A 55,721-nucleotide genomic window follows, 5' to 3' on the forward strand; every position below is an offset into this window, starting at 1 on the left:
GCCGTTCATCAAGATCAACACCAACAAATTGACCATTGCGCCGGTGACGGTGACGGAGATGAGCCCGGGCGCGCAGGAGGTGATGCCCTATCGCATCCGCATCAAGGCCGCCTTTGCTGATGTCGGTAGCGACCTTGTCGGACGCATTCGCGCCGTCGCCGATAAATATCCCAAGGACGCCTTTGTACTGCGCACGCTCGCCGAGGCACAATTCATGGCGAAGGATTATGACGCTGCGGTCAAAACCGCCCAGCAGGCCGTCGTCTCCGACCCCAAATCGGTCGAGGCCCTTTCCCTGCAGGGTGAGGCGCTGCTCGAGCTAGCGAAGAAGAGCAAGAACCCGGAAACCTTCAAGGATGCGCGCCACCTGTTTCTGACGGCCAATCGCCTCGACAAGGAAGACCCCGAACCGCTCTACAATTATTATCGTACTTACATAGACGAGGGCGCCCAGGTGCCGGAGGCGGCAAAGGATGCAGTCCATTACGCTGCAGTGCTAGCTCCTCAGGATCCAGAGGTTCAGGTCCGCTCGACAATCCAGTTCCTCCGCGACGCCAAGCCGGAAGATGCGAAAGCCCAACTCTCAAGCCTCGCCTTCAGCCCGCACCATAATCGCGGTCAGCGGTTGGCGAAGGAAATCTACGACCTAATCGTTGCGAACAGGCAGGCCGAAGCGGTAGCCATGGCGGAGAAAGAATTGGTCAAGGTCACCGAGGGCGACGACTAATCCCTAAATCGCGAACTTGCCCTGCTCTTCCCAGTGGGCACCCTCGGCCGCGAGCAGCTTGCGCTTGCGGTCGAGGCCGCCGGCATAGCCGCCGAGCGTGCCGTCCGAACGGATGACGCGATGGCAAGGCACCAGGACAGCGATCGGGTTCGAGCCATTGGCGGTTCCGACCGCGCGCGTTGCCTTGGGATCGCCGATTGCCACCGCGATATCGGCATAGCTGCGGGTCTCCCCTGGCGGGATTTTGCGGAGTTCTTTCCACACCGCTTCCTGGAAAGCGGTGCCGGCGACGTCGATCGGAAGGTCATGAACCGCCGTCGGGGTTTCGATCGCGTCCATCACTCCTGAAATGAGTGCGCCCATGGCGGCGTTCGCCGGCTGAATGTCGGCATTGGGGAACCGGCGATGGAGCGCCGACACGCTCTCGTCAAAAGTCAGGCGGCAAATGCCCTTGTCCGTCGCGGCGACCAGCATGCGGCCAAGGGGTGTGTCCAGCATGGCGTAACGAATCGTCTCGCCGCGGCCGCCATCGCGCCAGGCAGACGGGGTCATCCCCAGCCGATCCTTGGCATCGGCGTAGAAACGGCTGGGCGCGGAATAGCCGGAATCGTAAATGGCTTCGGTCACGGTCTTATCCTTGCTGAGATTGGCTTGGGCGCGCCCCGCGCGGAGTCCGCGAGCATATGCGGCAGGCGAGACGCCCATTTCACGGGTGAATAGCCGCTGGAAATGGTGCGGCGCGTAGCCGACGGCGGCCGCAAGCTCTTCCAGTTTCGGCGCTTCTTCGGCCCGTTCGATAAGCTTTACAGCCTGAGCCACGGCTTCACGATCGCGGCCGACCTCGTCGGGTTTACAACGGAGGCATGGCCGATAGCCGGCGGTGAGTGCGGCGCCAGAGTCCGCAAAGAATTCGACATGCTCGCGCTTCGGGCGACGGGCCGGACAGCTTGGCTTGCAATAGATGCCGGTTGTCTTGACGGCGCCAATGATGCGTCCGTCCATGCGCCGGTCGCGGCGCTCGAATGCGCCCCACGCCTCGTCGTCGGTGATCGCTGTCATCATCACCGGTCTAGCATAAGCGAAGCCCATGTTCAGTTCCTGTCGATGCGGGCGGCGAAGCAGCCGCGAATGGCGTTATGCGCGTCGATGTGCGCAGCGGCCGGATTAGCGAGCAAATGGCGGATTGCCGGGTCAGCCTCGCCGGGCTGTACCAACGCCGCGTCGATCATCATCCCCAGTTCGTCGAAGGCGCGGAGAGAAAGTATGCGGCGATCGAGCGCAGGCGGGATCGTGTCGACATAGTCAGCGGGCTCGTTCGCCGACTTGCTGACGAAGATCGCATGGCTCGCGCGGTAAGGATTATTGCCCTCGTGGCTGGTGTGATTGAGCAGGATGACCTCGTCACCAATGTCGCAATCCCGCAGGGAAATGCGGCAGGGGAAGGTCGGACTATCGACCGTCATACGGGTCATGCCTCTGGTTTCGAGCTCGGCATCGTCGAGATCAAACAAGGGGGCGAAGGGTGCGGGCTCAAGGCCTTTGATTCGGTAGGTCATAGCGGCTGTTTACGCTCGGGGGCCCACACCCGCTTCCCACAGCTTGCGGTCAAACATTCGGACAGTCAGGACGCGCGTCCCGTGGGAGAGTGCCGCGCGCCCCGCCGCCCTGTCGCCTAGCGCGAGCTCAGGCGGATCTGGCCGCTATCCTTGAGGGCAGCCAACTGCCGGTTGACGCTCGCCCATGCTTCTTTCCGGCAGGCATCGAGCTCGGGCACCTGGTAGGATTCGATGGTTGAGTAGCTGCCGCAAACCTCCTCGACCGCGACGGCGATGCGATGCTTCATGAGCGCGTGCGACGCGCGGGCGGCGCGGTCGACGGTGACGACGACGCTGTTCTCTGCAGTCTGGCCGATCACCGGAGTAGCGGCGGCGGCTGCGAGCAGTGCGGTGATGAGGAAGCGTGCAAACATGTTCAGTCCCCTTATCAGGCGGCCCTCGCACGATGCGTCGGGTGCCCAATGAGGGTCGTTCAGGCGGGTTCAGCGGGACAGGGCGAGGAACCGATATTTTGCCGATGAAGCGCTGGCGCCGCGCCGATTTCAGCGGTCAGGCGACATAGTCGGGCTTGGTCCCGGACCTTTGCCAATAGTCGTCGAGACCGATCGCCTTCGTCAGTCCAGGGAAGCGAGGATCGCGGCGGATTCCGAGCAATGCTGGGTGGAAAAGGAAGTGCGTGTCACGCTCGCGGCGGTTGCCGTACATCCCTTGCTCCGTCGACCAACGTTTGTCCGCAATCTTGAAGCCGCGATCGAAATAATAGGCGTCGAGTACGCGGTAGGCGTCGTCAATTCGCCCTACGGCGCCGGCAAAAAGGATGACGTTTTCGGCGAAGCCCTCGCCGCGCTTGGCTATCTCGCGGCAGCTTTCCATGGCTTTTTCGAGGTCGTCCGGGCGTCCAGTGGCCAGCGCCTTTACCTGCAAGGAAGTGAAATCAAAGTTCCAGTCGGGAATCCCGTTCGGGCGGCTTGCCGTGTCTTCGACCAGCGTCAGGGCCTGCTGCGCACGACCGGTATAGGCGAGCAGATAGATCTGCGAGAACCACACGCCGAAGTAGCGCGGCCAAAGACTGGCGGCATGTTCGATCGTCTTCTCTGCATCGTCGAGGCGCCCTGCGTACCAGTAGGTGAACATCCGCGAGACATAGAGGCCGACGGCCATGGGTTCGGCTTGCTGGGCGCGGTCGAGGTAAGGGATCGCCGCCGCTGGCCGGCCGACGCTGCCCAGTACAAAGCCGAGCAACTTGTTCAGCGCGAAATTGCGTGGCTGGCGCTGAAGTGCGCGCCGCGCCGCCTTCTCCATCGCCAGCCAGTTGCGAAAGAACGGCTGCGACAGCGCCTGCGCGGCAAGCCCGTTGCCATTGTCCGGATCGATGGACAGCGCGCGGGCCCCGGCATTCTTCGCCCGCTCCGCAACAAACGGCTGCTGGGCCGCAGGGACGCTCCCCCTTTGCTGAGTATAGGCGAGCGCAAGCGTGCCCCAGATCTCGGCATTGCCGGGTTCGATCTCGCTGGCCCTCTTCAGCTTGGCGACCGCATTGCCCAGCTGATCGGGCAACCCCTGCAACATCGCAATGCGGCTTTCCTCCAGGAGCTCGGCAGCTTCCTTGTTGGCCGGTGAGGAGCGGAAGTTTTGCCACCCGAAAGTCGCCGCAGCGGCCGCGGCGGCTGCAACAGCGCCGCCGATGACGAAGCGCCGGTCGACCCGATTTGGTGTCCGGTTCGCACCGTTCTCGACCATCCGATAGCCGACGCGCGTAATCGTTTCGACCCTGAAGGCATCATCAGCGTGGTCGGACGCGTCATGCCGGAGCCGGCCAATGACCCGATTGATGGCGTCGTCGCCGACGATCCTGCCATCCCAACAGCAGGCAACCAGGTCGTCCTTGCTGACCACCGCGCCCTGCGCTCTGTGCAGCGCGACAAGGACCTGCATCACCCGAGGTTCAAGGATCGCGCTCTTGCCATTGTTCCGCAGCTCGCGGGTTGAGGGGCTGATCTCGACCGCGCCGATGCTGAACGGCGTTTCGTGCGCAAGAATGACTGGTGTGCATTCCATCCAGCGATCGGCCTCCGCGCGCGTTTTTAGCCTATTAGAGTGCGATAGGGATAGACCGCCTTGCATCCCCGCTACCCGCTTGCTAGGGGCCGCGCCAACCCATGAGGGGCGTCGGAGGAAACACCGATAGCGCCCCAATTTCACATGGGGCAATTCCAGTTCTGGAGCATTGGAGCGCATGGAGACTTCCGGCGGTATTCGGGCAAGCTTAGCGGGACGTTATGCGTCCGCTTTGTTCGACCTGGCGCGCGACGAGCGCCAGATCGAATCCGTCTCGAAGAGCCTCGATACCGTGAAGGCTGCGCTGGCCGAGTCGGCGGACTTCAAGGCGATTACCTCGAGCCCGCTGATCAACCGCGCCGAGGCCTCCAAGGCGATCGCTGCGACCTCGGGCAGCCTTAAGCTCGACCCGCTGACCCGCCGCTTCCTGGGCGTGCTCGCCAAGAACGGCCGCCTGTCGCAGCTCGACTCTGTCATTCGCATCTTCGCCCGCCTTGCCGCAGAGCATCGCGGCGAGACGACGGCGGAAGTGACGAGCGCCTTCCCGCTCAACGACGACCAGCTTGCCGCGCTGAAGGGCCGCCTCAAGGTCAACGCCGGCACTGACGTCGCGATCGACGCCAAGGTCGATCCATCCATCCTCGGCGGCATCGTCGTCCGGCTCGGCAGCCAGATGATCGACGCTTCCATCAAGACGAAACTCAACACACTCGCTTTGGCGATGAAAGGCTGAAAATGGACATCCGCGCCGCTGAAATTTCCCGCGTCATCCGCGACCAGATCGCGAACTTCGACGCCGACGCGCAGGTCTCCGAAGTCGGCAGCGTGCTGTCGGTCGGTGACGGAATTGCCCGCCTGCATGGGCTCGACAACGTCCAGGCCGGCGAAATGGTCGAGTTCGAGGGCGGCACGAAGGGCATGGCCCTGAACCTGGAAGCCGACAATGTCGGCGTCGTCATCTTCGGCTCGGACGCCGAGATCAAGGAAGGCTCGACCGCCCGCCGCACCGGCACGATCGTCGACGTTCCCGTCGGCAAGGCCCTGCTCGGCCGCGTCGTCGACGCGCTCGGCAACCCGATCGACGGCAAGGGCCCGATCGTGACTGACACCCGCAGCCGCGTTGAAGTGAAGGCGCCGGGCATCATCCCGAGGAAGTCGGTGCACGAGCCCGTGCAGACCGGCCTCAAGGCGCTCGACGCCCTGGTCCCGATCGGCCGCGGCCAGCGCGAGTTGATCATCGGCGACCGCCAGACCGGCAAGACCGCCGTCGCGCTCGATACCTTCATCAACCAGAAGGAAGTCAACAAGGGCAGCGACGAGAGCCAGAAGCTCTATTGCATCTACGTCGCCGTCGGCCAGAAGCGCTCGACCGTCGCTCAGATCGTTCGCGCGCTCGAAGAAAATGGCGCGATGGAATATTCCATCGTCGTCGCCGCGACCGCTTCCGAGCCTGCCCCGTTGCAGTATTTGGCGCCCTATACGGGCGTCGCCATGGGCGAATATTTCCGCGACAACGGCATGCACGCCGTCATCGTTTATGACGACCTTTCCAAGCAGGCCGTTGCTTACCGCCAGATGTCGTTGCTGCTGCGCCGCCCGCCGGGCCGCGAAGCCTATCCGGGCGATGTCTTCTACCTGCATAGCCGCCTGCTCGAGCGCGCCGCCAAGATGAACGAGGACAATGGCGGCGGCTCGCTGACCGCCCTCCCGATCATCGAGACGCAGGCGGGCGACGTGTCGGCCTACATCCCGACCAACGTCATCTCGATCACCGACGGCCAGATCTTCCTTGAGACGGACCTGTTCTACCAGGGCATCCGTCCCGCGATTAACGTCGGCCTGTCGGTCAGCCGCGTCGGCTCGGCCGCCCAGACCAAGGCGATGAAGAAGGTCGCCGGCTCGATCAAACTGGAGCTCGCCCAGTATCGCGAAATGGCCGCCTTCGCCCAGTTCGGTTCGGACCTCGACGCTTCGACCCAGAAGCTTCTGGCTCGTGGTGCTCGCCTGACCGAGCTGCTGAAGCAGGCTCAGTACAGCCCGATGCCCGTCGAGGAGCAGGTTGCGTCGATCTTCGCCGGCACGCAGGGCTATGTCGATGCGGTCGAGGTCAAGGACGTCGTCCGTTACGAGCAGGCACTGTTGAGCTATCTCCGCTCGGAGCATGCCGGCGTCCTGAAGACGATCCGCGACACCAAGCAGCTGGACGACGACACCGCCGCCAAGCTGGGCGATGCGCTGGCCGCTTTCGGCAAGCAGTTCGCGTAAGGACCAATAGGGAATGGCCAGCCTCAAGGCATTGAAGCTTCGCATCGGCTCGGTGAAGTCGACGCAGAAGATCACCAAGGCGCTGAACATGGTCGCCGCGGCGAAGCTGCGCCGTGCGACCCAGCTGGCGCTGGCCGCCCGTCCCTATTCGACGCGCATGGCCGAGGTGGTCGGAAGCTTGGCGTCGCGCGTCACTCCGGGACCGCAGAGCCCGGCCCTCCTCGCCGGCACCGGCAAGGACGACACGCACCTGATCATCGTCGTCACCGGCGACCGCGGCCTTGCCGGCGCGTTCAACACGAACATCGTCCGCAACGTTCGCCGCAAGGCCGACGAGCTGAGGGCCCAGGGCAAGACGGTCCTGTTCTATATCGTCGGCCGCAAGGGCAAGCCGGTGCTTCAGCGCCTCTTCCCCAAGTCGATCATCGCCGAGTTCGACACCAGCCAGAGCCGAAACCCGACCTATGAGGAAGCGCGGGCGATCGCCAAGGACATCACCGACCGCTTCGCCGCAGACGGCGTCGACGTCGTGCACCTGGCCTATGCCATGTTCCGTTCGACCCTGGTGCAGGAACCGGTGATCGACCAGATCATCCCGATCGCTCCGTCGTCCGCGCCGGAAGCCGCCAACGACTCCGCGAAGGCGGGCGTTGCGCCTGCGGCCGTCGAATATGAACCGGACGAGGAGGAAATCCTTACCGACCTGCTGCCGCGCAATATCGCCGTGCAGATCTATCGTGCCCTTCTGGAGAACAACGCCGGTTTCTACGGCAGCCAGATGACCGCGATGGACAATGCCACGCGCAATGCCGGCGACATGATCAATCGCCTGTCGATCCAGTATAACCGCCAGCGCCAGGCGGCGATCACCACCGAACTCGTCGAAATCATTTCGGGCGCTGAAGCGCTCTAAGAACCCGCAAGAGGAAGCAAGACCATGGCCACCGCCGCTCCCGCCAAGCCCCGCGCCAAGAAGGCCGCCGCGCCCAAGGCTCCCGCACAGACCAGCAATCTGGTCGGTCGCGTCGCCCAGGTTATCGGCGCCGTCGTCGACGTCGCCTTTGACGGCGAGCTGCCACCGATCCTTTCGGCGCTGGAGACCGACAACAATGGCCAGCGCCTTGTGCTCGAGGTTGCGCAGCACCTCGGCGAGAGCGTCGTTCGCACGATCGCCATGGACGCGACCGACGGGCTGACCCGCGGGCAGACCGTCAACGCCACCGGCTCGCAGATTCGCGTGCCGGTAGGTCCGAAGACCCTCGGCCGCATCATGAACGTCATCGGTGAGCCGATCGACGAGCGCGGCCCGATCGGCAGCGACATGACCGCCTCGATCCACGCCGACGCGCCTGCCTTCGTCGACCAGTCGACCGAAGCGGCGATCCTCGTAACCGGCATCAAGGTCATCGACCTCCTCGCCCCCTACGCCAAGGGCGGCAAGATCGGACTGTTCGGCGGCGCCGGCGTCGGCAAGACCGTGCTGATCCAGGAGCTGATCAACAATATCGCCAAGGGCCACGGCGGCGTGTCGGTATTCGCCGGCGTCGGCGAGCGTACCCGCGAGGGCAACGACCTCTATCACGAGTTCCTCGAAGCGGGCGTCATCGCCAAGGATGCCGACGGCAATCCGACGCCGGAAGGCTCCAAGGTGGCCCTCGTGTTCGGCCAGATGAACGAGCCTCCGGGAGCACGCGCCCGCGTCGCTCTGTCGGGCCTCACCCAGGCCGAGTATTTCCGCGACCAGGAAGGCCAGGACGTGCTCTTCTTCGTCGACAACATCTTCCGCTTCACCCAGGCGGGTTCGGAAGTGTCCGCCCTTCTCGGCCGTATCCCTTCGGCCGTGGGCTACCAGCCGACGCTGGCCACCGACATGGGCCAGCTGCAAGAGCGTATCACCTCGACCAACAAGGGCTCGATCACCTCGGTGCAGGCCATTTACGTGCCGGCCGACGATTTGACCGACCCGGCGCCGGCGACGTCATTCGCCCACCTGGACGCCACGACGACCCTGTCGCGGGCGATTTCGGAGCTCGGCATCTACCCGGCCGTCGACCCGCTGGACTCGGTCAGCCGAGTGCTCACCCCTGCCGTCGTCGGGCAGGAGCATTATGAGGTCGCCCGCGCAGTCCAGGAGACGCTTCAGAAGTACAAGAGCCTGCAGGACATCATCGCGATCCTCGGCATGGACGAGCTGTCGGAAGAGGATAAGCTGGTCGTCAGCCGCGCCCGCAAGATCCAGCGCTTCCTGTCGCAGCCGTTCCACGTCGCCGAGGTTTTCACCGGTATCCAGGGCAAGTTCGTCCAGGTCGAAGACACGGTCCGTTCGTTCAAGGCGGTGGTGAACGGTGAGTACGACCACCTGCCAGAAGCGGCCTTCTACATGGTCGGCGGCATCGAAGAGGCCGTCGCCAAGGCCGAGAAACTGGCTCAGGAGGCCTAATGGCCGACGCGCCGCGCCTCGAAGATTGTGTCAACGAGGTCTGTCCCTGGTCCGGCAAGCCGGTCAGCGCCGACAGCCTGACACACTACAAGGGCGCGGTCGTGGGTTTCTGCAACCCCGGCTGCCGGGACAAATTCGACGCCGCGGCAAGCGCCTTCGAGGCCGCGATCGAGGGAAAGAAGTAAGATGGCCGACCTGCATTTCGAGCTGGTGACTCCTGAGAAGCAAGTCCTCAGCGAGGACGTCTACATGGTCGTCGTCCCCGGCAGCGAGGGCGAGATGGGGATCATGGCCGGCCATGCGCCGGTGATGACCACGATCAAGGACAATGCCGAACTGGCCGTCTATCGTTCGGCGGGCGCCACCCCGGAGAAAATCCGCGTTAGCGGCGGCTTCGCCGAAGTCGGCGACAACGGCCTGACCGTGCTGGCGGAGAGCGCCGGCGAATAGTCATCCCGCGAAAGTTTGATCGCGGTTAGTCTTTTCTAAAAGTTTGAACCTTATTCACCATTCCCGTTCTTCCGCGGACAAACGGGACTGATAGGCAATGAACGCATTCGGCAAGCGCAACGGAATGGGCGGCGGCAACTCGCAACGCCCGCAGTTCGGCGTCGCGCGCCCAATGAAGGCGGGCCCGGGCTCGGCTGCTTCGAAGGAGCCGCAAGAGGTCGAAGGCGGCGAGCAATTCCCGCCAATCGACGATCTGAACGCCGCGCCTGATTCACCATCGCCAGAAGCTCCTCCTCCGCCGCCCAACGGGCACGCGATGGGCGCCCTCGACAAGCTCAACCAGCGCCAGAACGCAAGCGGCGAGGCCGCTAGCAGCAAGACGGAAGGCTTCGAGGCTTCTGTTCACCGCATCAAGGAGCAGGTGCTTCCCCGACTTCTGGAGCGTGTTGACCCGGAAGCCGCGGCGACGCTCGGCAAGGACGAGCTTGCTGAAGAATTCCGCCCGATCATCTCCGAAGTGCTCATCGAGCTGAAGATCAACCTCAACCGCCGCGAGCAATTCGCACTGGAAAAGGTGCTGGTCGACGAACTGCTCGGCCTCGGGCCGCTCGAAGAATTGCTTGCCGACCCGGCCGTCAGCGACATCATGGTCAACGGTCCGAACCAGACGTTCGTCGAGCGCAAGGGCAAGCTGGAAGTCGCGCAAATCCAGTTCCGCGACGAGGAACATCTGTTCCAGATCGCCCAGCGTATCGTCAACAAGGTCGGCCGCCGCGTCGACCAGACAACGCCGCTGGCCGACGCCCGCCTTCAGGACGGCAGCCGCGTCAACGTCATCATTCCGCCGCTGTCGCTGCGCGGCACCGCCATCTCCATTCGTAAGTTTTCCGAGAAGCCGATCACGCTCGATATGATGCGCGGCTTCGGCTCGATGTCGGAGAAGATGGCGACGGTCCTGAAGATCGCCGGCGCCAGTCGCATGAACATCGTTATCTCCGGCGGTACCGGCTCGGGTAAGACGACGATGCTGAACGCACTCTCCAAGATGATCGACCCGGGCGAGCGCGTGATCACCATCGAAGACGCGGCCGAACTTCGGCTGCAGCAGCCGCACTGGCTGCCACTGGAAACGCGCCCGGCGAACCTCGAGGGCCAGGGCGCGATCACCATCCGCGACCTCGTCATCAACGCTCTACGTATGCGCCCTGACCGCATCATCCTGGGCGAAATTCGCGGGCCCGAGTGTTTCGACCTCCTGGCCGCGATGAACACGGGCCACGACGGCTCGATGGCTACGCTCCACTCCAACAGCCCGCGTGAATGCCTGGCTCGTATGGAGAACATGGTGATGATGTCGGACATCAAGGTGCCGAAGGAAGCGATTTCCCGCCAAATCGCCGACTCGGTCGACCTCATCGTCCAGGTCAAGCGCCTGCGCGACGGCTCGCGCCGGACGACCAACATCACCGAAGTGGTGGGCATGGAAGGCGATGTGATCGTCACCCAGGAGCTGTTCAAATTCGAGTATCTCGACGAGACGGCCGACGGCAAGATCGTCGGCGAATATCGCTCGATGGGCCTGCGTCCCTACACGCTCGAAAAGGCCAAGCAGTTCGGCTTCGACCAGCCGTACCTGGAAGCCAGCCTCTAAGGGCGCGCTGCCGCCGGCGGCTCCAGGGAGTCGCCGCCAAGGGTCTGATAGATATCCACCAGATTGCGCGCCGCCGTTAGCTTGGCGCTTACCAGCGATTGCTGCGCGGTATAATAGGCGCGCTGCGAGACCAAGGTTGCGAGGAAGTCGTCGATACCGGCGCGATAACGTGCATCGGTGAGCGCAAAGGCATCCGCCGCGGCCGAATTCTGCTTCTCGCGCGCCGCAAGCTCCTGGGCCATGGTCCCGCGTCGCGCCAGCGCATCGGAAACCTCGCGGAACGCTGTCTGGATCGCCTTCTGGTAGGTCGCGAGCGCCGCGTCCCGCTGCGCCTCAGTCAGGCGGACATTGGCGCGCCCTGCCCCGGCGTTAAAGATCGGATAGGTGGCGCTGATCGGGCCGGAGAAGCCGAAGGCGCCACCACTGAACAGTCCCCCCAGCGAGGTGCTTGCCAGGCCGAGCAGGCCGGTCAGCGAAATGCGCGGGAACAGGGCGGCCCGGGCAGCGCCGATTTCGGCATTGGCAGCCCGAAGCTGATACTCAGCCTCGACAACGTCGGGCCGGCGCAGGAGCACGTAGGAATCGACGCCCGCTGGCAATTCGACGACGGTGCCGAAAGCTTCGTCGATCGAGTTCGAAAGCAGCTTCGCCTCGAACGGGGCGCCGACCAGCAGTTGCAACAGGTTGATGTCCTGGGCCACAGCCGTGGTCTGAACGGCGAGATCGGCCTGCGCCTGCGCCAGCACCTGTTCCGCCTGGCGAAGGTCCGTGCGTGGCGCAATGCCACCCTCCAACCTCGCACGGGTCAGTCGCACGCTGCGCTCGGCGCTTTCGGCCGTGTTTTTGGCGATCTGGAGCAGGCTGGAATCGGCAGCATGCGCCAGCCATGCGTCAGCGACGTCCGAGACGAGGGCGAGCCGGGTGGCGCGCGCCGCGGCTTCCGTCGCGAAGTAGCGATTGAGTTCGGCGTGGCTCAGCGACTTCAGGCGGCCGAACAGGTCCAGTTCGAAGGCATTCACCCCGATGCCGGCCTGATAATTGGTTTCAACGGAGTCCGTGTCGGAGCCGGCGATAGTCACGCCCGCGCTGCCATTGACCTGCGGAAACTGCTGCGCACGCTGAATGCGATAACGCGCCCGGCCGGCGGCGATGTTGGCGGCGGCAACCTGCAGGTCGCGATTGTTGACCAGCGCCTGCTCGATCAGCGACTGCAGCCGGGGATCACGGAAGATTTGCCGGTAGGTGACGGCGGGAAGCGACGCCTCACTCTGGCGTAGATAAGCGTCTCCGGCGGGCCAGGAGGCGGGGATTGCCGGCGTCGGCTGGAGATAGGCCGGCTCCATCGACGCACAACCGGTCGCGAGGATGGCAAGGAACGCTGCCGACCGCGTCATGATGCTTCGGCCTTTCGCTGGCGCCTGCGCTCGCGGAGTGCAGCAAGCCCGTCACGGACGCCGCGCCGCACCAGCACAAAGAAGAGCGGAATGTAGAAGAGCGCCAGAGCGGTCGCCGTGATCATTCCGCCGATCACCGAGGTGCCGATGGCGATGCGGCTGTTGGCGCCCGCACCGGTCGAAATGGCGAGCGGCAGGACGCCGAAAATGAAAGAGAAGCTGGTCATCAGGATCGGCCGGAGCCGGATGCGGGCTGCCTCGATGGCGGCATCGATAACCCTCTTGCCTTCTCGTTCGGCCCGTTCGGCGAATTCGACCATGAGGATGGCGTTCTTCGCCGACAGCCCCATGGTCGTGATCAGACCGACCTGAAGGTAGACGTCGTTCTGTAGGCCACGGAGCGTCACCGCGAAGATCGAGCCGACGAGGCCGAGCGGAACAACCAGCAGAACCGCCACCGGAATCGACCAGCTTTCGTAGAGGGCGGCGAGGCACAGGAAGACCACGATCAGCGAGATGGCGTAGAGGATCGGGGCCTGACCCGAAGACAGCCGCTCCTGATAGGATTGACCTGCCCAAGCCACCGAAACGCCGGGGATCTTGTCCGCCAATTCCTCGATCCGCTGCATGGCGTCGCCGGAGCTTACGCCCGTCGCGCCCTGTCCTTGCAGTTCATAGGAGGGATAGCCCTGGAAGCGCGAAAGGCTGGTCGGGGTCGTTTTCCAACCGGTTTGCGCAAAGGACGAGAACGGCACCATCTCGCCGCGAGAATTGCGCACGAACCATTGGTCGATGTCGGATGGCGCCGCGCGGTAGGGCGCATCCGCCTGGACGTAGACACGCTTCACGCGGCCGCGATCGATGAAGTCGTTGACGTAGCGGCCGCCCCAGGCGGTCGAGATTGTGCTGTTGACGTCGCTGGCGTTGAGCCCAAGTGCGGCCAGCCGCTCCTGATTGATGTCGACCGTGAGGCTGGCGACGTCCGGGAGCTCGGTCGGTCGGACCGACGTCAGCTTGGGATCAGTCGATGCCTGCGCCAGCAGCTTGTCGCGGGCGGCCTGGAATTCCTCCGCGCTCATCCCGCTCGTATTTTGGAGCTCGACCGTGAAGCCGGTCGACTGTCCAAGGCCGCGGATGGCACCTGGGACGAGGGCGAAAACCTGAGCATCGCGTAGGCCGTGGAATGCGCCGGAAGCGCGCTCGACAACGGCGTCGGCGGCGTTCTGCTTGCCCTTGCGCTTGTCATAGTCGGCGAGATTGATGAACGCCTGGCCCGTGTTCTGCCCCGCCGCGCCCTGCCCACCCCCCGCGACCGAGAAGAAGGTACGGATATTGTCCTTGTCCTGGCCGTGAAGAAAGTAATCCTCCACCTTCAACTGGACTTCATGTGTGCGGGACATGGTGGCGCCTGAGGGCAGGCGGTACTGAACCAGCGCCGAGCCTTGATCCTCCGTCGGCAAGAACCCCGTCGGCAGGCGAACGAACAAACCGATCAGCAAAACACAGACACCGGCGTAGATCCCCAGCATCAGCCACTTCCGGTCGACGACCTTGCTGACGATGCCGACATACCAATCGACCAGCCGGTCGAAGCCGTCATTAAACTTGCGGCGGGCCGTCTCCATGCCATGTGCAACCTTCGGCGCGGCGCGGCCAACCCAGGTTTCCTCGACCGTCGCATGCGTGCGCTTGAGGAGGTTGGCGGCAATTGCCGGGCTGAGCGTCAATGCGACGAAGATCGACAGGGCCATGGCAGAGACGATGGTCGCCGCGAACTGACGGTAGATGACGCCGGTCGATCCGCCGAAGAAGATCATCGGCAGGAATACGGCCGAGAGAATTAGCGCGATGGCGATCAGCGCCATCTGAATCTGGCCCATCGACTCAATCGTCGCCTGGCGCGGCGTCATTTCCGGATTCTCGTGCATCAGCCGTTCGACATTCTCGACGACGACAATGGCATCGTCGACCAGCAGACCGGTCGCCAGCACCAAGCCGAACAGGGTCATGGTGTTGATCGAGAAACCAAGCCCATAAAGGATTGCGAAGGTGCCCAGCAGAACGACAGGAACGGCGATGAACGGGATGAGCGTCGCCCGCCAGCTCTGCAAGAAGACGAACATGACGAGGACGACGAGGATGATGGCCTCGAACAGTGACTTCACCACCTCGCTGACCGACAGCTTGATGAAGTCCGTGGAATCATTCGCGTAGGCGTAGTGGAAGCCCGCAGGCATGTTCGGCGCGATCTGCTCGACCTTGGCCTTTACCAGCTCGGCGGTCGTCAGCGCATTGGCCCCAGGCTCCAGGAAAATGCCCATGCCCGCGCCCGGGTGGCCGTTGACGCGGATGAGGGCCGCGTAATTCTCGGCGCCCAGTTCAATTCGCGCGACATCGCCGAGCAGCACTCGCGCCCCGGTGGTATCGGCTTTGACGATGATCTTGCTGAACTGCTCGGGTGTCTGCAGCCTCGACTGCGCCGTCACCGTCGCGTTGATCATCTGGCCTTCCGGCTGCGGCATGCCACCGACCTCGCCCGCCGCCACTTCCGTATTCTGGGCCGAAATTGCGCTGATCACGTCGCTTGGCATCAGCTGGAAACTCGCCAGCTTGTGAGGGTCGAGCCAGATGCGCATCGCATAGGGTGCGCCAAAGACGTTGACGTCGCCGACACCGTCGATACGCGACAGATCGTCCTGGAGGTTGGTCGTCAGCCAGTCGGAAACGTCGAAGTTCGTGGCCTTGTCGGTCTCGTCATAGACTCCGACGATCATCAGGAAGTCTGGCGATCCCTTGGTGACCGTAACACCCTGCTGCTGCACCTGTTGAGGCAGCCGGGCGAGCGCTTGCTGGACCTTATTCTGGACCTGCACCTGGGCAATGTCGGGGTTGATACCCTTTTCAAAGGTCGCGGAGATGTTGACCTGGCCACGCTGGGTGGATGACGACTGGAAGTAGAGCAGGCCGTCGATACCGGTCATCTGCCGCTCGAGCACCTGCGTGACACTGTTCTCAAGCGTCTCGGCCGATGCCCCGGGATAGGTGGCGCGAACGTTGATCTGGGTCGGGGCGACATCAGGATATTGGGCGACGGGCAGCTTGGTAATCGCGCCAATGCCAGAGAGCATGATGATGATCGCGATCACCCATGCGAAAATCGGACGCTCAATGAATAGGCGCGACATCCGTTAGCGCGACCCGCTCGGGCTCTTGGGCGCCGGTCCCACCTTCTGGGCCGAAGAAGCGGGGACCGGCTTGATGGGCGCGCCGTCGCGAAGGTTAGCCGTGCCTTGCGTGATGACCTTCTCGCCGGCCGCCAGCCCCTGCGTGACCACCCAATATTGGCCCATCGTCCGGTCCGCGACGACGACGCGCTGGACGGCGCGATTGCCTGTACCGACTATCCACAAAGTCGCATTGCCCTTGGGATCGCGGGTCACAGCCTGCTGCGGGACGAGGAAGGCGGTCGTGTTCACCGCCTGCGCGAACTGGGCCGTCACGAACATGCCGGGGAGCAGGATCGACTGCGGATTGGCGAAACGGGCGCGCAAGGTCACCGTGCCAGTGTCCTGGTTGACGACCACCTGGCTGAACTCGACGACCCCGGAGAAGCCATAGTCACTACCGTCCGGCAGTTTCAGCCGCACGGAAGCCGTTGTCGGCACGGTACCGCCCGCACTCAGCGATCGGCGCAATGCAAGCAGATCTGCCGCGGACTCCTGAATGTCGACGTAGACCGGGTCGAGCCGCGTGATCGTGGTCAGCGGGTCAGTCTGGTTAGCGGTGACAAGCGCGCCCTCGGTGACGCTCGACAGGCCAATCCGGCCCGTGATCGGCGCCGGAACGCGGGTGTAGCGCAAATTGATCTGGGCGGTCCGCAAGGCTGCATTATTCTGGGCGATCGAGGCCTCGGCCTGACGAGCTTGCGACAATGCGTCAGTGTAATCCTGCTTCGATACCGCCTCCATTTCCGCGAGCGGCTTGTAGCGGCTGGCCCGGGCACGAGCCGCGTCGGCGGTTGCCCGGGCGCTCTGCACATTGGCCGAGGCCTGTGAGACCTGGGCCTGATAGAGGCTGGGATCGATCTGGTAGAGGGTCTGCCCCTGCTGGACGATCGAGCCTTCCTGGAACAGGCGGCGGCGGATCACGCCCGATACCTGGGGCCTAACCTCAGACATCTGGTAAGCGGAGATACGCGCCGGAAGCTGCTGCTCGACCGGCGCCGTTCCCGGCTGGATGATGATGTATCCGACCTTGGCCGGGCCCTTTGGACCGTTGCGGCCATCCTTGTCGGCAGCGCTGTTGCCGCAACCGGCAACCAACAGCAGCGAGAGAAGCGCGGCCGTCGCGCGTAGAGTTGTCCGGTTTGGCTGAGGCCTGAGCTTAAGCATCGATTATGCGGATCCCGGCTACTGAATCGTTAGACGGCAAGGAGTGCCGCCTTTCGTCAATTCATTCGCTTTTGCAACCGACGTCAGAAAAATTGCGGACAAACGAGCCGCACGGTTCGACCGGCGGCGGCATCGTTACGGATCGCAAACGACATGCACGAAAATGCACTTGTGGTCGTCAACTTATTGGCAAAAAAGGGAAAATGGTGGGCGTGGCAAGGATTGAACTTGCGACCCCTGCGATGTCAACACAGTGCTCTACCACTGAGCTACACGCCCACTCGGCGGGCTATCTAGGGGTGTGCGATTAAAGGCGCAACCCGCTTTCGCCGCTAAAAATCGAAGATATTTGGACGCTTAGAGGCGCCCGGGCAATCCGTTCAGAGACGGCCGTGCTGGTCCTCGCTTTGGAACATGCGATCGACTTCCGCCACCAGGTCCTTGAGGTGGAAGGGCTTGGAAAGAAGCTTGGCCTCGGGAGCCGTGCGGCCGCTCTGAAGGGCCACGGCCGCAAAGCCCGTAATGAACATGACGCGGATCGCCGGATCGATGGCGCTGGCCTTCTGGGCAAGCTCGATCCCGTCCATTTCCGGCATGACGATATCGGTGAGGAGCAGGTCGTAGCGTCCCGCTTCGAGCAGCGGCATGGCTTCGGTGCCGCAACCCACGGCCTCGACCTCATAGCCGACGCGAATCAGCGCGCGCTGCAGATACTCGCGCATGGACGTGTCGTCCTCTGCAAGCAGGATACGGATCATGGTGCCTCTCTATGCGCCCAACGCACGGGATTTTCCAGCGGGTCCAGGGAACTGATGCATTGATGTCCATTTCTGGCACGCATAGGTTTAGGAAGCTTGGAACGCTCGCCTCTCCCCCCGCCGATTGTCCACCAATCGCGCGCCACTGTTCCGGTGCTGCTCTCGGTGCCGCATTCGGGGCGCGAATATCCACAATGGCTGATCGCCAACGCTGCTACCGGGCGGGCCGGGCTGGAAAGCCTCGAAGATCCTCTGGTCGACAGGGTGGTCTGGCGGGCGCTGGCGAGAGGCATTGGCGCCGTGATCGCCCGCACGCCCAGGGCAGCCATCGATTGCAATCGCGCCGCCGACGAAACTGACCCACTGGTGATCTCTGATTCAGTCGGCGAGGCGACCAGCGCGCGAGCGCGCGGTGGACTCGGGATCGTTCCGTCGCGGGGGATGAAAGGGCGCTTGTGGCGCCGCCCGATTGACCAGGCCGAGCTGGATCTGAGGATCGCCAATGCGCATGCACCCTTTCACCAGGCGATCGGCGATGAACTGGAGCGCCTGGTTGCCCACCACGGCTGGGCGCTGCTCATCGACTGTCACTCCATGCCCCACCGTAACGGGCAGGCCGAGGTTGTTATTGGCGACCGCCACGGGGGCAGCGCCCTACCCTGGCTCTCCCAGGAGGCGGCGCGGATCGTTCGCCAGAACGGCTGGTCGGCTGCGCTCAACGACCCCTACGCCGGAGGTTACGTCGTCGAGCGTCATGGGCGGCCCGATCGCGGCGTTCATGCGCTGCAACTGGAAATCGATCGCAGCCGCTACCTGGACAGCGACCTGCGAAAGCCCGGCCCTGGCTTCGACAGAGCGGCAATCCTGATCGAACGCTTGGCGTTCGGGCTTGCGGAGGCACTAGGGGCGCCCAACGCCATCGCGGCGGAGTAGTCCGTCAAAAAAAGGCCATCCCGACAGCGCCGGGATGGCCGGAGTTCAGGGAGGAACGCACCACAAACGGTGCGCGAGCCGGCGGCCACTAGCGAAGGGGTACGCGAACCGCCGCCGGCCCAACTGAAGTGATACGGCGGGCCTGCGCATTCAAGCGATACCGGATCGCTCCGGCGCGCGGATGTCACGGTTCGGCAGTGCCGACGCGGATCAGGCGTCCGCGGTCTCCGGCAGCTTGGCGCCGGCCGGGCCCTTGCCCTGCTCAACCTGGCGCGCAAAAATCTCCCGGACCTGGCTTAGCGAGAAGAGGTGGGAGTAGAGCGCCGGAAGCATCCCGCTCTGGTTCATCTTCCGCAGTTCGTCACCGCGCAGATCGCGAAGCTTTTCCTCGTCAACCATTCGGAAGCCGCGATACAGGAACGGCTGGTCGACGCCCTCGGGTTGAATTGCCACTTCTCCGTCGATCAGCAAGCCCGACTTCTGAAGTTCGTCCATGAACGCCTGCGTGCGTTGGCCCGCAGTCTCGAACTGCTCGCAGAAGGCCAGGATGTTGCGGGTCGTCTCGGTCGGCTGGTCACCGTCGAAAAGGGCGGGTCCGTCCGCATCATCGGCGATCGAGCCCGAAGTCGGGTCGAAGCAAAGCGACAACTCGTCGGTGTCGGGACGCAGCTTGGCCAGCAGGAACGGATAGCGGCGCAGGTAGGCAGGGACGTAGGTGTTCTTCTCGAGCGGCCTGCCTGCCGCATCGAAGTAAGTGTTGACGCCCTCATTGAGGCCGAACAGCGCCAGCGGCACCGAATTCTCACCCGCCGAAAAGATGATCGGATAGTAACGCTGGACGATCGTGAATTCCTCGACCGTCACGGGCACGGCATGGATCTGGCCGACCTGCGGCAAATCATAACTCTTCCTGAGTTTCATATTACCGTGCTGGCCGGAATTGAGCGCGTCCAGGCTGTTGTAAAGCAAGGGAAGCGGGGCAGCGTTCGGCGCTTGGGTCGCCATGTAATCTTTCTCCATGCAAGGCCGGCGACACGCAACAGCGCACTTCAAACCGGCCTGAAAATTTCGGTAGCGAGCCTCTAGAAGCACGCCCATGCTTCCGCAAGCCCAAGGGCTGCCGCAAAAAATTCATCGACCGTTCAATCCCTCCCGTGCAACGCTTCGTCGCAGGATGGGCTTTCAATAGATGATCTTCGCCGGACTCCTGGGACTGCTGTCCGCGCTCTTTGCGGACAGCGCGGCCCCTGATGCGCCCAAGGAGGGCGTGCGGGTCATGACCGTCGAGGAGCGTCTGATCATCCGAGTGCCGGTCGCGCCACATCCGCGACGGCGCATTCATTGGGAGGAAGGGGATGATGGTCCCAAATGCCTGCAGGCAGACACTCTAGCCGGGGCATTCCTTTCCGGTCCCGATACCGTCGACTTCATCCTGCGTGGCCGGCAATTTGTCCGCGCTCGCCTGGACAGCGACTGCGAAGGGCTGGATTTCTATGGCGGGTTCTACGTCCAGCCCCAGGATCGTCGCATCTGCGCGAAACGCGATTCCATCAGTGTCAGGGCCGGCGGATCCTGCCGGATCGTCAAGTTCCACACATTGACTCCGCAGTTCGAACGCTAGGCTTTCCTTGACTTCCAGCGGCTTTGCCCGCATCCGCGCCGAGGCGCGTTGCGGCAGTCGCAGCGCCTTCTCTTTTTCCGGACTTTTCAATGAGCTTTGCCGACCTCGGCCTGTCTGACGAATTGCTGCGCGCGGTCGCTACCCGCGGCTATGGCGAGCCCACGCCCATCCAGAAGGGAGCGATTCCCTCTGTCCTGATGGGCAAGGATCTGATCGGCATCGCCCAGACCGGCACCGGCAAGACGGCTGCCTTCGTGCTGCCGATGATCGACGTGCTTGCCGAAGGCCGCACCCGAGCGCGGATGCCACGCAGCCTGATCCTTGAGCCCACCCGCGAGCTGGCGGCGCAGGTTGCGGAGAATTTCGAGAAATATGGCGTCCATCACAAACTGAGCATGGCGCTGCTGATCGGCGGCGTGCAGATGGGCGACCAGGTCAAGGCGCTTGAGAAGGGCGTCGACGTGCTGATCGCGACCCCCGGACGGCTGATGGACCTGTTCAGCCGCGGCAAGATCATGCTCAACGACTGCAGCCTTCTGGTGATCGACGAAGCCGACCGCATGCTCGACATGGGCTTCATCCCCGACATCGAGGACATCTGCACCAAACTGCCCAAGAGTCGGCAGACCCTGTTGTTCTCGGCGACCATGCCGCCGCCGATCAAGAAGCTGGCAGACAAGTTCTTAAGCGACCCGAAGACGATCGAGGTGGCGCGGCCCGCGACGGCGAACGTCAACATCGAGCAGCGGCTGGTCGACGTCCGTGGCGACAAGAAGCGGGAGACGCTGCGGGACATCCTGCGCGGCGAGGAATTCAAGAACGCCATTATCTTCGCCAACCGCAAGACGACCGTGCGAGAACTCTACACGAGCCTCAAGCGCTCGGGCTTTGCTGTCGGCCAGATTCACGGCGACATGGAACAGCCAGCCCGCATCGCCGAATTCGACCGTTTCAAGAAGGATGAGATCAATATCCTGGTCGCGTCCGACGTCGCCGCCCGCGGCCTCGACGTCAAAGGCGTCAGCCACGTCGTCAACTTCGACGTGCCTTGGCAACCTGACGATTACGTCCATCGCATCGGCCGCACTGGCCGGGCCGGCGCCAAGGGTATCGCAATCACGCTGGCGACGCGCGAGGACCGTGAGGCGGTCGCGGCCATCGAAAAGCTGGTCGGCCAGAAGATCGCCCGTTTCGGCAAGACCGACGAAAGGGCGGAGGCTCCGACAGCTACGCCTGCCCCTGTCAAGGCTAAGCCCGCCAAGAAGGCGGAGAAGGCCGAAAAACCTGCCCCCAAACCGGGGCGCAGGGCCGAGAAGGTTCGCGAGCCACGGCCTGAAGCGGCTCGCGAGAAGTCCCCGGTTATCGAGGACATGGCCGGCGAGTGGAACGGACCCATGCCGAGCTTTTTGGGCGTAAGCGCGTCCTAGTGCTCCTGCGGAGGCAGGAGCCCGGTCCGGCGAAGCCGCCTTTAGAAGACATCCCACATGAGCGCTACGCGCGACTGGGCCCCTGCCTTCGCAGGGGCACACGGATGTGCCTAGAAAGTCCCTGCGAGCATCCCTAATTGCGGCACCTGACGCGAAAGGGACCTGCAGCATGACCGAATACGTGCCTCCGAAGGTGTGGACCTGGGACCAGCCGAGCGGCGGACAGTTCGCCAACATCAATCGGCCGGTTGCGGGCACGACCCACGAGAAGGTATTGCCGGTCGGCAAGCACCCCTTCCAGCTCTATTCGCTGGCGACTCCCAATGGCCAGAAGGTCTCGATCATGCTCGAGGAGCTGCTCGAGAAGGGCCACAAGGGCGCGGAATATGACGCATGGCCGGTCCGCATCGGTGAGGGCGATCAGTTCTCCAGCGGCTTCGTCGACATCAATCCCAATTCGAAGATCCCTGCCCTGGTTGACCGCAGCGGCAATGAGCCGGTTCGCGTGTTCGAAAGCGGAGCCATACTGATCCATCTCGCCGAGAAGTTTGGCGAGTTCCTCCCTGCGGCAGGCCCGGCCCGCGCCGAGACCTTGTCATGGCTGATGTGGCAGATGGGGAGCGCCCCGTTCCTGGGCGGTGGTTTTGGCCACTTCTTCGCCTACGCGCCCAGCAAGATGGAATATCCGATCAATCGCTATGCGATGGAAGTGAAGCGCCAGCTGGACGTGCTGAACCGGCGGCTGGCGGAAAGCGAATATGTGGCTGGCCCCGACTATAGCATCGCCGATATCGCCATCTGGCCCTGGTATGGCGGCGTCGCGCTCAACCGCACCTATGAAGGCGCCAACGAATTCCTCGCCGTCCACGAATATGAGAACCTCATGCGCTGGGCGAGGCAGGTCGATCAGCGGCCCGGCGTGAAGCGCGGGCGGATCGTCAACAAGCTGACCGGCGATCCTTCCGAGCAGCTGCACGAGCGCCACGACGCAAGCGACTTCGAATTGCGAACTCAGGACAAACTGACCCCAGCCGACGAGACTGAGGGGGCCAAGGACGACGCAATCTAGGCTTTGGCGCGATAGCGGCCGAGGAATTCCTCGGCGTGCGCGTTGAATCGCCGCCCGGCAACCGCGTCGCGGAGGCCCTGCATCAGGCGCTGGTAGAACCAGAGGTTATGTTCGGTCATCAACATCGCGCCGAGAATCTCGCCCGAACGGACGAGGTGGTGGACGTAGGCGCGTTCGTAGGTCGTGCAGGTCGGGCACGGGCAATCCTGTTCCAGCGGCTCACGGTCTTCCGCAAACTTGGCGTTGCGGATGTTGATCGGACCGTCGGAGGTAAAGGCTTGGCCGGTGCGGCCTGAGCGGGTCGGCAAAACGCAGTCGAACATGTCGATGCCGCGCCGTACCGCCTCGACAATGTCGTCGGGCTTGCCGACCCCCATCAGGTATCGGGGCTTGCCCGCAGGCAGCTGGCCGGGCGCGAAATCAAGGCAGCCGAGCATGGCTTGCTGCCCCTCTCCGACGGCTAGGCCGCCGACCGCGTAGCCGTCGAAGCCAATGTCGATGAGGCCATCGGCGGAGGTACGGCGGAGGCCTTCGTCAAGCGCGCCCTGCTGAATGCCGAACAGCGCGGCCCGTTCGGCATGCTCGCCGCCGCGATCGAACTCTTCCCTGGAGCGCTTCGCCCAGCGGATTGAGCGACCCATTGCCTCGCGCTGCGCTTGCGGCGTTGAGGTCGTCGGGACCAGCTGGTCGAATTGCATGACGATATCCGAGCCGAGCAGTCGCTGTACCTCAATCGAGCGCTCCGGCGACAGCATGTGGCGCGAACCGTCGAGATGGCTGGCGAAGGACACGCCCTCCTCGCTGACCTTGGTGAGCTCGCTGAGGCTCATGACCTGATAGCCGCCGCTGTCGGTGAGGATTGGCCGCTCCCACCCCATGAAGCCATGAAGCCCGCCCAGCCTGGCGACGCGTTCTGCGCCCGGGCGAAGCATGAGGTGATAGGTGTTGCCGAGGATGATGTCGGCGCCCGAGCCACGAACATCGCACGGTTTCATCGCCTTGACCGTGGCCGCCGTCCCCACCGGCATGAAAGCAGGGGTACGGATTTCGCCGCGCTGCATGGCGATCGTGCCGGTGCGCGCGGCCCCGTCGGTAGCGGCGATAGAGAAGGCGAACCGGGTCATCGGAGCGCCTCCTAGCGGCTAGTGGCGGGCGCGGCTACACAGTGGCCGTCATGTCATCGCAGCAATATCTGACCCTCAACGACCGCCTTGAATCCGGCGACAAGACTGCCGCGCTCGAAATGCTGTCGCTGGCCGCGTCCGGCGATCCCGATGCCTTGTTCAAAGCCTCCGAGCTCTCGTTGCGTGGCATGGCGGGCGCGGTCGACCTCAAGGCGGCTTTCGACCTCATGCGATCGGCCGCGGCCAAGGGGCATGAAGAAGCGAAGCGGGCGGAGGCCTATTTCACGGCGGCGGGAATCGGCACCCAAAGCAATCCCGCCAAGGCCCGGCGAATGTTGGAGCACCTCGCCGGCCATGATCGCTTCGTGGCCGTCCAGCTTGCCTTCCTCAACCATGTCAAATGCGGCGAGCGCGTAAGGTCCGCGCCGCGGCAGCTCGTGTCCTCCGACCCCCATATCGAAGTCGTCCAAGGCCTCTTCAGCCCTGAGGAGTGCAGATACATCCAGTTGGTCGCCAGTCCATGGATGGAGCCGGCCATGATCTATGCGGCGGACGGCGGCCACCTGCGCGATCCACACCGCGATAGCGACAATATGGTGGTGACGCCGATGGCTGAGGACCTGGTGATCCAGGCAGTCAACCATTGCATCGCAAACGCCTCTGGGACCCGATATGCCTGGGGCGAGCCCCTGCACGTCCTCCGCTACGGGCCCAGCCAGCAATATCGTCCACATCATGACGCCCACGCATTCGGCCCGCCGGAGAAACGCCGGGTTGCCACCGCACTCATTTATCTGAACGACGCCTACGAGGGCGGCGAGACCAACTTCCCGGAGGTCGGCGTGACGGTGCGCGGCGCGGTCGGCGATATGCTGATCTTTCACAATCTGACCGCCGACCGGATGCCGGACCCGCGCATGACCCATGCCGGCCTGCCAGTCACGCGCGGCGAGAAATGGCTGGCAACACGCTGGATTCGCAGCAGCAACTATTTCGGATGAGGCAGCAGCAGGCTGGAATCCCCGTAGGAATAGAAACGGTAGCCTTCTCGAATGGCGTGGGCATAGGCCGACTTCATGACGTCGAGCCCCATCAGGGCGCTTACCAGCATGAACAGCGTCGATTTTGGCAGGTGAAAGTTGGTCATCAAGCCGTCGACCACCCTGAACCGGTATCCGGGGGTGATGAAGATCGCGGTGTCCCCCTCAAACGGACGAATGACTCCGTCATCGTTCGCCGCGCTTTCGAGCAGGCGGAGTGATGTGGTGCCCACGGCGATCAGTCGGCCGCCCTCTGCACGCGCCTTGTTCAGGCGTTCGGCAGTCTCGGCGTCGATGCGGCCCCATTCGGCATGCATGCGGTGCTCGTCCGTGTCCTCGACCTTGACCGGCAGAAAGGTGCCCGCGCCGACGTGCAGGGTCAGGGTTTCGCGCGCGACCCCGGCCGCGTCGAGCTCGGCAATCAGCCGGTCGGTGAAATGCAAAGCGGCGGTGGGGGCAGCGACGGCACCTTTCTCCCGCGCGAACATGGTCTGGTAGTCGCCCCGGTCTGCTTCGTCGGCGGCCCGCTTCCCGGCAATGTATGGCGGAAGCGGCATGCGACCCGCTCGCTCCAAGAGGATTTCGACTGGATCTTCGCCGTGGAAATGTAACAGGACCGAGCCGTCGTCGGCCTTTTCGACGACCGACGCCGTGACGTCGGCACCAAACTCGATACGGTCACCGGCCTTCAGCCGCTTGGCGTTGCGGATGAAGGCCCACCAACTGCGGAGCCCCTCACGCTTGTGAAGGGTGGCGCCGATGCTCGCCTCGCCGCGCCTGCCCTCAAGTTGGGCCGGGATAACGCGGGTGTCGTTGAAGACGAGAATGTCACCGCGCCGAAGCAGCCGCGGCAGATCGAGGACCGCTTTGTCGGTGATGCGATCACCTTCGACCAGCAGGAGGCGCGCGGAATCACGCGGCCTGGCGGGCCTTAGGGCGATCCGGTCCTGGGGAAGCTCGAAATCGAACTGGTCGACGCGCATCAGCCGCCGGTCGCCGGCTCTTCTTTCGGCTTCTCGGCAGGCTGCGCCACCGGTTGGTCAGGGGCCTGGGCCTGTGGTGCCGGAGCGGCGGCGGCAGCCGCTGCACTAGCCGGCGCAGGCGGCATCGGCCCATCCAGCCATGCGCGAACGATCTTGGTCGGCTGGGGCGGCGGTTCGCCGGGCGCAATCTGGTCGACATATTGCATGCCCGAGATGACGCGGCCGAGCGCTGTATATTTGTGGTCCAGCGTCATGGTCGGCCCCAGCATGATGAAGAACTGGCTGTTGGCGCTATTCACATCTTCGGCACGGGCCATTGAAAGTACGCCGCGCATGTGCGGCAGGTTGTTGAACTCGGCCTGCAAGTTGGGAAGCTGGGAATCGCCGCTGCCGGTCCCGGTGGGATCGCCGCCCTGCGCCATGAAGCCAGGGATGACGCGGTGAAAGATGGTGCCGTTGTAGAAGCCGGTCATCGCCAGCGTCTGGATACGGCGGACGTGATTGGGTGCCAGGTCCGGGCGGAGCAGGATGACGACCGTGCCGCCGTTCGACAGCTCGATGTTGAGATGATTGGCGGGATCGGCGGCAATCTCGGCAGGCGGGTTGATGTTGAATGCCGGGGCGGCCGCGACAGGCGCAGGAGCCGGCTTGGCCGCAATCAAGGCAAGCGCAACAAAAGGCAATGCGAACAAGGATTTGGACATCAATAACTCCCGCCCCGAAGGTGCTCGCGCCCTTAGCGCAGCTTCGGTCCCTAGACTAGCCCGCCAGCTTGGCTTTCACGTCGGCGGCGACCGACGGAGTGACAAACTTGCGGATATCGCCGCCATAACGGGCGATTTCTTTCACCAGCCTTGACGCAATCGGCTGGAGGGCGACGTCGGCCATCAGGAAGACGGTTTCGATATCGTCATTCAGTTGCTGGTTCATGCCAGCCATCTGGAACTCATATTCGAAGTCCGCGACGGCGCGCAGGCCGCGAAGAATGATAGTTGCCCCCTGGCTTTCGGCGAAGTCCATCAACAGGGAATCGAACTCGACCACGTCGATGTTCGGCGCCAGGCCGGCGACCTCGCGGCGGACCATTTCGAGCCGCTCGGCAACCGTAAACATCGGTTCCTTGGAAGGATTGGTGGTGACACCGACGACCAGCTTGTCGACGAGGTGCGCCCCGCGGCGAATGATGTCGATATGGCCCAGGGTCATCGGGTCGAAGGTGCCCGGATAGACGCCCACGTGCGGACGGTGGCTCATCGGTCGCGCTCCGTGACGAAAGCTGCAATGGCGCGCAGCAGGTCTGCCTCCGAGCCATGGTTCGAAAGATGTTCAACCGCCTGCTCGACGAGCATTTCCGCCTGCTGGCGGGCGCGATCGGGGCCGAGCAAGGAGACGATGGTCGCCTTGCCCGAAGCGGCGTCCTTCCCGACTCGTTTGCCGGCGGCGGCCGCATCTCCACTGTGATCGATCAGATCGTCAGCGATTTGGAAGGCGAGGCCGATGTTACGAGCATATCCGCGATAGGGCGTGCGAGCCTCGGCAGGGAGGCGGGCCATGATGCAGGCCGCCTCAACCGCAAACTCGATCAGGGCGCCCGTCTTGAGCTGCTGAAGCCGGGTGACCGCCTGGAGATCGAGCGCCTCACCTTCGGCGGCGAGGTCCATCATTTGGCCCCCGGCCATGCCGGACGGGCCGGCCGCGCGGGCGAGGTCGAGAGTCAGGGCCGCGCGGACGAATGGGTCCTCATGGGTCTCATGATCAGACAAAATCTCGAATGCCATGGCGTGCAGACTGTCGCCCGCGAGAATGGCCGTCGCCTCGTCGAACGCCCTGTGCACGGTCGGCTTACCGCGACGCATGTCGTCATTGTCCATGCACGGAAGATCGTCATGGATCAGCGAATAAACGTGGATCGCCTCGATCGCCGCGCCAACACGGATGGCCCTGCGCTCGTCGATCGCAAAGAGGCGTGCAGATGCTACCGCGAGCAACGGCCGAAGGCGTTTGCCGCCGCCGATCGCGGCGTGGCGCATGGCCTCGAAAAGCTTGTCACGGCTATCGCCGGGCGGACGAAGCAGGTGGGCGAAAATCGCATCGACCGCCCGTGAAACACGCCTCGACTCCAGGTCGATGGCGGCCTTGGGCCGGTCAAGCATATCAGTCGACATCGAAGGGCTTCGTACCCGCCGGCGTCCCGTCGGGGCCGAGCGCAATCTGCTCGATACGCATCTGAGCCGACTTCAGCCGCGCTTCGCAATGACGCTTCAGCTTGTCGCCGCGCTGGTACAGCTCGATCGATTCATCCAACGGCGCACTACCCTGTTCGAGCGTGCGCACGATGGTTTCAAGCTCGGCCAACGCCTGCTCGAAGCTCATTTCCTCAACGGGATCGGCGTCCATTGTGGCAGCTTGTCCCTAGACCGCCCGCTTGGCAAGCGCGGCTAGGCCGGCCGTTTGAACGGATCCTTGATGCCCGGAACGATTTCGTCGCTGGGGGCCTCGTCGCCGGCCTCGGCTGCAGCAAGCGCGGCTTCCGCGTCGCGGGCGTGCTGCTCGCGCTCGGCGCGGAGCTCTTCGATGAGCGCCGAACGGTCGCTGTCCAGGCGGGTATCGGCGGGAGCCTGCATGCCGGCCGCCTTCTGGGCTTTGGCGACCGCGGCATCGAGCTCGCGCTGCGAGGTCAGGCCGAGAGTCACCGGGTCCTTCGGCTGGATATTGGCCATGTTCCAGTGCGTGCGGTCGCGGATCGAGGCGATGGTCGTGCGGGTTGTGCCGATCAGCTTCGAAATCTGGCCGTCGCTGACTTCAGGATGGTTGCGGATGATCCAGGCGATTCCGTCCGGCTTGTCCTGGCGCTTGGAGACGGGCGTGTAACGCGGCCCCTTGGTGCGGCGAACCGGATCCGGCTCCTTGTGCATCCGGAGCGAGTAATCGGGGTCCTTCTGACCCTTCTCGATTTCCTCATGCGTCAGCTCGCCGGCGCGGACCGGGTCGCGGCCGGTCAGCTTGGTGGCTGCCGTGTCGTCGGCGATCGCCTGCACTTCGAGGATATGCAGTCCACAGAACTCCGCGATCTGCTCAAAGGACAGTGACGTATTGTCGACCAGCCAGGCGGCGGTCGCGTGGGGCATCAGCGGCTGGGCCACTTCGCATCTCCGTAAATAATAAGGGCCGCCCCTTCACGGAGCGGCCAGATCGCCGCAGCGTCTAGTCCGCCGGGCCTCTCACCGCAAGCGGAGTCTCTTTGTTCATTGGCACATAGCCGGGCTCGGAGGCGATCCGCTCCATCCAGTCGCCGATGTGCGCATAGGCCTTGAGATTGAATCCCCCATCGTCCGAGACGTGCGTGTAGGCATAGAGCGCTATGTCGGCGAGGCTGATGCGATCGCCGACGAACCAGCGCCGACTGGCCAATTGCTTGTCCATCAGCGCGAGCGCGGCGTCGCCCTGCTCACGTTTTCCCGGCAGCAAGGCCCGCTGGAGATCGTTCAGAGCATCCTCGCCGACGAATGCCATCCAGAAGCGTAGCGTGGCGACGTTCGGCTCGTGGTTGTACTGCTCCCAGAACATCCAGCGCAGCATGTCGGCGCGCTCGAACCGGTCGTCGGGAATGAGACCCGAGCCTTCTGCGAGATAGAAGCAGGCAGCGTTGCTCTCCGGCAGGAACTTGTCGCCATCCTGAAGCACCGGGATGCGACCATTTCCGTTCACGTTGGCGAGGAACACGGGCGTCCGCGTTTCGGCATTCATGATATCGTAGGCACGGAACTGGAGAGGGATGCCGAGGAGCGCAGCAGTCAACCGGATTTTGTAACAATTGCCAGAGCGTGGGTCCTCGTGAAGGATCACTGGCTGATCTCCAGAACGATCTTGCCGATGTGCTCGCCGGAATCGATGCGGGCATGGGCGGCGGCAGCCTCTTCGAGAGGGAAGACGCTGTCGATAACAGGCTTCAGGCGGTTGCCCTCGACATAGGGCCAGACGGTACGCGCGATCTCGTCGGCCACCATCGTCTTGAAGAGCACATCGCGCGCTCGAAGTGTCGAGCCCGTCAGGCTCAGCCGCCGCCGCATCACGTCGGCGATCGGGATCTCCGCTGTCGCCCCGCGCTGGAAGGCGATGGAGACGTGACGGCCGTCGTCGGCGAGGCAGGCCAGGTTGCGGGCGACGTAATCGCCGCCGACCATGTCCAGAACGACCGCGACCCCGCGCCCTCCCGAGAACTCGCGGACCTCTTCGACGAAGTCCTGAATCTTGTAATTGACGGCGTGGACCGCACCCATCTTCAGTGCGGCATCGACCTTGTGCTCGCTGCCGCAGGTGACGATCACCTGCAGCCCGAACAGGCTGCCGAGCTTGATCGCCATGGTGCCGATGCCGCTGGTGCCGCCATGGACGAGGACGGTGTCGCCATCGGCGGCAAATCCGCGCTCGAAGAGATTCACCCAGACCGTAAAGAGCGTTTCCGGCATGGCCGCTGCGTCGGTCAGGCGAAGCACCTCGGGCACCGGCAGGCAGGTCCCGGCGGGCGCGACGCAATATTCCGCATAGCCGCCTCCAGCGACCAGGGCGCAAACCTCCGCGCCGACCGCTTGTTCGGCGCCCTCGCCCGCCGCAACGACGCTACCCGCAATTTCGAGGCCCGGGATGTCGCTGGCTCCGGGTGGAGGTGGATAAAGACCCATGCGCTGCAAGACGTCAGGGCGATTGACCCCGGCCGCGGCCACTTTAACGAGGACTTCACCCGGTCCGGCCTTTGGGACCGGCCTCTCGACGAGCCGCAAGACATCCGGCCCTCCGGGCGCGGAAATCTCGATCGCTTTCATGGTCGAAGGCACGCTCACAGGGCCGCCTTATTGACAGCGGCCCGCCAAGGGTCAACGCTGAACCCCATGGACGAGGACGACTTCTTCTCCAGCCGGCCGCAGGACCCGCTGACGCAGGTCACCAAGCAGGACCTTGGGCCGCTGTCGATCGACGAGCTCAAGGCGCGGATTGAAACCCTGAAGGCCGAGATCGAGCGCGTCGAAACCCACATGGTCGATGCCACGCGTCACCGCAGCGCCGCCGATGAGCTGTTCAAGAAGTCATAGACGCGACGAACCGAGGCGCGCCAACGCCTCCAAGCCCTTGATCATGCGATCACTTCCACCGACATTGAGCCGGTAAGGAGACTTCCCGAATGCCCAGTTTCGCCCGCGAGCTTGAACAAACCCTCCACAACGCCCTTGGGGAGGCGAGCAAGCGCCGGCACGAATATGCGACGCTCGAGCACCTCTTAATGGCGCTTATCGATGACGAGCACAGCTCCAAGGTGATGACCGCCTGCGGCGTGAATCGCGAAGAGCTCAAGGCCACCGTCAAGCATTACCTCGACAATGAGCTCGGGGCTTTGGTGGCAGACAGCGCCACCGACCCGACCCCGACCAGCGGTTTCCAGCGAGTCGTGCAGCGCGCCATCCTGCACGTGCAGTCGTCGGGCCGCGACGAAGTGACGGGCGCCAACGTCCTCGTCGCGCTCTTCTCCGAGCGCGAGAGCTACGCCGTCTATTTCCTGCAGCAGCAGGACATGAGCCGTCTCGATGCCGTCACCTACATCAGCCACGGCGTCGGCAAGGGCGACACCGCCCCCGAGCCGCGTGCGCCGGAAGGCACGGAGGAAAAGCCAGGAGAGCAAAAGGAGGGCAAGAAGGAATCCGCCCTCCAGCAGTTCACGATCAACCTGAATGACAAGGCCAAGGCGGGCAAGGTCGATCCCTTGATCGGCCGAATGCCCGAAGTCGACCGGACCGTGCAGATTCTCTGCCGCCGTTCCAAGAATAACCCGCTCTACGTCGGCGATCCCGGCGTCGGCAAAACCGCGATTGCCGAGGGTCTCGCCCGCAAGATCATCGAGGGCGACGTTCCCGACGTGCTGAAGCCGGCCGTCATCTACGCACTCGACATGGGCGCACTGCTGGCGGGCACCCGTTATCGCGGCGATTTCGAGGAGCGGCTGAAGTCAGTCGTCGGTGAGCTTGAAAAGCTGCCGCACGCGATCCTGTTCATCGACGAGATCCACACCGTGATTGGCGCCGGCGCCACCTCAGGCGGCGCGATGGACGCGTCGAACCTGCTGAAGCCTGCACTGTCCAGCGGCACGATCCGCTGCATCGGGTCGACGACCTACAAGGAATTCCGCAACCACTTCGAAAAGGACCGCGCCCTGCTGCGCCGGTTCCAGAAGATCGACGTCAACGAACCGACGGTCGAGGACACGATCAAGATCATCGCCGGCCTGCGCTCCTCGTTCGAGGGCCATCATAACGTCCGCTACACGGCGGACGCCATCAAGTCGGCAGTCGAACTGTCGGCCCGCTACATTCATGACCGCAAGCTGCCGGACAAGGCGATCGACGTCATCGACGAGGTCGGTGCCATGCAAATGCTGGTGCCCCCGTCCCGCCGCAAGAAGGTGATCACTACCAAGGAAATCGAGGCCGTCGTCGCGACCATGGCGCGCATCCCGCCGAAGTCTGTCTCGACCGACGACAAGCGCGTGCTCGAGAGCCTTGAAGCGGACCTGAAGCGCGTCGTCTTCGGCCAGGATTTGGCGATCGAGAAGCTGGCTTCGGCCATCAAGCTCAGCCGCGCCGGCCTCCGCGAACCCGACAAGCCGATCGGCAATTATTTGTTCAGCGGCCCTACCGGCGTCGGCAAGACCGAGGTCGCGCGCCAACTCGCCTCGATCATGGGCATCCCGCTGCAGCGGTTCGACATGTCCGAATATATGGAGCGCCACTCGGTCAGCCGGCTGATCGGCGCCCCTCCGGGCTATGTCGGCTACGACCAGGGCGGCCTGCTCACCGACGCGGTCGACCAGCATCCGCACAGCGTCCTGCTTCTCGACGAGATCGAGAAGGCGCACCCGGACCTGTTCAATATCCTCTTGCAGGTGATGGACAACGGCAAGCTGACCGACCACCACGGCAAGACCGTCGATTTCCGCAACACCATCCTCATCATGACCACCAATGCCGGCGCGTCCGACATGGCGCGTGAAAGCATCGGCTTCGGGGCGATGAGCCGCGAGGATGCGCAGGAAGATGCGGTCAAGAAGATGTTCACGCCGGAATTCCGCAATCGTCTCGATGCGATCGTGCCCTTCTCTTACCTGCCGCCTGCGGTGGTTGCCCGAGTGGTCGACAAGTTCATCCTCCAGCTGGAGCTGCAACTGGCCGACCGCGGCGTCCATATCGACCTCGACGACGAGGCCCGCGAATGGCTGACGGCGCGTGGCTACGACAAGCTCTACGGCGCTCGTCCCATGGGCCGCCTAGTGCAGGAAAAGATCAAGCAGCCGCTGGCCGAGGAATTGCTGTTCGGCAAGCTGGTCAACGGTGGCGAGGTCAAGGTCCGCATCAAGGACAATGCCCCGGCGTTCGAGATCGTCCCCGCCGCGCCAAAGGCCGCAAAGGCCAAGGCTCCGGCCGCACCAAAGGCACGGGCCAAGAAGAAGGCCGGCGGCGAGGCTCCCGCGGCGGAATAAGTTATTTGGCCGAGTCTCCCGACGCCAAATAGTTTGGAGACATCACTTTCGGCGACGAAGCAGAAGCCTTGGGTGGCTGCTGCAGCAGTTTCAGGTTGAACCGCTCCTGGAACTGGCACCCGAACTGCGTGCCTTTGGCCCAACGGACTTGCGCGTCGAGCAGGCTGCCAACGCCAATGTCCAGCTGGACCATGGCTTCAAACGGCATTTCCTCGCGGCACTCGACGAGGGCGCCGCCGCTCGAGATATTCCTGAGGCGTGCTCCAAGTACCTGCCCATCGTAATGCAGCAGGGCGGCCCGAATGATCCGGATGCGCGGTTCTCGCCATGGCAATTGGGCCGGGAGAGCGGCTGAACCCTTGGCCGCCAGCTCTTGCGCTTCTTCGGGCGGCATCGGCTTGCCGAAAAGGTAACCCTGAACAAGCGAACAGCCGAGGCTTCGTATGAGCGCCAGCTCCTCCCGGGTTTCAACGCCCTCGGCAGTCGTCTGCATCTTCAGGTCGGAAGCCAGCCCAACCATCGCTCGGATAAGCGCCGCATTGCGGCTCTCCGGATCGTGGGCCCCACTGACGAACGACCGGTCGATCTTGATCTTGTCGAATGGCACGCGCTGCAAATAGCTGAGGCTCGAATAGCCGGTGCCGAAATCGTCGAGCGCCAGCTTCACGCCGATTGCCTTGAGGCCATCGATCATGTCGTGGACATGGTCGTCGTTGTTGAGGAACACGCCCTCTGTAATCTCGAGTTCCAGCTGCTTGGGGTCGAGTCCTGTGTCGTTGAGCACCATCCTGACGATTGTCGGAAGGGCATGCGACTTGAACTGGATCGGGGACAGGTTCACCGCGACCGTGATGTGCTTCGGCCATTTGGTAGCCTCTGCGCAGGCCGTTCTCAATACCCACTCGCCGATCTCATTGATCAGGCCAATTTCCTCGGCAAGCGGGATGAATTCGACAGGGCTTACCGATCCGCGCTCAGGATGATTCCAGCGGATCAGTGCTTCAAAGCCGATAACGTCTTCGCTCGATGCATCGACGCATGGCTGATAGGCCAGCCACAATTCACCTTTTTCCAGGGCGACGCGAAGGTCCGATTCCAGCAGTTGGCGCTGCCTGGCGGCCTCATGCATGTCTGGAGCGAAGAAGCGGAAACAGCCTTTGCCGGCGGACTTCGCAGCGTAAAGCGCAAGATCGGCGTCGCGGATCAAGTCGTCGGATGTACGGTCGTCATAATCCGACGTCACAATGCCGACCGATGTTCCAATCGACACGGCCGTGCCGTTGATGGTGTATGGCCGCGAGACGCTGTCGATGATGGCCTGGGCCAGTTCAGACAATTCGGGAACGGACGACAGGCTCGGCAGGACGATCTGGAATTCATCGCCACCGAGGCGACCGACTTGGCCTTTGTCGCCCACAGCATCGGTCAACCGCAACGCCACAAGGCGAAGCAAGGTATCGCCGGCCGGATGGCCCAGAGTATCGTTCACCGCCTTGAACCGGTCGAGGTCCAGTAGGAAGATTGAGCACCGGTGCTTTCGGCGCACCGCGCCTACAAGTGCGTCGTCGAGAGCCCGACGAAGTGCCTGCCGATTGGCCAGGCCGGTCAAGGCATCCTGTCGGGCAAGACGGTCGAGCTCAACCTCCGATTGCCGCGTGCGAGTGAGGTCCGAGGCGAATCCGCGGAAGCCGAAGAAGTGCCCAAGCTCATTGTGTACCGGCCGGCCGGTAATCGACCACCACGTCTCGGTCTTCGTCTTGGCTCGGACGATCAGATCCTGGAAGGCCACATGCGAAGATAGGTAGAAGCCGAGCGTGCGTTCGGACGTGCCGGCACCGTCCTCGGTGTCGGTCGAGGTCAGGTCCGTGAAAGGCCGATCTAGCAGGTCCGCCGCTTCACGGCCCAAGGTGCCCGCAACGCTATTGCTTATATAGGTCAGGGTCCCGTCGCGGGCAGTCTCCCAGAACCACCCTTTGCCGCTATTTTCGAACTCTTGCAGCAGCTTGTCGGCTTGCGACTCCTGCGGTCGAGCTTCGGTATCGCTGGGCTCTGCGCTGCTTCGAAGCAGCCTGCGGAAATTGCTCACGTTTCCTCCTTGCCAACCGCATGCCTCACGATGGTTTAAATTCCGTTAGGGATCATCAGGGGCGAACTTTGCCGAGCGGGCCTTGCGTCGCCCCGCCAGCATCTGCTTTCTACGCCTCCAGAAATTTCGGGAGGCGGGGATGCATTCGTTGCGCTTGGTTTTATCGGCACTGGCTTTGGGTGTTTCGTCCGCGGCGCTGTCCGCTCCGGCGGATGCACCCAATTCGCGCTTTACGGGATCGGACCTGTTCAATCTGGAAGTCGCAAGCGATCCGCAAATCAGCCCCGACGGCAGGACCATCGTCTATGTGCGTCGGTCCAACGACATCATGACGGACAAGACCCGCTCGACGATCTGGGTGGTCGACGTCGCCAGTGGACAGCAGCGGCCGCTACTTGCCGGATCGGGCTCCTATTTTTCGCCGCGCTGGTCACCTGACGGATCGCGACTCGCCTATGTGGCTGCAGATGGCGCCAGCCCGCAATTGTACGTGCGCTGGATGGCCAGCGGTGACAGCGCGCGGATCACCGGCCTGCCCAACAGCCCGAGCAGCATCGCCTGGTCACCGGACGGTCACCGGATCGCTTATTCCATGTTCATCCCCGATGACGGGCAACGGCTCGGCTCGGCACCGCCCAAGCCCGAGGGCGCCAAATGGGCTGACCCGCTGGAGGTCATTACTGCGGTCACCTATCGCGCCGACAGCGCCGGTTATTTGAAGCCCGGCTACACCCAGATTTTTTGGGTGCCGGCCGATGGCGGCGCTCCGACCCAGCTGACCTTCGGGGCCACCAATGCCGACGGACCTGTCTCCTGGTCTGCGGACGGCCGCTCAATTCTGTTCGGCGGCAATCTGTCGAAGAACTGGGAGCATGAACCCAACGAAAGCGAAATCTACCGTGTCTCAATCGATGGCAGTAAGCCCGTCGCGCTGACCAGCCGGAAAGGGCCGGATGCCTACCCGGTCGTTTCGCCCGACGGGCGCTACGTCGCTTACGTCGGCTCCGACGAAACCGAAAAATATTATCTTCGCCCCGACCTGTACGTGATGAATGCGGACGGATCGTCGCCCCGAAACATCAGCGCCAGGCTCGATCGCGGCATCGACAGCATTGTCTGGAGCCAGGACAGCCGATCAATCTATGCCACCTACGCCGAAGCAGGACAGAACCGTGTCAGCCGCATTGGGCTCGATGGCTCGGTGCGGACGATTGCCGACGGGTTGACGGGCTCCGGTCTTGATCGGCCCTACAGCGGCGGCGACTTCTCCGTTTCTCACTCCGGCGCGGTCGCGGTGACGGTTGGCGACGCCAGCCATCCGTCCGATCTGGGCATCGCCACGGGCAACGGTGCAGTTCGCAAGCTGACCCACCTGAACGGGCAGCTCGAGTCCAAGGCATTGGGGCGGATTACAAAGCTCCCCGTCCGATCGTCATACGATCAGCGGCCTATCGATGCGTGGATGATCCTCCCGCCCGATTTCGACGCCTCGAAAAAATACCCGCTGATCCTGGAAATCCACGGCGGGCCGCAGGCTGCCTATGGCCCGAACTTCTCGACCGACGACCAGCTTTATGCGGCCGCGGGCTACGTCGTCCTCTTCACCAACCCGCGCGGATCGACGTCCTATGGCGAGGAATTCACTAACCTGATCGACAAGGATTATCCGGGACACGACTATGACGACCTGATCAGCGCGATCGACGCGGCCATCGCGGGCGGGAATGTCGACCCCAACAATTTGTTCGTGACGGGCGGCTCGGGCGGCGGCGTCCTGACCGCCTGGATCGTCGGCAAAACGGATCGTTTCCGCGCCGCGGCCACCCAGAAGCCGGTGATCAACATGGCCAGTTTTGCACTCACCACCGACTTCGCCGCCGGCTTCTCTCCCACCTGGCGCAAGGAGCGGCCGTGGGAAGACCCGACGACATATTGGAAATATTCGCCGCTCAGCCTCGTCGGAAACGTCAAGACTCCGACCCTGGTGGTCGTGGGCAGCGAGGATTACCGGACGCCGGTCAGCGAGGCCGAGCAATATTACATGGCACTTCAGACGCGGGGGGTGCCGACGGCCTTCGTCAAGGTGCCCGGCGCAAGCCACGGCGGCATTGCTGCCCGGCCATCGCAGGCCGCCGCCAAGGCTTCGGCGATCATCGCCTGGTTCGACAAGTATAAGACGAAGTCGGGAACCACCGCTCAATAAGGACTTTTCAGGTGATAGCGGGGCGCGCATGAAGCGCGTCCCGCTTGATCCTGGAGAGGATATTCGTGATTCGCCGTTCCCTGTTCCTTGCCGGCGCCGCTTTGGTCGCCGTCGCCCCGCTCGCCGCCCAGACCCCGCTCACCGCCCAGATCGACCCGCAGCGTCTGGCGCAGCATGTCCAGACCCTGGGTTCGGATGCGTTCGAGGGCCGCGGTCCCGCTACTGAGGGCGAGACCAAGACCGTTGCTTACATGAGCGATCAGTTCGCCAAGACCGGCCTCCAGCCCGGCGGCGACATCGTCAACGGCCAGCGCACCTGGACCCAGGCTGTGCCGCTGCTCCGCTCCGAATTCACCGCAAACCCGACGGTAACGTTGAACCTGGCAGGCAAGGCGACAACGCTCACCCAGGGCAATGAGATCGCCGTCCGCGCGCCGACCAATGGCGACAAGATGATGATGATCGACGGCGCGCCGCTGGCTTTCGCGGGTTACGGCGTCAAGGCGCCCGAGCGCGGCTGGGACGACTTCAAGGGCCAGGACATGCGCGGCAAGATCATGGTCGTTTTGGTCAATGATCCCGATTTTGAAGGCGGCGAAGGCAATTTCGGCGGCAAGGCGATGACCTATTACGGCCGCTGGACCTACAAATATGAGGAAGGCGCACGCCAAGGCGCCAAGGGCGTGCTCGTCATCCATGAGACCGAGCCGGCAAGCTATGGCTGGAACACGGTCAAGAACAGCAACACGATTGCCAATTTCGACATCGTCCGCAAGGACCCGACCGCCGAGCATCCGCCGCTCGAAGGCTGGATCCAGCGCGACCTCGCCGCGCAATTGTTCGCGGCTTCGGGAACGAGCTTCGAAGCGATGAAGGCGGCCGCCAAGCGCAAGGACTTCAAGCCCGTCCCGCTGAAGGCGAACCTAACCATTCATGGCGATGCCAAGACCGAGGTCATCACCTCGCACAACGTCGTCGGCATTCTGCCCGGATCGACACGGCCGAACGAGACCATCATCTACACGGCGCACTGGGACCACCTCGGGATCGGCCAGCCGGACGCGACCGGCGACCGCATTTACAATGGCGCGATCGACAACGGCACCGGCCTCGCGCAGCTCATCGAGCAGGCGCGCGCCTTCGCCACCGGGCTGAGACCACAGCGCTCGGTCGTCTTCATGGCGGTGACCGCCGAAGAGAAGGGCCTGCTCGGCAGCGAATATTATGCCGCCAATCCGCTCTACCCGCTCGGCAAGACGGCGGGGATGATCAATACCGACGTCATGGGCGTCCTCGGCCCCGCGCGCGACTTCTCAGTCCGTGGCAACCAGAAGGTAGGATTGCTAGACATCTTCGTCGCGGAAGCATCGAAGCGCGGACGGCGCTACACGCCCGACCCGGACTCGGGAGCCGGATCATTTTATCGCTCCGACCATTTCACTCTCGCCAAGGCTGGCGTTCCTGCATTGAGTTTTACGCGCGGGGAGGACTTGGTCAGTGGCGGCACCGCGCGAATGCGCGCTTGGGAGACCAACTATCGGGCGACCATGTATCACCAGCCCGCAGACGAATATTCGCCCGATTGGGATTTCACCGGCATGGCCCAGGATACAGAGCTGCTGCACGCCGTTGGCCTGCGCCTCGCCAACAGCTGCGATTGGCCGAACTGGAGCCAGGATAGCGAGTTCCGCGCCGCCCGCGACCGCACCGCGGCCGAGCGGCAGAACACGTGCAAGACAGCCCCGCAAACCGGCAAGGCTGGCGAACGCGGCTAAGTGGCAAGGTGACCGGCGCGCCCAGCGGTGCACCGGTCGCAGCCGCTAAAAGTTCCTGATTTGTTCCGGCTGTGCTAAGGCCGAGTCGAAAGGGGAAAGAGGATGGCTGATCTGAAGTTCTACACCAACCCGCAGTCGCGGGGGCAGACGGTTCGCTGGATGCTGGAGGAGGTCGGCCAGCCCTACGACACCGAGATCCTCGATTATGCGTCTACGATGAAAGCCGAGCCCTATCTTTCGGTCAATCCGATGGGCAAGGTTCCGGCCATCGTTCACAATTGCAAGGTGGTGACCGAGGTTGCGGCCATTTGCTGCTATCTGGCCGATGCCTTCCCCGAAGCCGGCCTTGCGCCCGATCCCAAGGATCGCGCCGACTACTACCGCTGGATTTTCTTCACGTCGGGCCCGATCGAGGCCGCATTCAGCAACAAGGCCGCCGGCTGGGAACCGACCCCGGAGCGCCAGCGCATGTTCGGCTATGGCAATTACGACCTTGCCATCAACACGCTGGAAAAGGCGTTGACCGGCAAGACCTACATCGCCGGCAACCGCTTCACCGCCGCCGATTTGTTCGTCGGCGCGAACGTCAATTTCATGCTGCAGTTCAACCTGCTCGATCCTCGGCCCGTGTTCACCGATTATGCGGCGCGCATGACCGACCGCGACGCCTATCGGCGTGCCAAGGACATCGACGGCAAACTGATCGCGGAGGCTCAGTCGCGGCAGGCAGCGGCCACAGCCTAAACGAGATTGGCGCGGTAGAGCTTGAGGAGCTCGGCCCAGGCCTTTTCAGCAGAGGGCTCGCTATAGGCCTGGCTGCCCGCGACGCACCATCCATGATCGGCCGGATAGACCTCAACGATCGCCGGGCGCTTGGCTGCCGCGAAGGCGGCCTTGAGGATGTCCTTGGCATCGGGCTGCTTCGCGTCGTCGTTCTGCGCGATCGCGACGACAAAGCTCGCTTTGGTCTTGGGGATCAGCAGGTGCGGGCTGGAGGGGTCCTTGGTCACCAGGCCGCCGCCGTGGAAGCTGCCGACGGCCCGGATGCGGTCCGAGCGAATGGCCGCTGTACGGAAAGCCATGGGGCCGCTCATGCAATAGCCCTGCACTCCGGCGGCCTTCCGGCGATTGGTCTGCCTCTGCTTGTCGAGGAAGGCGACGAACGCGGTCGCGTCCGTGTCTGTCGTCGCATTCGTAAGCGTCGCCCTTAACGCCATGAGAGGTTCGCGATCCGAGGGCTTGTTGAAGTCTACCTGCCCAGTAACAACCGGGGCGCGTTTGGTCCGGTAATAGGGGTTGGGAACCAGCACCGTGTAGCCCTCTGCCGCCAGTCGCCGGCCCATTTCGCGGAACACCGGCCTCAAGCCCGTGATGTCCGGCCACAAAAGCACCGCCGGCCAGGATCCCGAACCTGAAGGATGAAACAGCACCGCATCGGCATTACCGTCAGGCGTCGGCACCATGACGTCCGTTTCGACGACCTTCGTGGCTGCGAATGTCTCGGCTGGAATTCCCATTGCCGCAGCCGCCGATCCCATGCTCAGCAGGACCGCGCGCCGGGTTATCGACGTGTCGATGATGAAGCTTCCGTTGTTGTCACTGTCGCACATCGCCGATCTCCTGAAATTTCGCGCGAGGCTTTCACGGAAGGCGTTCGGGTTCAAGACGCAAAAAAGGGCCAGCGGTGACCCGCCGGCCCTTCTTTTTGCTTCAACCGCGACCTTAGCGACGGTCGCCCATGAACCTCAGCAGGAACAGGAACATATTGATGAAGTCGAGGTAGAGGTTGAGCGCGCCCATTATCGCGGTCTTCGCCAGCGCTTCACCATGGCCTGCGACCGCAAAGTAGATGCTCTTGATCTTCTGAGTGTCATAAGCAGTCAGACCGGCGAACAGCAGAACGCCGATCGCGCTGATCGCCAGATCAAACGTTACCGAACGAAGGAAGATCAGGTTGATCGCCATCGCAGCGAGCAGACCCCAGACGCCCATAATCAGGAACGTTCCGAACCCGGACAGATCCTTCTTAGTCGTGTAGCCCCAAAGGCTGAGGCCAGCAAAAGCCGCCGCGACCGCGAAGAATGTTTGTGCAATCGAAACACCAGTATAGGCAACGAAGACTGTCGACATCGACAACCCCATTGCCACCGCGAAGCCCCAAAACATCATCTGCAGGGTCGCTGTCTGCATTCGAGCCTGGCCGAAGCTCATGATCAACACGAAGATCAACGGGGCAAAGGTGATCACCCAACCCAGTAGGCTAGGCGAAAGCGCTGTGCCCTGAGGCGTCTGAATCACATTGAACGCGGCCGTGAAAAAGGGCGACTGCGAAAACAAAAGAGCGACGATGCCCGTGAGCAAAACGCCCGACGCCATGTAGTTGTAAACCTTGAGCATGTAGGACCGAAGGCCCGCATCCCGTGCGGCGCTCGGAACGCCGACGGACACGGCCGGGCCGAAGCCGGTCGTACGCGTGCGCGGGTCAAACTGGTTCTGCATTCTTTCTCCTATCGGACGGGCTAAGGGCCCGTGCTCCCGCTAGTAATATCGTGGATGCGCGAAGGCCTTTCAAGCGAAACCGGACAGCGTGTACTCTTGTTCATCTGCGGGAAAGGAAGTGAATGCACCGGCTATTCGTCGCCATTCGTCCGCCCGAAGACATTCGCGACGCGCTGATCGATGCGATGGACGATGGTCCGGAACTGCGGTGGGTCGGCGATGAGCAGCTACATCTGACGCTGCGATTTGTCGGGGAAGTCGAGCAGCCCACGGCGGATGATCTCGCTACGGCATTGGCGCGAATGCGGTTCGAGGCGTTCGAGCTGCGTCTCACAGGCGTAGGCCGTTTCGACCAGAGAAACGGGGGCGCCGTGTGGGCCGGTATCGAGCCCAAGGCGCCCTTGGCCGCGCTCGCCTCCAAGGTCGAGCGCATCTGTCAGGAGGTCGGTATTCCAGCGGAGCGCCGCGCCTTTCACCCGCACATCACTCTTGCGCGGTGGAAAGGCAGGTCGAGCAGGGCCGCCGACGCATTCGTCGAGCGCGCCCGTAGCCTCTCCTCGAAGCCTTTCGCGGTCGACCGTTTCATCCTCTACGAAAGCCACCTTTCCCGCCACGGCCCTCACTACGAGGCCATGGCGGAATATGAGGCGGGCTGATCTCTACCAAAGGCGGACGCGCTTCTCCGGCGGAATGTAGAACTTCGAGTCCGGACCAACCTTGAACGCTTCGTACCAGGCGTCGAGGTTCCGGAGCGGCCCGATGATGCGATAGCGGCGCGGGCTGTGCGGGTCGGTCGCGACCTGGCTCTTGATCGCTTCCTCGCGCTGCTTGCCGCGCCAAGCCTGGGCGAAGGACAGGAAGAAGCGCTGTGGTCCCGTAAGGCCGTCGATCACCGGCGCCGGCTTGCCATTGAGCGACATCTTGTAAGCCTCATAAGCGACCTCCAGTCCTGACATGTCGCCGATATTCTCGCCCATGGTCAGCGTGCCGTTGATGAACACGCCGGGCGCGGCCTCATAGGACGAATATTGCTTTCCGAGGGCATCGGTCAGCGCGGTGAATCGCTTGGCATCGTCGGCGGTCCACCAGTCGCGGACCGCGCCGGTCTCGTCGATCTTGCGGCCCTGGTCGTCGAAGCCGTGCATGATCTCATGGCCGATGATTGCACCGGCGGCGCCGTAATTGACGGCTGCATCGGCGGTCGGGTCGAAGAAAGGCGGCTGCAGGATACCGGCCGGGAAGACGATCTTGTTTTCCAGCCCGCCGTTATAGGCATCGACGGTGGCCGGGCTCATCGCCCACTTCTTGCGGTCGACCGGCTTGTTGAGGTCCTCGAGCGCATAGGCCCACTCGAAGGCTGCGCTCCGCTGGATGTTGCCGAACAAATCATCCGGCTTCATCACGAGTTTCGAATAGTCGCGAAACTTGTCGGGATAGCCGACCATCACGTCCATCTTGGCAAGCTTGGTCAGCGCGGCCTGCTTGGTCGCCGCCCCCATCCAGCTGTTGCCCTGAATGCGCTTGGCCGCGGCCTTCTTCAGGTTCGCGACCAGCTCTTCCATCATGGTCTTGGACTGGGCCGGGAAATATTGGTCGACGTAGGTCTTGCCGAGCAGCTCACCCAAGCGGCCATCGACTTCACCGATGCCGCGCCGCCAGCGGGGCCGCAGCTCCTTGGCGCCGGTTAGCGTCTTCACATAGGTAAAGCGGCTGTCGACGAAGCGCTTTGAAAGATAGGGCGACGCATCGTTGGCGACCTTGAACCTCTCCCAGGCCTTCAGGGTCTCAAGCGGCGTCTTGTCGTAAAGCGCCGCGACCGCCTTCAACGCCGTATTGTCACCAACGATGAAACGCGGCGACAGGGCACCGACCGATCCCAGATACTGGCCCCAATTGATTTGCGGCGCATAAGCCTGCAGTTCGGTCAGCGTCATCGGGTTGTTGAGCTTCTGGATGTCGCGCAGGTCCGTCTGCGGCCAGGAGACTTTGGCGATCTCGGTCTCGAACGCCAGCACCATGTCCGCCGTCGCCGAAGCATCGGCGACACCCGTCATTTCGAAGATGCGCTGCATATAGGCGCGATAGGCGTCCCGTTGCGGCTTGTACTTGTCGAGCAGGTAATAATCCCGGTCGGGCATCCCCATACCGTTCGAGTAAACGCCGGAGACGTTCACCTTCGGATTATTGGGGTCCGGCAGCGGGCCCGAGGCGAACAGAGTCGAACCGTAATTGGTGAACGTACCCGCCATGTAGCGCGTGAACTCGTCCTTGGTCTTGATCGCGTCGATCTTCGCCAGTTCCGGTTTCAGCGGCGCATCGTCGAGCTGCTCGAGCCGCGCCTCGTCCATGTAGCTTTTGTAGAAAGCACCAAGCTGGCTGTCGGCGGGCGCGGTCATGACGATGGCGCGCAGCTGCTCCTGGTTGCGGTCGGCAAGCTCGGAGCCGATGCCGTTCTGAGACTTGTCAGCGGGAATCTCGTTGGTGTCGAGCCAGTGGCCGGCGGCATAGCGTTGGAAATCGTCGCCCGGCTTCACGCTCGTGTCGCGCGTCGAAAGATCGACACCCCAGGTGCCAAAGTGAACGACTTTCGGCTCGGCCGGCGCCGGCGTTTGCGCCGCGGCCGGCACGGTAACGAAGGCGCTGCAAGCAAGAAGAACGGCGCCCAGGCGGACGCGATGCGGACGGTGGATCATGATCTGCCCCTCAAATCCTTGATTTGCTGAGGCTAGTTCGGCGTTCTCACGAACGCCAGCCACCCCTCATCGACGAAGGCGCATCTCGGGTCGATAAGTTGCAAGATCAGGCTGCCGAAGGCTTCGGCTTGGCCTTCAGCGCTGCGACGGCCTTTTCGAGCGCCTCAAAACGCCGCTCATAGCCGGCTTCGCGTTCGGAGCGGGTCAGCGCGACCTGAACGGCGCGCGCGACAGGCTCGGCGATTGCCTCCAGCGCATCTAACTCGGACTTGCCGAACATGCTGCCATCTGGCCGGGCACCGAGCAGAAGCCAGCCTACGCGGCCATGGCCTTCGGCCTCCAAAGGTACGCGTACGGGGAAGGTGTCGTCCGAAGGATCGCAATCCACGCCGTCATGGGCGGCAGGCGCCCAACTCCGCCACCACTGACCGGCCTCACTCGCGGGAATTTCGCGGGCGTCGATCACCTCGTCTCCGGCCACCAGCGCCGCCCGGCTAGCCCTAGCGCCCTCCACGACACTATCGAGAGTCGCGGCAGCAATCTGCGGAACGCCTGAGGTTTCCCGCAAATCCCCGACCAGCGCCGGAAGGCCATGACGTAGCCGGAAAAGTCCCTTCTGGAATCGGCGCTCGGCCCAGCGCTGGGCACGGTTGTGCATGGGCGCGATTGCCACCGCAGCCAGCGCCGCGCCGATGCCGCCCGCAAGACCGCCAAGGTTCTGCCCAAGATACTGCTGACCAAGCAGTTCGATGATCTTCTGGCTGGCGGCGAACAAGGCGACAAAGCCGATCGTCAGCACAGCATAAGCGGCCGAACGTCCTATGACGGCGTCCGCATCATAAAGGCGGTAACGCAGGATCGAGACAATCAGCCCAAGCGCCATCACGCAGAACGTAGCGGACAACAACGGGCCGAAGATTGCGTATTGCCACGTCACCCATCGTGGGTCGTGGGCCTGCCAAGCCGCCGCCGCAATCTGCCCCAGCAGTAGGGCGCCCATCAGGACCATTCCCGCCACGAGGCCCAGAAACGCCCAGCGCAGCTGGAGACGCTCCATTCCAGGTCCAACCGCCCGATAGCGGCTGACGAGAACGACCAGCGCCGACACGACAACCACCAAGCCGACGATGGGCGAGTCCACCAGAAAGGCCGGGATCAGAACCACGAACGGAATGGAAGTCCAGCGTGGCTCGAACCTGCCGGACGGGAATGCGAATAGGGCGACGAAAAGCAGGGCCGTGGCTACTGCTCCAATGATGTTCAGGGCATCGACCCCAATTCCGAGCATATCGCCGTTTGTTGCGATTCCGGCAAAGAGCAGGAACGACAGCGACAGAGCGGCCGGAACAGCCTCGCTTCGGCGCCTCAAGAACAACAAGATTGCCGCCGGGATGAACAATGCAGGTCTCAACAACGATCCGGCAATCGCCAGCGTCCTCGCTACGGGAAAGCTTACACCTGCCTCTCGAAACCTCTCACGCTCGAACGCCATGCTACGACGAAGCCGGATGTCGAAGATCCGACCGTCCGGCTTGCGAATCGCGAAGATGGTCGGTGATCCGTCTGGCTTTAGCACATGGTCTCTGGCTTCCGCTCGAGCCGCAGTCCGGGGGACCGCCCATCCGTCGATGGCGATCACATAATCCCCGGCCTCAAGTCCGCTCGCGCGAGCGGATGGAGATAAGACACTGTCCACATTGAGTCCGCGTGAATCCTCGGTGGTCGAGAAACCATAGGCCGACCACATCGTGGGCGTCGTAATGCTAACGTAGGCTCCCTTCGTCGCGCCGAGTATCGAAAGGGGAAGGACGACAGCCCAAACAATCGTATAAAGCGTGAGCCACTTGCCATTGAGGTTCGGCAGGCGCTCAGGAAGCCGCAAACGCCACTTGCGGCTAGGGACCTGGCCATCTCTGGTCGCAGCATCCATACGCACCCCCTCGGTCGCGTAGATTACAGCAACCTATGTCGATGCCAAAGGCTGGCAATTTCACCGCCGCGAACCCACATGCTCACAAGTCGCGTTGACCGCCTGTGCGCCCTCGCGTAGATAAGAACATAAACGGAACGAAATCCATCCGATGCTGACACACATCTCCGTCCGGGGCGCACGCGAGCATAATCTCAAGGGGATCGACGTCGATATCCCGCGGGAAAGCCTGACGGTCATCACCGGCCTCTCCGGTTCGGGCAAATCCTCCCTCGCCTTCGACACCATCTATGCCGAAGGCCAGCGCCGCTACGTCGAAAGCCTCAGCGCCTACGCCCGCCAGTTCCTCGAGATGATGCAGAAGCCGGACGTCGAGCATATCGACGGCCTGTCGCCGGCCATTTCGATCGAGCAGAAGACGACCTCGCGCAACCCACGCTCGACGGTCGCGACCGTCACCGAAATCTACGATTACATGCGCCTGCTCTGGGCGCGCGTCGGCGTTCCTTACTCCCCCGCCACCGGCCTGCCGATCGAGGCGCAGCAGGTCAGCCAGATGGTCGACCGGGTCATGGCCCTGCCGGAAGGCTCGCGCCATTATTTGCTCGCGCCCGTCGTCCGCGGCCGCAAGGGCGAGTATCGCAAGGAACTCGCCGAATGGCAGAAGGCCGGCTTCACTCGCGTCCGCATCGACGGCCAATTCTACGCCATCGAAGAGGCCCCTGTCCTCGACAAGAAGTACAAGCACGACATTGAAGTCGTGGTCGACCGCATCGTCGTCCGCGAAGGCATAGAGTCCCGCCTCGCCGACAGCTTCGAGACCGCGCTGAAGCTCGCCGAAGGCCTCGCCTACCTCGACCCCGCCGACCCGCCGGAAACTCCGGGCGCCGAGCGGACCGGCGTCGCCGCTGCGCTGGAGGAAGCCCACGAACGCCAGGTGCTCGCCACCCACGCGCCCGACGGCCGGATCACTTTCTCCGAGAAATTCGCCTGTCCGGTCTCCGGCTTCACCATCGCCGAGATCGAGCCGCGCCTCTTCTCCTTCAACGCGCCGCAGGGGGCCTGCCCCGGCTGCGACGGCCTCGGCGAGAAGATGGAGTTCGACGAGGACCTCGTCGTCCCCAACCACGCGCTCAGCCTGCAGAAAGGCGCCATTGTCCCCTGGGCCAAAAGCCAGCCGCCCTCGCCTTATTATATGCAGGTGTTGGGCAGCCTTGCCCGCGCCTACGATTTCGATCTCAACACACCCTGGAAGGACCTGCCGGAGGAGGCGCATCGCGTCATCCTCTATGGCACCGATGGCAAGCCGGTGATCCTGCGCTTCATGGACGGCCGCAAATCCTATGAAGTGAAGAAGCCGTTCGAGGGCGTGCTCGGCAACCTCAACCGCCGCATGCTCTCGACCGAGAGCGCCTGGATGCGTGAGGAGCTTTCGAAGTACCAGGCCAGCCACCCCTGCGAGACCTGCGGCGGCGCCCGACTCAAGCCCGAGCCTTTGGCGGTGAAAATCGCCGGTGAGGACATTAGCCTCTCCTCGCGCCGCTCCGTCGCCGACGCCCTTGCCTGGTTCACCACGCTCGAAGCCAAGCTCACTCCGCAGCAGGCCGAGATCGCCCGCGTCATCCTCAAGGAAATCAACGAGCGCCTCGGCTTCCTCCACAATGTCGGGCTCGACTATCTCAACCTCGACCGCACGTCGGGCACGCTCTCGGGCGGTGAGAGCCAGCGCATCCGCCTCGCCAGCCAGATCGGCTCCGGGCTCTCCGGCGTCCTCTACGTCCTCGACGAGCCGTCGATCGGCCTTCACCAGAAGGACAATGACCGGCTGCTCGAAACGCTGAAGCGCCTCAAGAGCCTCGGCAACACCGTGCTTGTCGTCGAGCATGACGAGGACGCCATCCGCCACGCCGACCATGTCATCGACATGGGCCCGGGCGCCGGCGTCCACGGCGGCGAGATCGTCTGCGAAGGTAGCCTCGACGACCTGCTGGCCTGTGAAACCAGCCTCACCGCCGATTACCTCTCCGGCCGCCGCGTCATCCCCATCGCCGCCGAGCGCCGCAAGGGCAACGGCAAGAAGCTGACGGTCCATAATGCGACGGAGAACAACCTTCAGGGCGTCACCGCCTCCATCCCGCTCGGCACCTTTACGTGCATCACCGGCGTCTCCGGCTCCGGCAAGTCGAGCCTCACCATCGACACGGTCTACGCCGCGGCGGCGCGCCAGTTGAACGGCGCCCGCATCCTCGCCGGCAAGCATGACAAGGTTACCGGCCTCGAACATCTCGACAAGGTCATCGACATCGACCAGTCGCCGATCGGCCGCACCCCGCGCTCCAACCCGGCGACCTACACCGGCGCCTTCACCCAGATCCGCGACTGGTTCGCCGGCCTGCCGGAAAGCGCCGCCCGCGGCTACAAGCCCGGCCGGTTCAGCTTCAACGTCAAGGGCGGCCGCTGCGAGGCCTGCCAGGGCGATGGCGTGCTGAAGATCGAAATGCACTTCCTGCCCGACGTCTACGTCACCTGCGATGTCTGCCACGGCGCCCGCTACAACCGCGAAACGCTGGAGGTGAAGTTCAAGGGGAAGAGCATCGCCGACGTGCTCGACATGACGGTCGAGGACGCCACCGAATTCTTCAAGGCGGTGCCCGGCATCCGCGACAAGATGGCGATGCTCCAGGAAGTCGGCCTCGGCTACATCAAGGTCGGGCAACAGGCGACGACCCTGTCGGGCGGTGAGGCGCAGCGCGTCAAGCTGTCGAAGGAGCTTTCCCGCCGCGCCACCGGCCAGACCCTCTACATCCTCGATGAGCCGACCACGGGCCTGCATTTCGAGGACGTCCGCAAGCTCCTCGAAGTGCTCCATGCGCTAGTCGAGCACGGCAACACCGTCGTCGTCATCGAACACAACCTCGACGTCATCAAGACCGCCGACTGGATCTTGGATTTAGGCCCTGAAGGCGGCGTCAACGGCGGCGAAATCGTCGCCGAAGGCACGCCGGAGGTGGTGGCCGCGAGCCCCAGGAGCTTCACCGGCCACTACCTCAAGGACACGCTGGCGAAAGCCCCGAAGGTGGCGGCGCCGGCGGTGGTGGCGAAGCCCAAGCGGACGCGGAAGCTAAAGGCGTCCGAGGTGGATCAGCCTGACCTCATCGCGGCGAAATAGTCGCCAGCCAAAATGCCTCGCCGCCGCGATCCGAACTTCACCACCGGCGTCACCTGCCGCTTCTGCGGCGAGCTCGTGCCGTGGGGGACGATCCTGCGCGTCATCCGCGTCGATCCCGACACGCCCGGCTTCATGCTCCAGGAAAGCGCCTGCCACACCGACTGCCTGCGCAAGGTCGTGCGGCCCGAGGTCGAGCTCAACTTCCCCCGCCACTGGAACGGCCGCGCGCCCTATCTCGACGACAGCGCCGACATCGACGGCAAGCCCTGCGCCATGTGCGCGAAGGCCATCGACCCCGCGAAGCTCGTCCGCCTCCGCATCCAGAAGCCTGCCGGCCGGATAAAGAAGCCCGAGTTCGACGAGCAAAGCCTGCCCGTCCACTTCGACTGCCTTGCCACCGTCAGCACCTCGAAATTCGGCTAGGCTACTTCAGCTCCATCACCACCGGCCCTGACACCGGGTCCGTGTCGCCGTCCAGGCAATCGCGGAAGCTGTCGAGGGTCGCGATCATGTGCGGGCGAGCGGCGGCCATGGCGTCCATGTCGTCCCACTCGCCGATGATGCAGTAGGACCCCTCGCCCGTCTTGATGAGGTTGGCGCTGCGCATCCCGGGCCAGCTGCCACGGTCGACGGCGGCATGCGCATCCAGGAATTCCTGGTCGCGGCCCGGCTTCACTTTGAAACGAACGGCGTTGAAGGCTGTCATCTTGCGACTCCTCCGCTTTATGAAGCCGCCGCTTATGCTCCCTTTCTTGGCGGGCTGAACAGGCGTATTCGCGGGACTGCCGAACCAGTTATGGAGCCTGTCATGCGCCCATTGAGCTTCGCACTTCACGCCGTCCTCGCCGCCGCCATCGCTGCGCTCGCGGCTTCCGCCGCCGCGGCCGCCTCATCCGATTATTTACTGACGCTTCCGCCCGGCAAGGGCGAGGTCGCTGGCGGCAAGGGGCAGGAGGTCACGGTCAAGACGTTTGGCTGGGGGACCCATGCGGGCCATTCCATGCTCGGCACCTCGGACAAGGCATCCGCCGGCAGCGCCGCCTACGGCAGCATGGGCCGCGGGCTCGATATCGCCATGGTTGACGGCCAGCCGGCGGCCGGGCCGGGCGTGTTGATGGTGGAGGGCAGCTTTCCCGGCTGCACGGTCGGCAAGCGCTATGCCGGCGCGCAATTCGCCGGGGGCGCCAGTCGCTACGAACTGAAGGACGTCGTCATCTCGAACTGCGCGGCCGATGGCGTGTCGCTCGACTATGCCAAGGTGACGGTGAAGGGCTGGAACCCGGAGCCGAAGCAGGACTAAAGTCGGCCCGGCTGGACAAGCGGCGCGCGGAGGTGAATCCTTCGGTGTTTGGCCGATGACGAGAGACGAAGGATGCCCCGCACGAGTAAAGCGTACGCGCTGAAGGTCTTTGCCGCTGTCCTGCTGGCCGTCGCGCCTTTGGCCCCGGCCCTGGCTGCGGGCCCTGAGCTCGCTGCACGCCCGCCCGTGACGGCAATCGCCAACGGCGACGCGCGCAGCGGCGTGCTGCAGCTTGCGGGCGGCGCTTACGCCTATCTTCCCAAGGGCCACACGTCCGCGCCCGCGCCGGTCCTTGTCGCACTGCACGGGGCCGGCGGGCAGGCGAGCGACACGCTCACCTCGTTCCGCGACCTCGCCGACGCCAACGGCATCGTCCTGCTCATCCCGCAGTCCATCAAGGGGACGTGGGACATGATCGAGGACCTGAGCAGCCGCCTCGGGCTCGAGATGAATGTGCAGCCGCGCTACGGCAAGGATTTAAAGGCGCTCGACGCGGCGCTGGCCGACCTTTTCACCAAGGTCGCGGTCGACCCGAAGCAAATCGGCATCATGGGCTTTTCGGACGGCGCGACTTACGCATTGTCTGTCGGCACGGCGAACCCGGACCTGTTCAAGCGCGTCATCGCCTTTTCCGCCGGGCCGGCCTTCCTCGGCAAGTCGGCGCCTGACCAATATGTCTTCATCAGCCACGGCGAGGAGGACAAGGTCCTGTCCTTCACCAATGCGCGCGGCTTCGCGTCGAGGCTCCGCGTCCGCCACGTCCCAGTCGAGTTCGAAAAATTCACCGGCGGCCACGAAGTGCCAAAGGCCATCAAGGAAAAGGCCTTCGCCTTCTTCCGCGACCCCGCCGCGGCGACGGCCGCTGCCGGGCCGGACGGCACCAGCGGGAAGTGATCAGCGGGTAAAGGGCGCGCAGGCGATCCGCGCGCCGCTATTGCCGGCCGGGTCGGTCTTGTTGTCTACCGGCCCCGCATGAATGACGACCGCGCCGCCATCGGCGTCGATGAAGCCATCCGGAACCGTCAGGGTCACGCTGCCTTTCCCATCCGCGCCGACATCCAGGTTCGGCAGGTCCCCCAAATGTGGGCCTTCCGCATTCTCGGTCCCATGCTTGCGATTGGTCGGGTTCCAGTGCGGCCCGGCGCTGGCGAAATCCGGCCCCTGGCATAGGCCGACCGCATGGAGGTGAAGGCCGTGCGGTCCAGGCGCCAGTCCGGTTGCCGCGATCGTCAACTCATTGCCGTTCAGCGTCGCCGTTCCCGCCGGTGATCCATCCCCACGCACCAATGGCGCAGCCACCGCCGCAACCGGCGCCATCCCGCCGGCAAAGCTGATTTCGGCGCGCCGGTTCTGGACTTCGCGCACGCCATCCTCGGTCGGCACGATCGGCTCGCTTTCGCCATAGGCGACCAGGACGATCGCCTCGGCGGGAATCCCGTGGCCGACAAGATAATCCATGACGGCCTTCGCCCGCTTCTTGGACGCGGTCAGATTGTAGGCCGAAGATCCCGACCGATCGGTATAGCCCGCGACCCGGACACCCTGCGGCCGTTGCTGTTGATACGCGGTGACGACCTCGCTCAGGATCGTCTGTGCGTCGCGGGTCAGTTCCGGCTTGCCCCAATCGAAGAAGATGCGGAACGGCTGCGATTGTGCTGCGGCGGGCGCGGCGAGGCCCGCAAGCGCGACGAAAAGAACCGGAAGACGCATGGCACTGCTCCGCTTGTTGGCATGCGCTCCTTAGCCGCGCCGAAAGGCCCCGCCTAGGGATCGATCAGCCCGTGAGTCCTTAGCCGCGACAGGATGGCTGCAATCGCCGCGCGAGCCTCCGCATCGACGTTTATGCCGCCCGCATTCACTCATCCTTGAAATTGACAAGATTCAGCGCGGCTCGGGCACGATCGTGCGATCGGGAACCGCCGTGAAGATGCGCTTGGGCGGCAGCTTCTTGCTGCTTTCCTTGGTCACTTCGGAAACGCTGGAGTCGGCCAGCGAGAAGGCTGAGATGCTCATGGTACCATTTCCTCGCTTCTGACTTCCGATGCCTTGGGGCATGCGCTAGGCTTGGCGGGATGCGCCCGATCCTGTTCTTCTCCGACAATCGAGCGATCTTCGACGGGCTGAAATCCTATCTGGCGGACAAGGACTGGCCGCATGATTTTGGCTGCTCGCCGGGAAGCGGGCTTGCCCGCGAAATTCGAATTCGTGACGTCGCCGACGATCTTGGCCGGCAATACGGGCTCATCGTCTCCGCCCATTGCAAACAGCTCTTCCCCGCGTCCCTGGTTCGGGCCGTCCCCTGTGTGAACCTGCACCCCGGCTTCAATCCCGATACGCGCGGCTGGTATCCCCAAAGCTTTGCGCTCGCTCGCGGCCTAAAGGTCGGCTTCACGGTTCATTTCATGGACGACCAGATCGACCACGGGCCGATCATCCTCCAACGCGAGATCAAGGCCCGACCTGAAGACACGTCCAAGACACTTTACGACCGCATCCTCGCGGCGGAGGTCGCTTCCTTCGGCGACTGGCTGCCCAAGCTGCTCGACGGGACCTGCACTGTAGAGCTGCCTCTCGATGCCGGCAATTATCATTCGCGTGCCGATTTCGACGCTTTGTGCGAGTTCGACCTCGACGAAATCGGCACGTTCCGCGACTTCTACAATCGTTTGCGAGCGACCAGCTTCGCTCCCTTCCGGAATGCCTGGTTCCGGGATCTTGAAACCGGAAAGCGCATCTTTCTCCGGCTCGATGTCGAGACAGAAGACTAGGCCGGCCTAGGCGGCGATCAGCCCGTGGGCGCGCATCGCGCCCAGGATCGCATTAACCGTTCCGTCCGACGCATGATTGGCGATCGCCGGCTGCTGCGCCAACATCCCCGATCACTCTTTTCGCCAGCCCAACCGCCGCCTCATCCGCGGCTTCAACCACCAGCCCGCCAAGCGCCCCGGCTACCAGCCGTACCGATCGCAAGCCGACCGGATTGGTCCGATAGACCTCGCGCATTTGCGCCTCGTAACCGCGTGCAAACCCCTCTTCATGCACACCCGCCAGCCACGGCGGCGGCGCATAAGCGCACGACACCGCGTCCGGCGCGCCCTTGCGCCCGAACCATCCAAACATCGATTTCTCCTGAAAAGGCCGCCTGAAGCCTATGGTTACCTATCGCCTCAGGGCCGCTTCTATTTGAGACGCAACCTCATGAAGCGTAGCCGCCAGTCGCGTTATCTCGGACAGCTTTTCTTGCGGGTCCGGATCGTAGCGCGAAACCAAGTATTCGCGTGTTTCCGTCATGCGCTTTAGATGATCAACGGTTCCCTTGCTCAGAATAAGCCCGGCTTCTTCTGCCATTTCGGCTCTAGCCTTGAAGTTGTGCGGTACTTTACGCAGCGATGCAGGCCGGAGGCCTTGAGTCCTGAGATACGCATCGAGGTAGAGTTCAACGCTCTGAATCACGACTAGCCTATAGGGCGAAAAGGATAGCGGCTTTCTCCGCCGCCCATTCTTTCGAAGCACGTCCGCCGCTTGCCGATATTCCGAGGCCAACCGCAGAAGCATTTGCGGCGTGGCTTCGTCACCTGGGTAAAACTTTTGTCCTTCGATCGACATGGCGCCGCGTTATCAGCGCCGGCTCAAAATTCCCTTAAGCCACTAACCAACACCCATGATCTGCCGCGCCGCATGGTGCCACCAGGGCGTGTCCCACAACCCGAACACCGCAACCGACAGCGGTATGTTGAGCGCAAGCCAGATGACATAGGCCGGATGCACCCAGCGGTTGCGGATGACGTCCCACAGGAACATCGGCGCGACCGCCACCAGCACCCAGACATCCGCCGACAGCGGGCTCACCGGCATCGTCGACCACAACCACGGAATCCGGTCGAACCCGGCCGGCAGCGCCATCGCCACCGCCAGGAAAATCATTCTCTTGTGCATGCCGGAATCCCGAATCCGCGCCGCCAGGGCAATCGCCATAAAGATCGCGAATGTGACTCCGATCCGTATCTGCAAAAGCAGGATGTCTTCCCAGATCCCGAGCGCGCCCTGCAGTTCCGCCTGCTTGCCTGCCGGAGCTGCCTGAGCGGCATCCCACAGCATATGGTACATGGTCGGTGCCAGGATGAAGCCGACCACAACCAGTGCCGGCGCCAGCACCATCCCGGCCAGGCCAAGCCGCATGTGCTGCGCCTTTCGGCCCGTCGCCATCAGCCAGCTTTGCGCCAGCATCAGCAGCAGGAACGATCCCATCAGCACGGCATGCATGTGCAGCACGATCGGGAACGGCGCCCTTTGCCCGCTTTGCACCAGGCCGACCTTCATGATCGAATCCGGTATGAAGCCGGCCAGCACGATGGCGATGAACCACACAGCCATGCCGACGAAGATCCAGCGGTCCACCGCATGCGCGCGCGGCGTTCCGGAAAGCGCATCGCGCCGTGCTTTTTGAATTGCTTGTGTGTCGGCCAAAGTCGCCATGGCTGCCCCCTGCTGCCTGTCGCCTGCGGCCCTTCCGTATCACTCCTTGAACAAATGTTACAGCGCCCGCACGCGCGGCACGCTTGCACGCACCTGCGACAATTCGCTCATCGCCCAGACCATCGCGTCGGCGCGGTCCGGCGAGCGTGTCGGCCCGTCATATCCACCGCCGATCTGC

Annotated in this window: 54 protein-coding genes and 1 tRNA gene (2 of these 55 running past the window's edge); 24 read left to right on the plus strand and 31 right to left on the minus strand. The window is 63.5% G+C overall.

Features of this window, described 5'->3' with window-relative positions; translation table 11 throughout:
• A protein-coding gene (locus LZ536_RS10055) for a hypothetical protein (protein ID WP_249848664.1) crosses the window boundary here: on the plus strand, positions 1-727 show its final stretch. The gene continues 803 nt to the left of window position 1, outside the view; only the last 727 of its 1,530 coding nucleotides appear in the window; its start codon lies beyond the left edge, outside the window; it ends in the stop codon at positions 725-727.
• Between the two features lie 3 nt (positions 728-730).
• On the opposite strand, the gene ada is transcribed toward LZ536_RS10055, so the two are convergent.
• The 4 genes from ada to LZ536_RS10075 all read right to left on the minus strand — a co-directional run bounded on the left by ada (position 731) and on the right by LZ536_RS10075 (position 4,341).
• The gene (gene ada, locus LZ536_RS10060) at positions 731-1,789 is read right to left on the minus strand and encodes a bifunctional DNA-binding transcriptional regulator/O6-methylguanine-DNA methyltransferase Ada (RefSeq protein WP_431357957.1); all 1,059 of its coding nucleotides are present in this window, start codon (positions 1,787-1,789) and stop codon (positions 731-733) included.
• Between the two features lie 29 nt (positions 1,790-1,818).
• Entirely contained in the window at positions 1,819-2,283 is a 465-nt protein-coding gene (locus LZ536_RS10065; protein ID WP_249848665.1) for a DUF1203 domain-containing protein, read from the minus strand.
• Positions 2,284-2,399: 116 nt separating this feature from the next.
• Positions 2,400-2,696, minus strand: coding sequence for a UrcA family protein (locus LZ536_RS10070; RefSeq protein ID WP_249848666.1), 297 nt, complete (start codon positions 2,694-2,696; stop codon positions 2,400-2,402).
• Positions 2,697-2,832: 136 nt separating this feature from the next.
• Positions 2,833-4,341 (minus strand): winged helix-turn-helix domain-containing protein, encoded by a 1,509-nt coding sequence (locus tag LZ536_RS10075; protein ID WP_249848667.1) that lies wholly within the window; start codon positions 4,339-4,341, stop codon positions 2,833-2,835.
• 178 nt (positions 4,342-4,519) lie between these two features.
• On the opposite strand from LZ536_RS10075, the gene LZ536_RS10080 reads away from it, so the two are divergent.
• The 7 genes from LZ536_RS10080 to LZ536_RS10110 all read left to right on the plus strand — a co-directional run bounded on the left by LZ536_RS10080 (position 4,520) and on the right by LZ536_RS10110 (position 11,147).
• Positions 4,520-5,074 (plus strand): F0F1 ATP synthase subunit delta, encoded by a 555-nt coding sequence (locus LZ536_RS10080; protein WP_249848668.1) that lies wholly within the window; start codon positions 4,520-4,522, stop codon positions 5,072-5,074.
• A gap of 2 nt (positions 5,075-5,076) precedes the next feature.
• Complete coding sequence (atpA, locus tag LZ536_RS10085) at positions 5,077-6,606, plus strand: F0F1 ATP synthase subunit alpha (protein ID WP_249848669.1); 1,530 nt, start codon at positions 5,077-5,079, stop codon at positions 6,604-6,606.
• 13 nt (positions 6,607-6,619) lie between these two features.
• Positions 6,620-7,519, plus strand: coding sequence for a F0F1 ATP synthase subunit gamma (locus tag LZ536_RS10090; RefSeq protein ID WP_249848670.1), 900 nt, complete (start codon positions 6,620-6,622; stop codon positions 7,517-7,519).
• Positions 7,520-7,543: 24 nt separating this feature from the next.
• Complete coding sequence (atpD, locus tag LZ536_RS10095; protein ID WP_249848671.1) at positions 7,544-9,046, plus strand: F0F1 ATP synthase subunit beta; 1,503 nt, start codon at positions 7,544-7,546, stop codon at positions 9,044-9,046.
• Complete coding sequence (locus LZ536_RS10100; RefSeq protein WP_249848672.1) at positions 9,046-9,231, plus strand: eL24 family ribosomal protein; 186 nt, start codon at positions 9,046-9,048, stop codon at positions 9,229-9,231. The genes atpD and LZ536_RS10100 overlap by 1 nt, the downstream gene beginning before the upstream one ends.
• Position 9,232: 1 nt before the next feature.
• Entirely contained in the window at positions 9,233-9,496 is a 264-nt protein-coding gene (locus LZ536_RS10105) for an ATP synthase F1 subunit epsilon (protein ID WP_249848673.1), read from the plus strand.
• A 97-nt stretch (positions 9,497-9,593) separates the two neighbouring features.
• Complete coding sequence (locus tag LZ536_RS10110) at positions 9,594-11,147, plus strand: TadA family conjugal transfer-associated ATPase (RefSeq protein ID WP_249848674.1); 1,554 nt, start codon at positions 9,594-9,596, stop codon at positions 11,145-11,147.
• On the opposite strand, the gene LZ536_RS10115 is transcribed toward LZ536_RS10110, so the two are convergent.
• From LZ536_RS10115 to cpdR, 5 genes are all read right to left on the minus strand, one after another.
• Positions 11,144-12,541, minus strand: a complete 1,398-nt coding sequence (locus LZ536_RS10115) for an efflux transporter outer membrane subunit (protein WP_249848675.1) — start codon at positions 12,539-12,541, stop codon at positions 11,144-11,146. The genes LZ536_RS10110 and LZ536_RS10115 overlap by 4 nt on opposite strands.
• Complete coding sequence (locus LZ536_RS10120; protein ID WP_249848676.1) at positions 12,538-15,726, minus strand: efflux RND transporter permease subunit; 3,189 nt, start codon at positions 15,724-15,726, stop codon at positions 12,538-12,540. Before LZ536_RS10120 ends, LZ536_RS10115 begins: the two co-directional genes overlap by 4 nt.
• Before the next feature lie 3 nt (positions 15,727-15,729).
• Positions 15,730-16,932 (minus strand): efflux RND transporter periplasmic adaptor subunit, encoded by a 1,203-nt coding sequence (locus LZ536_RS10125; protein WP_249848677.1) that lies wholly within the window; start codon positions 16,930-16,932, stop codon positions 15,730-15,732.
• A gap of 204 nt (positions 16,933-17,136) precedes the next feature.
• Positions 17,137-17,211 (minus strand) — tRNA-Val (locus LZ536_RS10130).
• Positions 17,212-17,312: 101 nt separating this feature from the next.
• Positions 17,313-17,690, minus strand: coding sequence for a cell cycle two-component system response regulator CpdR (cpdR, locus tag LZ536_RS10135; RefSeq protein ID WP_249848678.1), 378 nt, complete (start codon positions 17,688-17,690; stop codon positions 17,313-17,315).
• Positions 17,691-17,786: 96 nt separating this feature from the next.
• Between cpdR and LZ536_RS10140 the strand changes: the two genes are divergently transcribed.
• Positions 17,787-18,623 (plus strand): N-formylglutamate amidohydrolase, encoded by an 837-nt coding sequence (locus LZ536_RS10140; RefSeq protein ID WP_249848679.1) that lies wholly within the window; start codon positions 17,787-17,789, stop codon positions 18,621-18,623.
• Between the two features lie 210 nt (positions 18,624-18,833).
• Here the strand turns inward: LZ536_RS10140 and LZ536_RS10145 are convergent, their stop codons facing one another.
• Positions 18,834-19,628, minus strand: a complete 795-nt coding sequence (locus LZ536_RS10145; RefSeq protein ID WP_249848680.1) for a SapC family protein — start codon at positions 19,626-19,628, stop codon at positions 18,834-18,836.
• Between the two features lie 184 nt (positions 19,629-19,812).
• On the opposite strand from LZ536_RS10145, the gene LZ536_RS10150 reads away from it, so the two are divergent.
• From LZ536_RS10150 to yghU, 3 genes are all read left to right on the plus strand, one after another.
• Positions 19,813-20,244, plus strand: a complete 432-nt coding sequence (locus LZ536_RS10150; protein ID WP_249848681.1) for a hypothetical protein — start codon at positions 19,813-19,815, stop codon at positions 20,242-20,244.
• Positions 20,245-20,333: 89 nt separating this feature from the next.
• Positions 20,334-21,671, plus strand: coding sequence for a DEAD/DEAH box helicase (locus LZ536_RS10155; protein ID WP_249848682.1), 1,338 nt, complete (start codon positions 20,334-20,336; stop codon positions 21,669-21,671).
• A 169-nt stretch (positions 21,672-21,840) separates the two neighbouring features.
• The gene (yghU, locus tag LZ536_RS10160; RefSeq protein WP_249848683.1) at positions 21,841-22,740 is read left to right on the plus strand and encodes a glutathione-dependent disulfide-bond oxidoreductase; all 900 of its coding nucleotides are present in this window, start codon (positions 21,841-21,843) and stop codon (positions 22,738-22,740) included.
• Here yghU and tgt read toward each other — a convergent pair.
• Complete coding sequence (gene tgt, locus LZ536_RS10165; protein WP_249848684.1) at positions 22,737-23,864, minus strand: tRNA guanosine(34) transglycosylase Tgt; 1,128 nt, start codon at positions 23,862-23,864, stop codon at positions 22,737-22,739. The genes yghU and tgt overlap by 4 nt on opposite strands.
• A gap of 50 nt (positions 23,865-23,914) precedes the next feature.
• On the opposite strand from tgt, the gene LZ536_RS10170 reads away from it, so the two are divergent.
• Entirely contained in the window at positions 23,915-24,865 is a 951-nt protein-coding gene (locus LZ536_RS10170; RefSeq protein ID WP_249849206.1) for a 2OG-Fe(II) oxygenase, read from the plus strand.
• Here LZ536_RS10170 and queA read toward each other — a convergent pair.
• From queA to LZ536_RS10210, 8 genes are all read right to left on the minus strand, one after another.
• Positions 24,853-25,887, minus strand: coding sequence for a tRNA preQ1(34) S-adenosylmethionine ribosyltransferase-isomerase QueA (gene queA, locus LZ536_RS10175; protein ID WP_249848685.1), 1,035 nt, complete (start codon positions 25,885-25,887; stop codon positions 24,853-24,855). The genes LZ536_RS10170 and queA overlap by 13 nt on opposite strands.
• Positions 25,887-26,591 (minus strand): peptidylprolyl isomerase, encoded by a 705-nt coding sequence (locus LZ536_RS10180; protein ID WP_249848686.1) that lies wholly within the window; start codon positions 26,589-26,591, stop codon positions 25,887-25,889. Before LZ536_RS10180 ends, queA begins: the two co-directional genes overlap by 1 nt.
• Positions 26,592-26,646: 55 nt before the next feature.
• Positions 26,647-27,141 carry a pantetheine-phosphate adenylyltransferase gene (gene coaD, locus LZ536_RS10185; protein ID WP_249848687.1) on the minus strand — a complete coding sequence of 165 codons (495 nt, stop codon included), beginning with the start codon at positions 27,139-27,141 and terminating at the stop codon, positions 26,647-26,649.
• Positions 27,138-28,040, minus strand: coding sequence for a polyprenyl synthetase family protein (locus LZ536_RS10190; protein ID WP_249848688.1), 903 nt, complete (start codon positions 28,038-28,040; stop codon positions 27,138-27,140). Before LZ536_RS10190 ends, coaD begins: the two co-directional genes overlap by 4 nt.
• A gap of 1 nt (position 28,041) precedes the next feature.
• Positions 28,042-28,284 (minus strand): exodeoxyribonuclease VII small subunit, encoded by a 243-nt coding sequence (locus LZ536_RS10195; protein ID WP_249848689.1) that lies wholly within the window; start codon positions 28,282-28,284, stop codon positions 28,042-28,044.
• A 41-nt stretch (positions 28,285-28,325) separates the two neighbouring features.
• Positions 28,326-29,015 carry a DUF1013 domain-containing protein gene (locus tag LZ536_RS10200; protein WP_249849207.1) on the minus strand — a complete coding sequence of 230 codons (690 nt, stop codon included), beginning with the start codon at positions 29,013-29,015 and terminating at the stop codon, positions 28,326-28,328.
• A 76-nt stretch (positions 29,016-29,091) separates the two neighbouring features.
• Positions 29,092-29,733, minus strand: a complete 642-nt coding sequence (locus tag LZ536_RS10205) for a glutathione S-transferase family protein (protein WP_249848690.1) — start codon at positions 29,731-29,733, stop codon at positions 29,092-29,094.
• Positions 29,730-30,710: an NAD(P)H-quinone oxidoreductase gene (locus LZ536_RS10210; RefSeq protein ID WP_249849208.1), complete on the minus strand. Its 981-nt coding sequence runs from the start codon at positions 30,708-30,710 to the stop codon at positions 29,730-29,732. Before LZ536_RS10210 ends, LZ536_RS10205 begins: the two co-directional genes overlap by 4 nt.
• Before the next feature lie 66 nt (positions 30,711-30,776).
• Between LZ536_RS10210 and LZ536_RS10215 the strand changes: the two genes are divergently transcribed.
• Together LZ536_RS10215 and clpA are read left to right on the plus strand one after the other, a co-directional pair.
• Entirely contained in the window at positions 30,777-30,977 is a 201-nt protein-coding gene (locus tag LZ536_RS10215; protein ID WP_249848691.1) for a DUF1192 domain-containing protein, read from the plus strand.
• 89 nt (positions 30,978-31,066) lie between these two features.
• Positions 31,067-33,412, plus strand: coding sequence for an ATP-dependent Clp protease ATP-binding subunit ClpA (gene clpA / locus LZ536_RS10220; RefSeq protein WP_249848692.1), 2,346 nt, complete (start codon positions 31,067-31,069; stop codon positions 33,410-33,412).
• A 1-nt stretch (position 33,413) separates the two neighbouring features.
• Here the strand turns inward: clpA and LZ536_RS10225 are convergent, their stop codons facing one another.
• Positions 33,414-35,498 (minus strand): EAL domain-containing protein, encoded by a 2,085-nt coding sequence (locus LZ536_RS10225; RefSeq protein ID WP_249848693.1) that lies wholly within the window; start codon positions 35,496-35,498, stop codon positions 33,414-33,416.
• Positions 35,499-35,637: 139 nt separating this feature from the next.
• On the opposite strand from LZ536_RS10225, the gene LZ536_RS10230 reads away from it, so the two are divergent.
• The 3 genes from LZ536_RS10230 (at position 35,638) to LZ536_RS10240 (ending at position 40,220) form a co-directional block, all read left to right on the plus strand.
• Positions 35,638-37,701, plus strand: a complete 2,064-nt coding sequence (locus LZ536_RS10230; protein WP_249848694.1) for an alpha/beta hydrolase family protein — start codon at positions 35,638-35,640, stop codon at positions 37,699-37,701.
• A gap of 65 nt (positions 37,702-37,766) precedes the next feature.
• Positions 37,767-39,476 carry a M28 family metallopeptidase gene (locus LZ536_RS10235; RefSeq protein WP_249848695.1) on the plus strand — a complete coding sequence of 570 codons (1,710 nt, stop codon included), beginning with the start codon at positions 37,767-37,769 and terminating at the stop codon, positions 39,474-39,476.
• A 102-nt stretch (positions 39,477-39,578) separates the two neighbouring features.
• Complete coding sequence (locus LZ536_RS10240) at positions 39,579-40,220, plus strand: glutathione S-transferase family protein (RefSeq protein WP_249848696.1); 642 nt, start codon at positions 39,579-39,581, stop codon at positions 40,218-40,220.
• Here LZ536_RS10240 and LZ536_RS10245 read toward each other — a convergent pair.
• Positions 40,217-41,086 carry a dienelactone hydrolase family protein gene (locus LZ536_RS10245; protein ID WP_249848697.1) on the minus strand — a complete coding sequence of 290 codons (870 nt, stop codon included), beginning with the start codon at positions 41,084-41,086 and terminating at the stop codon, positions 40,217-40,219. The genes LZ536_RS10240 and LZ536_RS10245 overlap by 4 nt on opposite strands.
• 112 nt (positions 41,087-41,198) lie before the next feature.
• Positions 41,199-41,975, minus strand: coding sequence for a Bax inhibitor-1/YccA family protein (locus LZ536_RS10250; RefSeq protein WP_249848698.1), 777 nt, complete (start codon positions 41,973-41,975; stop codon positions 41,199-41,201).
• A gap of 122 nt (positions 41,976-42,097) precedes the next feature.
• On the opposite strand from LZ536_RS10250, the gene thpR reads away from it, so the two are divergent.
• Complete coding sequence (gene thpR, locus LZ536_RS10255) at positions 42,098-42,631, plus strand: RNA 2',3'-cyclic phosphodiesterase (protein ID WP_249848699.1); 534 nt, start codon at positions 42,098-42,100, stop codon at positions 42,629-42,631.
• A gap of 3 nt (positions 42,632-42,634) precedes the next feature.
• On the opposite strand, the gene LZ536_RS10260 is transcribed toward thpR, so the two are convergent.
• Entirely contained in the window at positions 42,635-44,668 is a 2,034-nt protein-coding gene (locus tag LZ536_RS10260) for a M13 family metallopeptidase (RefSeq protein ID WP_249848700.1), read from the minus strand.
• Positions 44,669-44,774: 106 nt separating this feature from the next.
• The gene (locus LZ536_RS10265) at positions 44,775-46,598 is read right to left on the minus strand and encodes a PDZ domain-containing protein (RefSeq protein ID WP_249848701.1); all 1,824 of its coding nucleotides are present in this window, start codon (positions 46,596-46,598) and stop codon (positions 44,775-44,777) included.
• A 151-nt stretch (positions 46,599-46,749) separates the two neighbouring features.
• Here LZ536_RS10265 and uvrA point away from each other — a divergent pair, with 151 nt between their 5' ends.
• Positions 46,750-49,767 (plus strand): excinuclease ABC subunit UvrA, encoded by a 3,018-nt coding sequence (gene uvrA / locus LZ536_RS10270; protein ID WP_249848702.1) that lies wholly within the window; start codon positions 46,750-46,752, stop codon positions 49,765-49,767.
• 12 nt (positions 49,768-49,779) lie between these two features.
• Positions 49,780-50,190: a hypothetical protein gene (locus tag LZ536_RS10275; RefSeq protein WP_249848703.1), complete on the plus strand. Its 411-nt coding sequence runs from the start codon at positions 49,780-49,782 to the stop codon at positions 50,188-50,190.
• Between the two features lies 1 nt (position 50,191).
• Here LZ536_RS10275 and LZ536_RS10280 read toward each other — a convergent pair whose 3' ends face one another.
• Complete coding sequence (locus tag LZ536_RS10280; protein ID WP_249848704.1) at positions 50,192-50,473, minus strand: antibiotic biosynthesis monooxygenase family protein; 282 nt, start codon at positions 50,471-50,473, stop codon at positions 50,192-50,194.
• A gap of 102 nt (positions 50,474-50,575) precedes the next feature.
• Between LZ536_RS10280 and LZ536_RS10285 the strand changes: the two genes are divergently transcribed.
• Both LZ536_RS10285 and LZ536_RS10290 read left to right on the plus strand, forming a co-directional pair.
• Complete coding sequence (locus LZ536_RS10285; RefSeq protein ID WP_249848705.1) at positions 50,576-51,067, plus strand: hypothetical protein; 492 nt, start codon at positions 50,576-50,578, stop codon at positions 51,065-51,067.
• A 72-nt stretch (positions 51,068-51,139) separates the two neighbouring features.
• Positions 51,140-51,961, plus strand: a complete 822-nt coding sequence (locus tag LZ536_RS10290; RefSeq protein ID WP_249848706.1) for an alpha/beta hydrolase — start codon at positions 51,140-51,142, stop codon at positions 51,959-51,961.
• On the opposite strand, the gene LZ536_RS13075 is transcribed toward LZ536_RS10290, so the two are convergent.
• Together LZ536_RS13075 and LZ536_RS13080 are read right to left on the minus strand one after the other, a co-directional pair.
• Positions 51,962-52,777, minus strand: coding sequence for a superoxide dismutase family protein (locus tag LZ536_RS13075; protein ID WP_283938540.1), 816 nt, complete (start codon positions 52,775-52,777; stop codon positions 51,962-51,964).
• A 171-nt stretch (positions 52,778-52,948) separates the two neighbouring features.
• Positions 52,949-53,080 (minus strand): hypothetical protein, encoded by a 132-nt coding sequence (locus LZ536_RS13080; protein WP_283938541.1) that lies wholly within the window; start codon positions 53,078-53,080, stop codon positions 52,949-52,951.
• Positions 53,081-53,139: 59 nt separating this feature from the next.
• Between LZ536_RS13080 and LZ536_RS10305 the strand changes: the two genes are divergently transcribed.
• Positions 53,140-53,835, plus strand: a complete 696-nt coding sequence (locus LZ536_RS10305; RefSeq protein ID WP_249848707.1) for a formyltransferase family protein — start codon at positions 53,140-53,142, stop codon at positions 53,833-53,835.
• 52 nt (positions 53,836-53,887) lie between these two features.
• Here LZ536_RS10305 and LZ536_RS10310 read toward each other — a convergent pair whose 3' ends face one another.
• The 4 genes in view from LZ536_RS10310 to LZ536_RS10325 are tightly spaced (at most 57 nt apart) and all read right to left on the minus strand, a layout consistent with a single transcriptional unit that may run on beyond the window.
• Positions 53,888-54,187, minus strand: a complete 300-nt coding sequence (locus LZ536_RS10310; RefSeq protein WP_249848708.1) for a hypothetical protein — start codon at positions 54,185-54,187, stop codon at positions 53,888-53,890.
• 39 nt (positions 54,188-54,226) lie between these two features.
• Positions 54,227-54,673: a HEPN domain-containing protein gene (locus tag LZ536_RS10315; RefSeq protein WP_249848709.1), complete on the minus strand. Its 447-nt coding sequence runs from the start codon at positions 54,671-54,673 to the stop codon at positions 54,227-54,229.
• 42 nt (positions 54,674-54,715) lie between these two features.
• Positions 54,716-55,543: a hypothetical protein gene (locus tag LZ536_RS10320; RefSeq protein ID WP_249848710.1), complete on the minus strand. Its 828-nt coding sequence runs from the start codon at positions 55,541-55,543 to the stop codon at positions 54,716-54,718.
• A gap of 57 nt (positions 55,544-55,600) precedes the next feature.
• Positions 55,601-55,721: the end of a DNA-packaging protein gene (locus tag LZ536_RS10325; RefSeq protein WP_249848711.1), read on the minus strand. The gene runs 1,175 nt beyond the window's last position; only the last 121 of its 1,296 coding nucleotides appear in the window; its start codon lies beyond the right edge, outside the window; it ends in the stop codon at positions 55,601-55,603.

The sequence above is a fragment of the Sphingomonas alba genome, from assembly GCF_023516555.1.
In the GTDB taxonomy this organism is placed as follows: Bacteria; Pseudomonadota; Alphaproteobacteria; order Sphingomonadales; family Sphingomonadaceae; genus Sphingomicrobium; species Sphingomicrobium album.

Excerpts from the sequence above, each read along its gene's own strand:
- ada (WP_431357957.1), bottom strand. The coding sequence starts at position 1,789 with ATGATGACAGCGATCACCGACGACGAGGCGTGGGGCGCATTCGAGCGC.
- LZ536_RS10065 (WP_249848665.1), bottom strand. The coding sequence starts at position 2,283 with ATGACCTACCGAATCAAAGGCCTTGAGCCCGCACCCTTCGCCCCCTTG.
- LZ536_RS10070 (WP_249848666.1), bottom strand. The coding sequence starts at position 2,696 with ATGTTTGCACGCTTCCTCATCACCGCACTGCTCGCAGCCGCCGCCGCT.
- LZ536_RS10075 (WP_249848667.1), bottom strand. The coding sequence starts at position 4,341 with ATGGAATGCACACCAGTCATTCTTGCGCACGAAACGCCGTTCAGCATC.
- LZ536_RS10080 (WP_249848668.1), top strand. The coding sequence starts at position 4,520 with ATGGAGACTTCCGGCGGTATTCGGGCAAGCTTAGCGGGACGTTATGCG.
- atpA (WP_249848669.1), top strand. The coding sequence starts at position 5,077 with ATGGACATCCGCGCCGCTGAAATTTCCCGCGTCATCCGCGACCAGATC.
- LZ536_RS10090 (WP_249848670.1), top strand. The coding sequence starts at position 6,620 with ATGGCCAGCCTCAAGGCATTGAAGCTTCGCATCGGCTCGGTGAAGTCG.
- atpD (WP_249848671.1), top strand. The coding sequence starts at position 7,544 with ATGGCCACCGCCGCTCCCGCCAAGCCCCGCGCCAAGAAGGCCGCCGCG.
- LZ536_RS10100 (WP_249848672.1), top strand. The coding sequence starts at position 9,046 with ATGGCCGACGCGCCGCGCCTCGAAGATTGTGTCAACGAGGTCTGTCCC.
- LZ536_RS10105 (WP_249848673.1), top strand. The coding sequence starts at position 9,233 with ATGGCCGACCTGCATTTCGAGCTGGTGACTCCTGAGAAGCAAGTCCTC.
- LZ536_RS10110 (WP_249848674.1), top strand. The coding sequence starts at position 9,594 with ATGAACGCATTCGGCAAGCGCAACGGAATGGGCGGCGGCAACTCGCAA.
- LZ536_RS10115 (WP_249848675.1), bottom strand. The coding sequence starts at position 12,541 with ATGACGCGGTCGGCAGCGTTCCTTGCCATCCTCGCGACCGGTTGTGCG.
- LZ536_RS10120 (WP_249848676.1), bottom strand. The coding sequence starts at position 15,726 with ATGTCGCGCCTATTCATTGAGCGTCCGATTTTCGCATGGGTGATCGCG.
- LZ536_RS10125 (WP_249848677.1), bottom strand. The coding sequence starts at position 16,932 with ATGCTTAAGCTCAGGCCTCAGCCAAACCGGACAACTCTACGCGCGACG.
- cpdR (WP_249848678.1), bottom strand. The coding sequence starts at position 17,690 with ATGATCCGTATCCTGCTTGCAGAGGACGACACGTCCATGCGCGAGTAT.
- LZ536_RS10145 (WP_249848680.1), bottom strand. The coding sequence starts at position 19,628 with ATGGCGACCCAAGCGCCGAACGCTGCCCCGCTTCCCTTGCTTTACAAC.
- LZ536_RS10150 (WP_249848681.1), top strand. The coding sequence starts at position 19,813 with ATGATCTTCGCCGGACTCCTGGGACTGCTGTCCGCGCTCTTTGCGGAC.
- LZ536_RS10155 (WP_249848682.1), top strand. The coding sequence starts at position 20,334 with ATGAGCTTTGCCGACCTCGGCCTGTCTGACGAATTGCTGCGCGCGGTC.
- yghU (WP_249848683.1), top strand. The coding sequence starts at position 21,841 with ATGACCGAATACGTGCCTCCGAAGGTGTGGACCTGGGACCAGCCGAGC.
- tgt (WP_249848684.1), bottom strand. The coding sequence starts at position 23,864 with ATGACCCGGTTCGCCTTCTCTATCGCCGCTACCGACGGGGCCGCGCGC.
- LZ536_RS10170 (WP_249849206.1), top strand. The coding sequence starts at position 23,915 with ATGTCATCGCAGCAATATCTGACCCTCAACGACCGCCTTGAATCCGGC.
- queA (WP_249848685.1), bottom strand. The coding sequence starts at position 25,887 with ATGCGCGTCGACCAGTTCGATTTCGAGCTTCCCCAGGACCGGATCGCC.
- LZ536_RS10180 (WP_249848686.1), bottom strand. The coding sequence starts at position 26,591 with ATGTCCAAATCCTTGTTCGCATTGCCTTTTGTTGCGCTTGCCTTGATT.
- coaD (WP_249848687.1), bottom strand. The coding sequence starts at position 27,141 with ATGAGCCACCGTCCGCACGTGGGCGTCTATCCGGGCACCTTCGACCCG.
- LZ536_RS10190 (WP_249848688.1), bottom strand. The coding sequence starts at position 28,040 with ATGCTTGACCGGCCCAAGGCCGCCATCGACCTGGAGTCGAGGCGTGTT.
- LZ536_RS10195 (WP_249848689.1), bottom strand. The coding sequence starts at position 28,284 with ATGGACGCCGATCCCGTTGAGGAAATGAGCTTCGAGCAGGCGTTGGCC.
- LZ536_RS10200 (WP_249849207.1), bottom strand. The coding sequence starts at position 29,015 with ATGCCCCACGCGACCGCCGCCTGGCTGGTCGACAATACGTCACTGTCC.
- LZ536_RS10210 (WP_249849208.1), bottom strand. The coding sequence starts at position 30,710 with ATGAAAGCGATCGAGATTTCCGCGCCCGGAGGGCCGGATGTCTTGCGG.
- LZ536_RS10215 (WP_249848691.1), top strand. The coding sequence starts at position 30,777 with ATGGACGAGGACGACTTCTTCTCCAGCCGGCCGCAGGACCCGCTGACG.
- clpA (WP_249848692.1), top strand. The coding sequence starts at position 31,067 with ATGCCCAGTTTCGCCCGCGAGCTTGAACAAACCCTCCACAACGCCCTT.
- LZ536_RS10230 (WP_249848694.1), top strand. The coding sequence starts at position 35,638 with ATGCATTCGTTGCGCTTGGTTTTATCGGCACTGGCTTTGGGTGTTTCG.
- LZ536_RS10240 (WP_249848696.1), top strand. The coding sequence starts at position 39,579 with ATGGCTGATCTGAAGTTCTACACCAACCCGCAGTCGCGGGGGCAGACG.
- LZ536_RS10245 (WP_249848697.1), bottom strand. The coding sequence starts at position 41,086 with ATGTGCGACAGTGACAACAACGGAAGCTTCATCATCGACACGTCGATA.
- LZ536_RS10250 (WP_249848698.1), bottom strand. The coding sequence starts at position 41,975 with ATGCAGAACCAGTTTGACCCGCGCACGCGTACGACCGGCTTCGGCCCG.
- thpR (WP_249848699.1), top strand. The coding sequence starts at position 42,098 with ATGCACCGGCTATTCGTCGCCATTCGTCCGCCCGAAGACATTCGCGAC.
- LZ536_RS10260 (WP_249848700.1), bottom strand. The coding sequence starts at position 44,668 with ATGATCCACCGTCCGCATCGCGTCCGCCTGGGCGCCGTTCTTCTTGCT.
- LZ536_RS10265 (WP_249848701.1), bottom strand. The coding sequence starts at position 46,598 with ATGGATGCTGCGACCAGAGATGGCCAGGTCCCTAGCCGCAAGTGGCGT.
- uvrA (WP_249848702.1), top strand. The coding sequence starts at position 46,750 with ATGCTGACACACATCTCCGTCCGGGGCGCACGCGAGCATAATCTCAAG.
- LZ536_RS10275 (WP_249848703.1), top strand. The coding sequence starts at position 49,780 with ATGCCTCGCCGCCGCGATCCGAACTTCACCACCGGCGTCACCTGCCGC.
- LZ536_RS10280 (WP_249848704.1), bottom strand. The coding sequence starts at position 50,473 with ATGACAGCCTTCAACGCCGTTCGTTTCAAAGTGAAGCCGGGCCGCGAC.
- LZ536_RS10285 (WP_249848705.1), top strand. The coding sequence starts at position 50,576 with ATGCGCCCATTGAGCTTCGCACTTCACGCCGTCCTCGCCGCCGCCATC.
- LZ536_RS10290 (WP_249848706.1), top strand. The coding sequence starts at position 51,140 with ATGCCCCGCACGAGTAAAGCGTACGCGCTGAAGGTCTTTGCCGCTGTC.
- LZ536_RS13075 (WP_283938540.1), bottom strand. The coding sequence starts at position 52,777 with ATGCGTCTTCCGGTTCTTTTCGTCGCGCTTGCGGGCCTCGCCGCGCCC.
- LZ536_RS13080 (WP_283938541.1), bottom strand. The coding sequence starts at position 53,080 with ATGAGCATCTCAGCCTTCTCGCTGGCCGACTCCAGCGTTTCCGAAGTG.
- LZ536_RS10305 (WP_249848707.1), top strand. The coding sequence starts at position 53,140 with ATGCGCCCGATCCTGTTCTTCTCCGACAATCGAGCGATCTTCGACGGG.
- LZ536_RS10310 (WP_249848708.1), bottom strand. The coding sequence starts at position 54,187 with ATGTTTGGATGGTTCGGGCGCAAGGGCGCGCCGGACGCGGTGTCGTGC.
- LZ536_RS10315 (WP_249848709.1), bottom strand. The coding sequence starts at position 54,673 with ATGTCGATCGAAGGACAAAAGTTTTACCCAGGTGACGAAGCCACGCCG.
- LZ536_RS10320 (WP_249848710.1), bottom strand. The coding sequence starts at position 55,543 with ATGGCGACTTTGGCCGACACACAAGCAATTCAAAAAGCACGGCGCGAT.